This is a genomic window from Alteromonas sp. WD8-37, assembly GCF_055326825.1.
On the sequence record NZ_JBUZOV010000001.1, the window covers coordinates 346,029 to 403,699 of the forward strand.

Consider the following 57,671-nt stretch of genomic DNA (forward strand, 5'->3'; position numbering starts at 1 on the left):
CGAACTTGCCCGCGCTCAATCCCGCCTGGCAATTGAAATGGGGGAACAGGAACGGGCTAAAAAGGATCTGGCTGGCCTGCAGCGTGAAGTGCCGCAGATGAACCGTGCGCTGATTTTACGCCAGCCTCAGCTGCAACAGGCAAATGCTGATGTGCAAAGTGCGCAGGTTGCTATCGAGCAGGCTCAATTGGCACTGGATCGCACCACTATCAGAATGCCCTTTGAAGGCCAGATCCTGACTCAACAGGCAAATCTGGGCTCACAGTTGTCACCGGCTGATACTATTGCCACGCTGGTGGGGACCCAACGTTACTGGGTGCAGGCTCAGGTACCCGCTGCCCAGCTAAAATGGCTGCCGCGCGCTGATAGTGCCAGCCCGGTCACCGCCTCCATCACTCACGACCAGGCCTGGCCGGTCGGGGCAAATCGTACCGGTACCATTAAACAAACCATTGCCGCACTGGACCAGCAAACACGCATGGCCACAGTGCTTATCGAAGTGCTCGATCCGCTGGCCCGGTCAGCCGAAACCACAGATCTGCCGCTTATCGCCGGCAGTTATGTGCAGGTGGCGCTGCCCACCGCGGGCTTTGACGACGTTGTGCGGCTACCGGTAGCCTGGCTGCGCAAAGACGACACAGTATGGCTGGCCGATAATGAAGAACTTCGCATCGCCCGCGTAACAGTGGCATTTCGCAATGCCGATTATGTGTTTATCAAAAGCGGCCTGGCGGCCGGCGCACTGGTGATCACCACCAACCTGGCGGCCGTGCGTGACGGCGTTCCGGTGCGTATTACCGGCAACACGCCGACCACGGCAGAATCACCATGACCCGGCCCGGCCCAGACACTGCCAGCGGCTTTAGTCCCATTGCCTGGATGGCAGGTAATAGTATTGCTGCCAATCTTTTTATGTTGCTGCTTATCGGTGGCGGGATCCTAACCGCGTTCAGTGTGCAAAAAGAGGTGTATCCGGAGTTCGAGCTGGGGATTGTCGAGGTGGCAGTGGTTTACCCCGGAGCGGCGCCCGAAGAGGTGGAAAAAGGTATCCTGCAACCCATTGAACAGGCAGTGCGCAGCGTTCAGGGGATCCGCGAGATGACCTCCACCGCCCGCGAGGGCCGTGGTGCAGTGCAGCTGGAACTGGTGTCGGGGTTGGATCGCATGAAAGCGTTTCAGGACATCGACCAGGCTATTAACCGCATCCGCACGTTTCCGCTGGATGCCGAAGAACCCGAAGTGACCATGCAGGTACAACAGCGTGATGTAATGGAACTGGGCCTGTACGGCGATGTAGATATCTGGACATTGCGCAAGCTGGCCGAACAATTACGGGATAGGCTGTTCAGCGAGCCCACTATCTCGCAAGTAGAAATCGGCGGCGTGCCGGATTATGTCACCCATATTGAAATCTCTACTCAGCACCTGCGTCAGTACGGGCTAACGCTGGGCGAGGTGGCTCAACGCATCGAACAGGCTGCCCGGGATGTGCCGGCTGGTGAAATCAAAACCAATGAAGGCGAAATTTTACTGCGGGTAAAAGAGCGCAAGCAGTGGGCCGACGAGTTGGCCCTGATTCCCATCGTCACCAGCGCCACGGGTGCACGAGTGGCTTTGGGCGAGATTGCTACGCTCTATGATGGCTTTGAAGAAGCCGGCTTTCACTCGCTGTTTAATCGCCAACCCAGTGTTGAAATAGAAATTTTTCGTATTGGCCAGCAGTCGCCGCTGGAAATTGCCGAAACGGTGGAAGGCATATTGGCCGAATTGGACACCACGCTGCCGCCTGGTGTGCACTATCGTATCGACAGCAACCGCGCGGAGGATTTTAACGACCGGCTTTTTTTGTTACTGGATAACGGCTGGATGGCCATTGTGATTGTGTTAGTCATTCTTAGTCTGTTTTTGGAATACAAGCTGGCGTTTTGGATCATGATGGGAATGACCATCTCGTTTGTGGGCGGCATTTTGCTATTGCCCATGATCGGGGTCAGTATCAACATGATTTCAATGTTTGCGTTTTTGGTGGTGCTGGGCATTGTGGTGGACGATGCCATCGTGGTGGGCGAAAATATTTATGAGTATCAACAACAGGGCATGGATGGCTTAAGTGCCGCCATCAAAGGCGCGCAGGATATTGCCGCCCCGGTCACCTTTACCATCTTAACCACCATCGTCGCCTTTCTTCCCGTGATGTTTATGCCCGGCACCACCGGTTTATTCTGGTGGCCGCTACCGGCAGTGGTGATCACGGTGCTGGTGATCTCCTTGGTAGAAGCCTTGTTTATCTTACCGGCGCACCTGGCCCATACCCGGCCGCATTCCTCAGCCCCGCCTATGGGGATAGCCAAGATCAAAGCGGGCTTTGTCAACGGCCTGGAGCATTTCATCCATCAGCGCTACAAGCCATTACTACGCCGCTGTCTGGCACAGCGTTATCTGACCTTGCTGCTGGCACTGGCGTTATTGGTCATCACCGGCGCATTTGCTACCAGCGATCATCTTGGTGTGATTATGATGCCACGGGAGGCGGCCAACGAAATTGAAGCCGGGGTGCGGCTACCGGTGGGCACCACGGACGAAAAAGCCGCCGAGGTGGCTCAGAATATCACTGATGCCACTTACGCCATGTTCGAACGGGAAAATCTGTTCACAGTGGCCGAGGGCATCAAAACCAATGTGCGTGGTGAAAGCTTTATTGATGTGGAGATTGTGTTGCTTCCGCCGGACGAGCGCACCACCAGTGCTGCCGAGGTCATCGAATTGTGGCGTGATCAGATCGGCGATATCGAAGGCATTAATCAAATCACTTTTGAAGCCGAGCGTGGCCCTGGTGGCTGGCGCGATGATATCAGCGTGGATCTTAGCCATACCGACCTCACCGTACTGGGGCAGGCCAGTCAGCGTTTTGTGACCATGATGCGCGAATTTACCCAGACCCGCGATGTAAATGACAGCTACCGGCCGGGCAAAATGCAGGTGGATTTTACTCTGTTACCGGCCGCCGATGCGCTGGGACTGACCCCTGAATATGTGGGCCGCCAGGTACGTGATGCGTTTTATGGGGCAGTGGCGCTGCGCCAGTTGCGCGGTACCAATGAAGTGGAGGTGCGGGTAAAGCTGCCTCGGGCTGAGCGCGAGCAACAAAGCACGCTGGAAAATTTTATTCTGATTACTCCTGCTGGTCAGCAGGTGCCGCTGATGGATGTGGCGCGCCTGACGGAAAGTGAGTCGTACAGTTCGCTCGACCGGCGCGATGGCCGTCGGGTGATCACCGTGGGTATGAATGTGGAGCCGGCCGGCGCGGTGAATCAGGTGCTGGATGCTATTAATCAGGAGGTGTTGCCGCAGATGTTAGCAGACTACCCGGGCCTGACCTGGAGTTTTCGTGGCACCCAGGCGCAAATGCGCGAGTCTACCGCGACCCTGTGGACGGGGTTCTCGGTGGCCATGTTTGTGATTTACAGCTTGCTGGCCATCGCGTTTCGCAGCTATTCCCAGCCGCTGATTGTGATGCTGGCCATTCCCTTTGGTGCCATCGGCGCAGTGGCCGGGCACTTATTGTTTGGCTATGACTTATCCATCGTCAGTTTGATGGGGCTGGTAGCCTTGTCCGGGGTGGTGGTCAATGGTGCCCTGATCATGGTGGACTATGCCAACCGCAAAGCACGGGAACTGCCCGTCAACGAGGCCATTTTGCAGGCTGGCGTGCGCCGCTTTCGGCCCATCGCCCTGACCACCCTGACCACTTTCGGCGGCCTGACACCCATTATTTTAGAACAGTCACGGCAGGCGTATCAGCTGATCCCTATGGCGATTTCACTGGGTTTTGGCATCGTGTTCGCCACAGCGATTATGTCGATTATCGTGCCGTGCTTTTATTTGGTGCTAAACGATGTGCACCGGCTGTTTGGCACCGGCCGAGACTAACACGCTGTGAATTGGCCCGCCCAGATTACGCAAATGTAACCTTACTGCACTCAACTGGGTAGTGAGAGGCTGCGTATGGATAGGTGGATGATATAAGCAACCCCCTAATGGAGAAGGTTTTATGCGACTCAGCAAACATACGGCTCTGGCCTGTTTAATCGCCTTAGTAGGCGCGTGCTCGGTGGTGGGAAAAAGTGATGTGGCGCACGCACCGTATTCGACGCTGGCCAGCGATAGTGATCAGCAGATAGAGATTCGCCGCTATGAGTCGTTGGTGCTGGTCTCTACGGCGATGAGCGATGAGGATAATGATGCGGCGTTTAAGCGCTTATTCGATTATATCAGCGGCGCCAACCAGGGCAGTCGCGAAATCGCCATGACCGCGCCGGTGTTGATGAACCAGACTACAGCTACTTCCTCGAATATTAAAGTAGACGCCGCACCGACATTTATGCGCAGTACCCAGGGGCAGGGCGTGATGGCCTTTGTCATGCCGGCAGATTTTACAGTACAAGATACCCCGCAACCGGCTTCTGATGAGGTTTGGATCACCCCGCTGGAACAGGTCACCCTGGCAGCCATCCAATTTAGCGGCACCTTGAGTGATGAGAATATCAAAGAGCACACCGACAAGTTACGCAGCTGGTTGCAGAGCGAGGGTTATACCGTGCTTAGCCAGCCGATTACCGCAGCCTACAACGGGCCGATGACACTGCCGCCGATGCGCACTAATGAAGTGCTTATTGAAGTGGCCCCGAACCGTGAATAGGACCGCGAGTACGCAAGGCTATCAGCCCAGCTGCCTGATCTTTTTGCCTGGCCTGGCGATAATAATGATTTGACCAGGAGACGCATCATGGCCGGAGGCTGGGCAAAAGACGGCGCGGTGCAAGACCAAATCGATGCCAGTGTGGAAGATGCAGTAGCGCGCGCCAAACAAGGCATGCCTAAAGGTGAAAGTGCTACGCATTGTATTGAATGTGAGGCGCCTATTCCGGAAAAACGGCGGGTCGCCATGCCGGGTGTGCAGCTATGCATTGATTGTCAGAGTGAACTGGAAAAGCATTCCTCGTCCACCGGCGGTATCAATCGCCGCGCCAGTAAAGACAGTTTGCTGCGTTAATCTGCGCAGTGGCAGATGCCCTGATTAGAAAAGACAAGCTCACCATTTTTTACACATTGCTGCTTGTGTTGCCTGTCTTACTATGACCTACTGGCAGGTATCGGTTTTACCTCAAAAAATTACATTAAGGAAAATAATGAAGGTAACGATACGCATTGTATTGGCATTTTTACTGATTATCGGCGCACTGGCTTCTTACAGCTTCGGCCATAGCAGCGGAATGTTTGTATTTATCGTGCTGGGGCTGGCGCTGGAGTTTGGTTTCTGGCTGAATCTGTTTCCCATCAAACGCAAAAAATCAGCGCAAACTTCTTAGCCTTATTATGAGGAAAAAAGCCAGGAATCATGCTGAATACCTAGCTCTTTTTGCGATTTTTTAAAGCCACAAGGGGCTGTCCATAAGTTCACACGTTCAAATGTAAGTGTTTGTTGCAACATGCAAAAGTCTGCATGTATAGGCTGTCACTGGCCGCTGTTGGTGAACTAAAAGTTCAGCACAATTTTGCCGACATGTTTGCCTGCTGCCAGGCGTTCAAATGCGCGGCCGTAGTCAGTCCAGTCAAATTGCTGATCAATGAGCGGAGTCAGAGCATTGGCGGCATACGCCTGGCACAGTTGCGCCAACGTGGCCGTTGGGCCGGCGGCAATCCCACGGATTTGCGCATGGCTTTGCAGGATCTGCAACGGATTGATGCTGCCATCCTTGCCGCCCAGATAGCCAATCACATTGATTTGCCCGCCCGGTGCCAATGCCTGCAGTGACTGGCTCATGGTATTGGGGCCGCCTACTTCCACTACATGATCCACACCGGCACCATCGGTGAGCTGACGCACTTTGTCTGCCCACTGCGGAGTGTGCTGATAATTTAAGGTAGCGAAAGCGCCGTGTTGATTCGCCAGCGCACATTTATCGTCGCTGGATGACAACACAATCGCCGATGCGCCATGTAAGCGGGCGATCTGTAACGCAAACATCGAAACACCGCCGGTGCCCTGGATAAGCACATACTGGCCGCTGCGCAGATGGCCTTTGACTACCAGTGACTGCCAGGCTGTCACCGCCGCACAGGGCAGAGTGGCTGCCTGTGCATAAGATAAATGGGCGGGCATCATAACCACACCGGCAGCCGGCAGCACAATGTACTCGCTTAGCCAGCCATTGATGGGCCCGCCCACTGTACGAGCGCGGCTGGCCTCAGCCAGTTCGCCGGCCTGCCAGCCCTGCCAGAAGCTGCCAACCACCCGGTCTCCTTGCTGCAATCCGTCGACCTGCTCACCGCAGCGTACAACTTCTCCGGCACCGTCTGACAATGGCACCAGGCCAGGCGCAAAGCTTTCATGATATTGCCCGTTAAGTACCTCCCAATCGCGATAGTTAAGTGAGGCGGCATGCACCTTAATCAGCACCTCCCCGGGGCCGGGCTCGGGGAGGTCTGTGTCTGACAGGGTAAGCGAAGACACGCCATTAAAATCCGCTAAGGTGGCATGTTGCATAAGAAGCTCCTTAAAACCTAAAGGTATGCGTACGCGATATTATGGGGTTTGGGGCACATTGGCAGAGGGCCCAAACGTAAGTACAGTGTCATCCTGCTGTCTTAAATTGCCGCTAACCTTGTTACTCGTAACCTGTTCGGTTGCATTACAAAAACGATGACAACATGAAGGAAAATTATGAATATTCGGGGATTATTCGCGATTGGCCTGACGGGCCTGTTAGCAGGGGCCAATGCTCAAGCGCAACTGGCTAACGCCTATCTGGAAGACTGGAATGGCAATCAGCCGGCGCAGTGGACCACCATTGATAGCGGCTTCAGTCTTGCCCGCTCAACCAGCCTAGTGTACAGCGGCCAGTTTGCCGCGGCTATCACGCTGACCACCACCAACCAGAGTGACACCGATTTTCGTCAGAGCATGGCGGTGCAAGCCGGCCAGCAATACACGGTGAGTGTTTGGGTGTATCACACTGAGGGCAGCGCGGCTGCCCGCCTGTATGTAGATGGCTACCACAACTATTCTGATCCTAACCTGACAGGCCAGTGGCAGCAGTTAACTTACACCTACAGTGCGTCTGCCACCGGTGAGATTGAGGTGGGGCTGCGGTTTTATGATCAACCTGGCTTTGATGGTAGCGAAATAGTGTACATCGACAACTTCGCGCCGGCAGCAGAGCCGCCCGGATCAGGCTCCTGCCAGGCCACCCCCGGGCAGATGACACTGACCACCGATAATTATGGCAGTGAAACCAGCTGGGTGATTAAGGATAGCAACAATGTGACTAAGGCCAGTGGCCAGGATTATGCCAGCAACAGCCAGTACACCGAGTCTGTCTGCCTGGCAGCCGGCCAGTACACCCTGACCGTGTCAGACAGCTACGGCGATGGCATGTGCTGCTCATTTGGCAACGGCAGCTATTCGCTGCGCATAGATGGCACCGAGGTAGCCAGTGGTGGCCAGTTTGGTAGCAGTGAAAATACGCCGTTCTCGGTGGGAACAGGGTCCGGCAGCGGCACCAATCCGGATTATTATGCCAGTGCTGAGGGTAAAACCGGTTATGCACTAAAAACTGCCCTGTATGACATCATCAATAATCACACCGTAAAAAGTTATTCAGACCTGTGGGGTTTTTATCTTAGCGATAGCCTGGATACCTACGATGAACAAGACGCCACCATCTATGATATCTATTCAGAAAATGTAACCGGCAGCGACCCTTATACTTTTGTGCCAGGCAATGACCAGTGCGGCAATTACCGGGCCGAGGGCGATTGTTACAACCGTGAGCACAGTTTTCCGCGCAGCTGGTTTGGCGGGGCGATAGCCCCCATGAACACCGACATCCATCATGTGTTTGCCACTGACGGTTATGTCAACAGCCAGCGCAGCAGCTACCCGTATGGGGAGGTGGGCAGCAGTGTGTTTGTCTCTGGCAACGGCGCCAAACTGGGCAGCGCCCGCAATGGCTTAGGCTATGGCGGCACTGTATTTGAACCGGCAGATGCATTTAAAGGCGATGTGGCCCGCGCCTATTTTTACATGGCTACCCGCTATGAAAATATTATCGGTAGCTGGCAGTCACAATCCGGCTATGCGGATGCGGTGTTAGATGGTACCAGTAATCAGGTATTTGAACCCTGGCAGCGTGCGCTCTTACTGCAATGGCATAACCAGGATCCGGTAAGCCAGTTTGAGCGTGATCGCAACGATGCCGCCGAGCAATTCCAGGGCAACCGCAACCCGTTTATCGATAATCCGCAATGGGTGAGTGCTATCTGGGGTAACTAACGCAATCACTAACACTATCGCCTTAGTCAGAAGTCGCTGAAGCCACTGCCTGCTAAGGAATGAGTTAATCGTACACCGTAAAGACACACAGCTGTTCATTGGCGAGGCCTTTACGGTGTATTTCAGGAAAGCAACCCATCTACCGACAAATAACTCTCTTTCGGCTGCTTATTGATCACCCAACGGCAAGCTACATAAAGGGCATACAGACTGTTTGGTAAAAAAGCTGCGCACCGATAGCATGGCAAAATAAACCGGTAGCAAATACCAAAACGGGCTGATGGTGTGGGTGTCCAGTGGCATGCCGTATTTGCTGGCTAAGTATTGCTCTGTTGGCGAGGGCAGAATGGCCAGCTGGGCAGTGAAAATGGCAGCCACGCTGATCACTGTCAGCATGGCAAATAAAACAAAATGGCCGCGTTTGCCGGTGGGGCCGACATGGCGCTGACAGCCGCTGCAAAATTGTGAGTGGGACATGGGGCATTCCTTAATATACCTGAGGACCCATTAAGATATAGCGGTTGTGTGTACGGCCCGTCTAATCTGACGGGTAGGAATTGCAGTATGAAAAGACAGCCGGCCGGGTATGAAAAAGCGTAGCAATGGCCACATTCTAAACCGTGTTTGGTCAGCGTAGCGGTATAATCCAGCCCAACATATTGTGAAGCCGGGCCCGCGCCCCCATGCTGCATGCACACGCATTGTAAAGGAGCACTTAAGATGAGCCGCCATTTTGACCAGGCCGAGGGCCTGCACGAACAAAAAGATCCCGCCACCAACGGCTATGTGTTTAATCAAACTATGTTGCGGATTGCTGACCCGGCCCGCTCGCTGGATTTTTATACCCGGGTTCTGGGCATGACCCTGCTTAAGCGGCTGGATTTTGCTGAGATGAAATTCAGCCTGTACTTTTTAACTCACGGCGAAGATTTCACCGATATCAGCGGTGATGAGGCGACCCGCACCCGGCAAACTTTTGGCCGGCCGGCCATGCTGGAGCTTACCCACAACTGGGATGATACACCCGAGACAGCCGATTATCACAGTGGTAACAGCGAGCCCAAAGGCTTTGGTCATATTGGCTTTCATGTGCCGGACACTGATGCTGCCTGCGCCCGGTTTGAAGAGCTGGGCGTGGACTTTCAAAAACGCCCCAATGACGGTTCAATGAAAGGCATTGCCTTTATCAAAGATCCAGACGGTTACTGGATTGAGATATTCAGTGCCGATGAGGTTCATAAGGTGTGCCAGCCGCATCTCAAATAAGTCACTCTGTAAAGCCAGCCTTTGTCGTTGGCTTTTTTTATGCCATAGAAAAAATAGTCGTGCCTGGGCATAAATACAGTGAGCGATAGCCTGCGCTTTTATGTACATTATGGCAGCGACAAAGAATATTTTTTCTGTTTGCACTGTGAACAGGGCATACCCAAAAAAGGAAAGTGATCATGCTGGTGGATGGGATGTTTATTGCAGCAGCGTTGGGCCTGCTGTTTGTCGGCGCTGAAAGCCTGGTCCGCGGCAGTGAAGCACTGGCCGGCAAAGCCGGTTTAAGCCCGCTGGCCATTGGCCTGACCGTGGTCGCCTTTGGTACCAGTTCACCCGAGCTGGTGGTAAGTATTCAATCCGGCCTGGATGGTCAGGGCGACATTGCGCTGGGCAATGTGGTGGGCTCAAACATTTTCAATATCGCGGTGATTTTAGGCTTAACTGCGCTAATCTGCCCGATTCCGGTTCATCATCAAATTTTGAAGCTAGATGGCCCGCTGTGCCTTGGCATTACCTTGTTGCTGGTGTTGCTGTTAAGCGATCAGTTTTTAGGCCGTGCTGAGGGGGTATTGTTGCTGGCCGGCATTATCGGTTATACCTGGTTCAACCTGCGTGCGGCACGACGCGAAACTACCGCTGAGACGGATCTCACAGCCTCTGTGGATGCTGAACCTACAGCTAAACCTGCTGCCTGGAGCAAAAGCCTGATATTGATTGTGGCCGGGCTGGCGGCGCTGGTATTAGGCTCGCACTGGCTGGTAAAGCATGCGGTGAGCCTGGCCACGCAATGGGGCGTGAGTGAGGCGGTCATCGGGTTGACCATCATTGCCGCCGGCACCAGTATGCCGGAACTGGCCACCTCGGTGATGGCTGCGTGGCGACGCCAGCCGGATATTGCCATTGGCAATGTGGTGGGCTCGAATGTGTTTAATATATTGGGTATTTTGGGGGTATCGTCGCTGATCACCCCGCTCAGTGCAGGCAATATTACCATGCTGGACTATGCTGCCATGATCTTTTTTGCTGTAGCCTTGCTGCCCTTACTGTACAGCGGGCGGCGCTTGAGCCGTATTGAAGGCGGGTTGTTGTTGGCCTTGTATGCAGGCTATCTGGCGTTACTGTGGCCTGCCTAGGCTACAGCAGCAGCGGTGTATCAATGGGCACAAAGCGGGTGCTGGCGTTGACCAGTGCTGCAGCAGTGAGCTGGGGAACACCATACACTTCCACTTCAGTGGCATGGGCCTGACGTAGCTTATCAGCCAGCAAGGCAAAATCGCCGTCACCGGAAACCAGCACCGCCACATCGGCGTGCTGGCCGTATTCAATAGCATCCAGCGTGATCCCCACATCCCAGTCGCCCTTGGCCGAGCCGTCGGCACGCTGAATAAAGGGTTTTAAGCGCACTTCAAAGCCGATGGCGCGCAAGATATTTTGAAACTCTTGCTGCTTCTGACTACCCCGGTCGGTGGCATACGCCACCGCCTTGACCACCTCGCGGCCACCTGTGGCTTGCTGCCAGAAGCGATTGTAATCAAAATTACGCCGGTATGCCTGGCGGGTGGTGTAATACACATTTTGCACATCCACAAACAGTGCGACCGTTTGCATAACACCCCCTTGGGTCAGTTGAGTTTACGGTTAATTGCCCAATGCTTCGGCGGTGCGGGCAGGCTGGCTGGCCAGATACATCAACAGCCAGATCCCAATGCCGCCGCCGGCCAGGGCCAGCCCCACCCAGCCGGTGGCGCCATAGCCATAACCAGCTGACAAGGCCAGCCCGGCCAGCCAGGGCCCAAGCGCATTAGCGGTGTTGAAGGCCGCGTGGTTCATCGCGCCAGCCAGGGTCTGGGCATCGCCTGCCACGTCCATCAGGCGGGTTTGCAAGGGCACTACCATACCACCGCCCATGCCGATACAAAACAATGAAACGGTCATCATCACCACATTGCCGATAGACATAGCATAAGCTGCTGCCGACAGCCCCAGCAGGATCTGAAAAGCCAGCGCGGTGCGCATTAGCCGGCCTTCACTGATGCGCCCGGCTATAATATTACCCAGCGTCACCCCAATGCCATAAATTAACAGGACGACTGACACCCCCCATTCGGGGGCGTTAGCGGTATTTAAATAGGCCGCACTGAAATACGAATACACCGAGAACATGCCGCCAAAGCCGATGGCCCCCATGATCAACACCAGCCAGATGTGTTTATTTTTCATGGCCTTGATTTCACGCATGGGGCGGGCATTGGGATCGGGGCCGCGGTAAGGCGCTACTTTAAATACCATCAGGGCGGTGATGAGAGCGCCCAGAGCAATCAGAAAAAAGCCGGTGCGCCAGCCAAATAACTGGCCAATCCCACTGATGGCCGGTACCCCGATAATATTGGCGATGGCCAGGCCCAGGATCACATTGCTCACTGCCTGCGCGCGTTTACGGTGGCCGGCAATATCGGCCACAAACAACATGGCGATACCAAAATACGCACCATGGGGCAGGCCGGCCACAAAGCGCGCCACATTCATGCTCCAGTCAGACCAGGCCAGCGCAGTAAATAAATTGCCTGCAGCATAAAAAATCATGGTGGCGATCAACATGGTTCGTCGGGCCACACCGGAACATAGAATAGTAATGAGCGGCGCACCCACCACGACGCCCAGCGCATAGGCACTAATGGCATAGCCGGCGGTTTCTTCGGAAATAGCAAAGTCGGCGGCAAAGTATGGTAGCAAGCCCATGGCGGCAAATTCACTGCAGCCAATCATAAAGGTGCCAAAGGCCAGCCAAAATGTAATCAGCCGTAGCGAAGGAGCAGTGTCGGACGCCACCGCAGAAGCAGAAGAATGTTGCATGCACGCACCTTGTTTGATGAAAAAGAACGGTTAGCTCACCCGCGTTAGGGCGGTAGTGAAATAACCAGAAAAAAATCGCTGCACAGGATGTGCAAACCGCCATAATACAGGGAATAACAAGCGCTTGCCGTTAATTCGGTGTGAACACTTCGTTGCAGTTGTTGAGTGAAAATTAACCGCGGCGGCGGCTTGCAGCAGGTTGCATGGCGGCCAGTAATTTGTCTTTGCGCAACCACATTAGTACCGCGCCGATGGCCCAGTACCACAGCGGATCGTCAAACCAGGTTTTTTGTGCCCAGCTAAAATGCAGCAGAATCAGTGCCAGCGCAGCGTAAACCCCATTATGCAATTGCTGCCAGCGCCGGCCCATGCGTTTTTGCAGTGCAGCAAACGAGGTCACCGCCAGCAGCGCTAACAAAAGCAGGGCGCTGAAGCCGACAGTGATATAGGGGCGTTCAATGATTTCATTGCCAATCTGCGGCCAGTTGAGCTGCAGGTCAAACACGATGTAGGTTGAAAAGTGGGCCAGGCCATAAAAAAAGGCATACAGGCCCAGCATCCGGCGAAGTTTCATTAAGTCCGGGCAGGGCAACAGGCGGGCGGCGGGAGCTATCAGCAGGGTGATCATTAACACCTGCAATCCGTGCAGCCCGGTAAATGTGAGCAACACCGAGACCGGCTCAGCCCCCAGCTGGCCGAGCACACCCTGATAAAACTGCAGCGCCAGCAAGCCGGTAAGCATCAGGTGCAACGCAGTTTTTAGCCAAAATAAGGCCCGCGCGCTTAGGCGCGCCGGTTTTTTTAATAATCGCTGCATCTTCAATACTGCCGGGTCAGATCCATGCCCTTGTACAAGGGCGCCACTTCGTTGTAGCCGTTGAACAGCTGGGTCTCAATGCGGTTGGTTGCAAACAGGCCGCTGCCGGTAATGCGTTTTTCACTGGCCTGGCTCCAACGCGGGTGATCAACCTGCGGATTCACATTGGCATAAAAGCCGTATTCCTGCGGCGCCAGCCGGTTCCAGGTGGTGGGCGGCTCTTTATCAGTCAGGGTAATCTTGACGATGGATTTGATGCTCTTAAAGCCATACTTCCACGGCACTACCAACCGAATGGGCGCACCGTTTTGATTGGGTAAAGTTTTGCCGTACAGGCCCACCGCCATCAGGGTCAGCGGGTGCATGGCTTCATCTAAGCGCAGTCCTTCTACATACGGATAGTCCACGCCGCCACCCACAAACCGGCTGCGCTGGCCGCGCATCTGTTTGGGGGCGTACAAGGTTTCAAACGCCACATAACGCGCGCTCGATAAGGGCCGGGCCTGTTTTAATAAGGCTTGCAACTCAAATCCTGCCCAGGGGATGACCATTGACCAGGCTTCCACACAGCGCAGCCGGTAAATACGCTCCTGCAGCGGATAGCGGGCGGTAAGCGCTGCATGGTCCAGCTTGAACGGCTTTTCCACCAGACCATCTACGGTAAGTGTCCAGGGCTCGGTTTGCATATTATGAGCATACTCGGCCGGGTCATCCTTGCCGGTGCCAAACTCATAAAAGTTGTTATAGGACGAGACACTGGCGTACGGGGTTTGTTTTTCATCTGTACTAAACTGCCCGGCGGGGGAAAAGGACAGCGGCTCGCGCGGCGTCACCTCGTTGTCATCCTTGCCAAACCAGTCGATGGCGCTGGCCGGGCCGGCCAGTAAGGAACCGGCGCCCACAAAACCCAGTTTTTTGAGTAACTGGCGGCGTTGGCGATATACCGCTTCATCGGTGACATCGTTTTCGGTGAGTCGGACCGAAGGCCGAAATGATTTACCCATACTGCGCCCCTTTGTGCGTGTTTTTACGCCGTTTAAAACCCGGCCCGACCGGGCAGGGCTTGTGACGGTTGCTACGAATAAGACCGGCAAAAGAGCGAAAAATTGGCACGGATGACAAATCTTTCATGCGTGCCGGCAGCGGGTCACCCGTGTTTGGGTATAAACAGCGACGAGTATAATTTGGCCGCAAACTCATCGGTCATGCCTGAGATATAGTCTGCAATCACCCGGTAGCCTTTATCTTCCTGGCTGGCTTGCTGCCAGCGGCTGCGGGTATTGTGCGGCAGTAAGCGCAAGGGATCACTGGCGATGGCTTCAAATAACTCCATCACCATCTGCTGACCCTTATATTCCAGTCTTTGTACACCGGCTTGTTGAATCACCTGCTGATACACAAAGTGTTTAAACATGGCCAGCGCCGCACTGTGGGCTTCTGGCAGGCGGGCCTGAAAGCGCAGCAGCGGATGGTCAAAGGTGTCATTTTCAGTCACATCAATGGCGGTAATAAAACAGTTCACCAGCGCCCCGATGGCATTTTTACGCTCATGGGCAGCCGGGCTGAACAGACGCTGGGCCAGGTCCTCAGCCTGTGCAGATAACCAGGGTACTTCAAGCTGCTGTAGCGGCCGTGCCAGTTGTTCGATAAACAACGGCTTGTCCACCATGTCCATCACGATGGCATCTTCTAAGTCGTGGATGCCATAGGCAATGTCGTCAGCCAGCTCCATAATGGTGCAATCAAAGGATTTGTGCCGGGTTTTGCTGTGGCGGGTATCGCTGCGGTCAAACTGCATCAGGGTGTCCACCTCGGAGCTGCTAAACGGCTCCAGAAGCCAGTCAAAATACGGCTGGTCGCAGCGAAATAAGCCCTTAGGCGGATGCCAGTCGGCAGATTTGACCTGGCGCAGTGAGGAGGGGATCTGGCCGTGACAAGCCGGGTTGGTCAGGGCATCAATAAATTGCGGGTACTTCACCAGCCCCAACACGCTGCGCCGGGCCAGATTCATGCCATGCTCCGCGGTGTAGGGCTCCAGTTGGGTAACAATGCGAAATGTCTGGCCATTACCTTCAAAACCGCCATGCTCGTGCATCATAAAATGCAGCGCCACTTCGCCACCGTGGCCAAATGGCGGATGGCCGATATCATGAGCCAGGCACAGGGTTTCAATCAAGCTGGCATCCAACAGGCCGGCGCTATTGAGAGCCGGATAGGTACGGGCCAGTTGCGCAGTGATCCCCGAGCCAATCTGCGCGGCTTCTAACGAATGGGTGAGGCGGGTGCGGTAAAAATCACTTAATCCCACTCCCAGCACCTGAGTCTTGGCTTGCAAGCGGCGAAACGCCGCCGAGTGCAGTACGCGGGCTTTGTCGCGCTGAAAACACGATCGGTGGTCGCCATCTCTGGGTTCGCTACGGGGCAGGTGACGGGCCTGCCAGGCCTCTTGCCAGTCAGGCTGGCTTAGTGTTGCTAATGGCATTACTGCTCTCCTGCCGGGTCGGCTGGCCCGGCGGCATCAAATTCGTCTTGGGTGATTTCGTCCAGGCTTAATGAAAAGCTTGGGACGTAGCGGGAAATAAAATAATCCACTTCCGGTGAGTGGTAGGCACTCAGTAATTTGTCCAGGCGCTTTTTGGCTAACAAAAACTCGCGGTTGCCGGCATTCAGCTCTTCTAAGGTTTTCAGATAAGCGCACAGTACATCGGCGGCCTTGACCAAAAAGGCCTCATCAGCGCTGTGCTGGTGGCTATCAATCAGCGCGGCATAATCTTCACGCAGAGCTTCAGGAGCCATATCAATAAGTTTTTGCTCAGCGATTTTTTCAATCTTTTTATATTCACTAGCAATATTGGCATTGTAGTATTTGACCGGGGTGGGAAGATCGCCGGTTAGCACCTCGGAGACATCATGAAACAAGGCAATGGTGGCCACCCGCTCAGGATTGACCTGGCCGTCATAAAAACGATTTTTAATCAAAGCCAGGGCATGGGCCACCATGGCCACCTGCAGGCTGTGCTCCTGCACATTTTCATTGCGCACATTGTGCATCAGCGGCCAGCGATTGATGAGCTTCATGCGGGCCAGGTGTGCAAAAAAATGGCTTTTATCAGACATAACCCGCCCTAAACCTGTCGATAGTTTTGAAAAAAGCTGTTTATTTTTTCCAGCGCCGGTTGCAGGACATCCGTATGGGGTAAAAAGACCAGGCGAAAATAGGTGCCATTGTGCAAATTAAACGCCCGCCCGTGCACCAGCAAAATCTTTTCACTGCTGAGCAGATCATAGATCATCTGCTCATCATTACTGATATTGAAGCGCTCCGCATCCACCCGGGCAAAACAATACATGGCCCCTTTGGGCTTGACGCAACTAATGCCGTCAATCTGGTTGAGCATCTGCCAGGAAATATCCCGCTGCGCTTTGAGCCGACCGCCATCGGCCACCAGTTCCTGAATGCTTTGATAGCCGCCCAGGGCCGTTTGAATGGCAGCCTGGCAGGGCACGTTGGCGCACATGCGCATGGATGAAAGAATATTCAGCCCTTCGATATAGTCGGCAGCCAGTCGTTTATTGCCGCTGACCACCAACCAGCCAGCCCGAAAACCGGCCACCCGGTAGTTTTTCGACAAGCCGCTTAAGGTCACGCAAAATACATCGTCAGCCAGTGAGGCAATACAGGTATGCTGGTGGCCGTCATAAAGAATCTTGTCGTAAATCTCATCAGAAAAAATCACCAGACCATGTTCACGGGCCAGCTCTACTACCTGCTCTAGCAAGGCTTTGCTATACACTGCGCCGGTGGGATTGTTGGGATTAATCAGCACAATCGCCCGGGTTCGGCTAGTGATCTTACTTTTAATGTCATCTAGGTCAGGAAACCAGTCAGCCTGTTCGTCACACTGGTAATGCACTGGCGTACCGGAGGACAGGCTGACAGCCGCAGTCCACAATGGATAATCCGGCGAGGGCAGCAGTACTTCATCGCCGCTATTACATAAGGCCTGCATCGCCATCATGATCATTTCGCTGACGCCGTTGCCGATAAACACATCATTGACCCGCACATCGCTGACCGCCATTTGCTGGTAATACTGCATCACCGCTACCCGCGCAGCATAAATGCCGGTGGAATCAGAATAGCCCTGCGACGTAGGCAGGTTATAGATAACATCTTTAAGAATATCGTCGGGCGCTTCAAACCCAAAAGGCGCTGGGTTGCCAATGTTCAGCTTGAGGATGCGATGGCCTTCGTCTTCCATTTTGCGGGCCTGGGCAGCAATCGGCCCGCGAATGTCATAACAAACATTATCAAGTTTATGTGAGCGTGCTACTGATTTCATAATCCCTTGGCTTACCAACTAAAGAGGGCTTCCAGAGTAGCGTAAAGCGGCTCGGCTGGCGATGGGTATCGGCAGCCAGTTACCGAAAAAATGATAGAAAAGTGAAAGATTTCTAAGACCTGGAGGAAAGCGGAGCTGTCGGGAAGAGCCCTGCGCCTCTCGAACGGGCCGGTAAGCCATCCTTTAAGATGGTAGATTAAAAACTAATCATGTAAATGGGTTGTGAATTTCGCAGGGTGTTATATCTTAGTAGCAAGGGCAAAAGCCACATAGAAGGGGCGTGGCAGGCCTGTCAGAGCGCTATATATGTGCTTATTTTACTAAGCAACCATGAGGCTGCGTATGTCACACTCGTTTAAAGAAACGCCACATAATGCCATTACCGACAGCGGTATCGCGCGCGTCATCCCGTGTAAAGAGCTCAGTCTGAGCGACCCGGTAAAATGGCTGGCCCTGGGGATCAGGGATATGAAGCGGGCACCGATGCACACCTTATTTTATGGGCTGCTTTTTGCCATTATTCCGGCGCTGATCACCTATCTGGTGGCGCTGACCGGCTGGCACCTCATCATTTTACCCGCCATGGTCTGTTTTATGTTGTTGGGGCCGTTTCTCGCTGCGGGGTTATATGATGTTAGTTGGGAACTGGAAAAAGAACACAAACCTTCTTTGTGGCATTCTATCAAAGCCATGAAGCGCAATGCCGCCAATGGCTGGGGCTTTGCCTTTTTACTGATGGTAATGATGATCTTCTGGCTACGTGTGGCTTCTCTCATCCATGCCCTCTATCCCCCTTATCTGGATGATACCTTAAGCGATTTATGGCCTTTTCTGATTCTGGGCACAGTGGTCGGCGCGGCATTTGCGCTCACGCTATTGTTTATCAGTGCCTTTACCCAGCCTATTTTAATGGAGCGTAAAGTGGATTTGGCTACCGCGCTTATGACCAGTATCAATGCGGTATGGCTGAATAAAATGCCGATGTTATTGTGGGGCGGTATTATCTTCTTGTCAGTGATCATTGGCTTTATCACCGGCTTTATCGGGTTTATCGTGCTAATGCCCTTACTGGGCTATGCTACCTGGCATGCCTATATTGATACTATTGAAACCAAGCGGCCGCGCCATTACGAGTAACTTTAATAGTCGCGCTGCTGTCTGAACACGGCTGGCGCGGCGATTTTGTGTAGCTGGCACGTGATCAAGACGTTAATTGTTGAAATAAATTTACATTTGGTGTCATTTTATTAGACTTTTAGGTATATCAATTAGTTATAAAGAATCTAACTTTAGTAATTAGTAGTATCAAGTTTTTCCTGTTAAATCTAATTGAATCAGAGTGTTGCGTATATCGCGATAATTGTGCATCCGCTTGCTAACACCCTGCCTCTTTTTCGTAACAATAAAAAAACAGTAATTTTATTACACCTCTGGCATAACTATTAAGGCGTTGTGAGGGCACAGCGCGCAGTACCCATTTTGTCACGAGGAACACAACATGAAGATTTTATCTAAATCACTGCTTATTGCCGCCACTCTTGTCAGCCTGGGTCACCAGGCGCACGCTGCAGAGTCACAACAACCCGTTCGTTTTACCGGCGACACTCAGTTTGCCGGTTTTTGTAAAGCTGTGGTGCTAGACGACGTGGCGGTGCTACGCTCTTCCATCCATCGCAGTGTCGGCCAGGTAGCCGCTAGCGATCGTGGGGTGGTTCGCATGGCGCTGGCGGAGGACGGCCTGACCTGTAACGGTACCAGCTTGCTGGAGTTTTCCAAACAGCGTAACGCCACCGAAGTACACAACTTTTTAATGGCGCAGCATTAAGCCGGCTCTAGCTGTATCCAGCATACAAAAGCGGGGGCCTTGGCCCCCGTTTGCTTAACTGGTGCGGGTTAACCGCCTGGCCTGCCATAAGGCCTGGCTAAGCAGCCGCGCCATGTAGGCCCGCAGGGTCAGCAGCCCCACATACGAAAGGGGTACTAAAAACAAACTGGTGAGCGTGGAAAACACCAGGCCGCCAATGATAGCCAGTGCCATCGGCGCATACGGCGGGCCATCGCCACCGATACGGGTGCTGCCCATGGCCAGTGGGATGAGGCCCAGCACGGTGGTAGCTACTGTCATCAAAATCGGGCGCAAACGTGACTGGCACCCCGCCAGCACCGCTTCGGTAAGGGCCTGGCCGGTGTTGCGCAGCTGATTAATGCGATCCACCAGCACAATACCATTGTTCACCACGATTCCCATCAGGATCAGCATCCCAATCATGCCGATGATCGACATGGGCGTCCCGGTCAGCCAGAATGTCCAGAACACGCCGGTAAACGAATACAGGAGTGAAACAATCACCGCAGTGGGCAGCAGCAGCGACTCGAACAGCGCCGCCATCACAATGTAAATCATGCAGATGGCCAATAGCATATTGACCTGCATCACCTGACTGGCTTCGTCCATGTGGCTGAAACTGCCATCCAGTGACCACTGATAGCCATCCGGGAAGCGTTTGTAGGCTAACACCTGAGTGATCTGTTCGCGGGCCTGTTCCAGGGTAAAATCTTCACCCAGATTGGCTTTGATGGTCAGGGCGGTCTGGCGATTTTTACGGTTGATTTGCGACGGCTGTGAGGCGATCTCAAAGCGCGCCAGCGAGCCCAGCGTGACGGGTTTGCCTTGCCAGCTGCTGATCTGAATCGCCTGCAACTGCTCCAGCGATTGTTGAGTTTGCTGCGAAAATGCCACTTTCACTGCCACTTCGCCGGCATCGCCATACCGAAAACTGCGCAGATTCTGCCCGCGCAGCGCGGTACCGATCAGCCCGGCCACGGTCTGGCTGTCCAGGCCCACGCGGTGCACGCGCTCCCGGTCCAGCGTGATCTGCACTTCCTGTTGCTGGTTGCCAATATCCAGGCTGACATCTTCTAAGCCTTCGATGGCCGATAACGCCGGCAGTACTTCTTCACCCAGCATCAGCAGACGATCGGTGGACTCTCCCATTAAGGTCACCTCCACGCCACCGCCATTGTCGGTGCGCCAGTTAAACGACGGGCGGGCCCGGGCAAATTGCGGCATCGCTTCGGCGACCTGCTCTTTCCAGCGGGCGATGGGAATAGGCAAATTCTCTTTTAAGGTAATGCCTGACACAGCTTCGCCATCGGTATACCAGGTATACACCTGAGCGATATGAAAGCGCTCCTGATTGGCATATAGAAACTCTTCCATTTTATTGACAGTCTTTTCGACCTCTTCAAGGCTATAACCTTGGGTAAAATGGTAGTTCATCCACACCCGCTCATTATCATTGTTGCCCTGGCCATCAGAATTGACGCCCTGCATAGGCAATGCTGTGGACAGCAACACCAGCACCGCAATGACTGCACTGGTTTTGCGCCGGCTCATCATCCAGCGCAACGCGTGCTGGTAACCGCGCTGATAAGCGGGCAGGGTAGTGCGACTGGCCGCTTTGGGGGTGGCTACTTTTTCGGCCAACAGCGGAATTAAGGTTTGGGCGATAAGCAATGAGGCAAAAAGGGAAATGCAGATGGCGATGGCCATATGCTCTAAAAACACCGTCACATCGATTTTGATGCCGACGATGTTGGGTAAAAACACGATGGCAGTGGTCAGGGTGCCGGCAATCACTGCCAGGCTCACCTTACTGACCCCGGCCAGTGTGGCCTGGCGGCGATCAGCCCCGGCGCGGCGCTCATTAAAAATGCTTTCGGTAATCACCACCGCATTATCGACCAGCATGCCTACTGCCAGTAGCAGCCCCATCAGCGACAAAATGTTCAGTGAATAACCGGCCAGGTACATCACGCCTAAGGTGATGCACAATGCCACCGGGACTGATAACACGACAATTAAGGTGGTACTGAGCTGGCGCAAAAACAAATACAACACCGCCAGCGAAAACACTGCACCCAACACGCCAGCCCACAACAAATCAGCCAGGGAACTGGTGACACTGCTGGCCACATCATCCATTACAAACAGATTGATGCCGTTAAAGGCCGGATCTTGTTTGGCCTCGTCGATCACCGCCATAACCGCCGCCGAGACCTCCACCAGGTTACTGCCAGACTCGCGAAAGACATTAAAGCCCACTGCGTAGGTGCGATCAAGATGGCGGCCTTCTTCGGCTTCAGGCAGTTCATAGCTGATGGTGGCAACATCAGCCAACCGCGCGTGGGGGGCTACTGCCAACTGCGCAAAATCGCGAATGTCGGTAAATTCCCCCTGGGGCGATACCCGTATTTGCTGACGGCCATCATCGGTGGTTCCGCCGGACATGGAAAAATTGGCTTGTTGCAGGGCGGTGGTAACCTGTTGTGGGGTGATCCCCAGCGCTGACAGCTGGCCGGGCTGCAACCGGATCATGATTTGTTTTTTCATGACCCCATACAGTTCCACTTTGGACACCCCGGGTACCCGTTCCATCGGCCGCTTTAAGTTGCGGTCCAGCAGATCATAGGCATTGGACAAGTCGCGCTCACTGGATACCCGCAGCTGAAAGATGGGCATATCGTTGGTATTGAACTTAAATACCAGAATTCGTTCGATATCCGATGGCAACAAATGGCGGATTGCATCGACTTTTTCGCGGGCCTCAATACTTTTGGCTTTAATGTTTTCATCCCAGTTGAACTCCACCATCACTTCGGCGCGGTTATCAAAAGAACGAGACTCAATGCGCCGGATCCCGGAAAGCGTAGCCAGCGCTTCTTCGATGGGGCGGGTGATCATGCGTTCAATTTCTGCTGGTGTGGCATCCTGGTAAGGCACATAGACCACCATTTCGGGAATATCGATGCCGGGGAACTTTTCCAGCGGCAGCAGCCGGCTGGCCACAATGCCAAATAACAACATGGACACAAACACCATACCGATGGTAACCGGGTGGTGCAGGGCAAACCGGGCCAGGCCGGCACCCCATTGGGCTGCCTTATCCATAGGTTTTTTCTCCTGCACTGTCCGGCGCGGTGGTAAATTGCTTGCGATCAAACAACGCATAAAGCACCGGCAGCACAATCAGGGTGATCACCGAACAATACAACAAGCCGAAGATCACCGTGATGGCCATGGGGGTACGTACTTCAGCGCCTTCACCGACGCCGATAGCCATGGGCAGTAAGCCTAAAATGGTGGTCAGCGAGGTCATGACGATAGGGCGCAAACGGGTTTGCGCAGCCTGTTCGATGGCCGCGGCTTTAGCCATGCCAGCACTGCGCAGCTGATTGATGCGGTCCACCAGCACGATGGCGTTGTTAACCGCAATCCCGCACAGCATGATGAGGCCGATAAACACCACCACACTCAGATTGGTGCCGGTCAGCCACAAGCCATACACCGAACCGGCTCCGGCCAGGGGCACGGCAAATAAGATCAGCAGCGGATGCAACAGGCTCTCAAATTGCGAGGCCATCACCAGATACACCATAAATACCGCCAGGGCTAAGGCAAACTGCAAGGACGCAAAACTGGCTGCCATATCTTCGCTCTGGCCAGCCACCCGGGCCCGTACTGTCAGCGGCAAGCCGGCCTCGCGGATAATCTCTTGCGCCTGGGTGGCTGCTTCTGCTAAGTCGCCAAACGCCAGGTTGGCTGCAATGACCGCCACGCGCTGCTGGCCGATGCGTGTGATTTCGCTGGGGCCACGGCTCATATACACGTCTGCTACAGCGCTAAGGGGGACCGGCTGGTCACTTTGCGGATTCACAATAATGGCCCGCACCGCACTGGCATCGCTACGCTGACGGTTGAGGGTACGCACCAGCACATCAATCTTTTCATCTTCAAAGGTATACTGGGTAGCCACTTTGCCGCCTACCTGAGCAGCCACCAAATCGGATACCGTGCGCGCCGACAATCCCAGCGCGGCTAAGCGGGCATGATCAAAGCGTATTTTCAACTCGGGATTGCCCTGGTGCAGGGTACTGGTGATATCGGTAAAACGCGGCTGCTCGGCAAGGCCGGCAGCCACGGCCTGGCTGGCCTGGTACAATTGATTAATGTCGTACCCTTCCAGTTCAATTTGCAAGGGCGCGGCAAAGGTAAATAGCTGAGGCTCTGAAAACTGGCTTTGTACCCCGGCCTGCCGGGCTAAAAACTGGCGTAACTGTTCCTGCGCACGGCTAAGATCGGTAGCACTGCTGGTGGGGGTCATCACCACATTCAGCCGGCCCCAGTGGTCGCCACGCTGGCTGGCGCTGGCACTGACCAGGCTGCCGGTACCGGCCAGCGAATAGGTTTGTGCCACCTGCGGGTTATCCGCCAGATGGGTTGCCATTTGAGTTAACAGCGCATCGGTTTGCTCTACCCGGGCGCCAGCGGGCAGGGTCACTTCCACCGCAAATTCGCCCTGTTGCATACTGGGGATCAGCTCCACGCCAAGGCGCGATAACAGCGGCACTGCCAATGCCGACACCACGACCACCACCAGCAGCACAGCCACCGGCAGTTTTAACGCGTGCTGTAACAAGCGGGCATAGCCGGTTTCAAAATGGGCAAATAACCGGTTGAAGCCACCGGCCAGCGGGCTTAAGGTTACGCTACCCAGCTTGGACAGCATCTGCCATACACCCAGTATCAGGGTCATCAGGGCCAGCGGGATCCAGCGGCCCAGTAGGCGGCCTAGCATGCGTAGCGGCCACAGTAAATAGCCGGCCCAGTGTCGCCAGCCGCTAGCGGTAGTGCGAGTTTGTGTAGTGCTATCGGCCGTTGCCGGGGCGGTGGGCTTAAGCCCATTGCGCCCGGCCAGAGATGGGATCAGGGTGAGCGAGACCACCAGCGAGGCCAGTAGTGCAAAGGAAACTGTCATAGCCTGGTCGGCAAACAACTGCCCGGCGATGCCTTCAACAAAGATCAACGGCACAAACACCGCCAGGGTGGTCAGGGTAGCAGCTACAATGGCCCCGGCCACTTCCTGAGTGCCGCTGGTAGCGGCCTGGCTGCGGCTGCTGCCGGCCTGGCGTTTGCGGTGAATATTTTCCAGTACCACAATACTGTTATCCACCAACAAACCGATGGCCAGCGCGATGCCGCCTAAGCTCATGATGTTCAGGCTGATATGATTGGCGTACATCAGGTTAAAAGTGGCAATCACCGACACCGGAATGGAAATCGAAATGATCAGGGTGGTCCATACATTGCGCAAAAAGAAATACAGCACCAGCATGGCCAGCAGCCCGCCCAGCCAGGCCGCATTTTTTACCTCACTGATGGCCTGGCTGATAAAATCGCTCTGATCATACACCAGATTCAGCTGATACCGCGCGGGCAGCGCTTCCTGCACCTGGCTGATTTGTTGATGAACCCGACGTGCCACTTCCACCGCATTGGCATCACCTTCTTTGTAGATGGCGATCTCGGCACCTTCGGCACCGCTAAAGCGGGTCATGGCATCACGGTCTTTAAACGCGCTGGTCACCTGCGCCACATCTTTTAACTGCACAGTGCGCTGGCCAGACTGGCCAATGTACAGCTGCCGAATTTCCTCTAAGCTTTCAAATTCATTGAGGGTGCGCACCAAAAATGCCTGGCTGCCTTGGTCTACCTTGCCGCCGGCGGTATTGATATTTTCCTGGGCCAGGCGCTCAATGATATGGCTGATGGTAATGTTTAGGCGGTCGGCCTGCTGCTGGTCGACCAAAATCTGGATCTGGTTTTCCAGCCCGCCGCCAACCCGGATCGAGGCCACCCCTTCGGTGGACTCCAGCTTGCGCTTGATTTGTTGTTCGGCATAAAAGCGTAAGGTTTTCAACGCTTCAGTGCTGGCATCGGCCTCAGTAAAGCTCAAGCCAAAACGCATGATGGGATCGGTGGTGGGGTTAAAACGCAGCAGGCGGGATTTTTCCACATCCAGCGGCAGTGTCAGAATGTCCAGCTTTTCGCGCACTTCCAGGCTGGCTAGGTCCATGGCGGTGCCCCAGGCAAACTGCAGGATGACATCGGAGGTGCCAGCCCGCGATACCGAGGTCACTTTACTCACCCCTTTAACCACACCAATGGCTTCCTCGATAGGCTTGGACACCAGTTGTTCTACTTCGGCCGGGGCGGCGCCCGGGTAATCGGTGCGAATGGTCAGTGTCGGGTAGGCCAGTTCAGGTAACAGATTTACCGACAGGCGGCCCAGCGATACCATGCCAAACAGCAGCACAGCGAGGGTAAACATGGCCACGGCCACCGGCCGCTCTACAGCCACTCGAATGATACTCATGAGGGATCTCCGGTTGGCGGCAGGTTAGCTGTTCACCACAGCTACAGGGGTCTGGTCTTTTAGATTCTGATGGCCCACGGTGACCACTTGCTCATCGCCTTGCAGACCTTCAAGCACTTCAATCTGATTGCCCTGTTCAAAGCCCGTCCGGATATTGACCTGTTGGGCCAGGCCGTCTTTAACCACAAACACGCTGGGCTGATTATCAACAATCAGCAGTGCCTGGCGGGGCAGCAGGCGGGCGTCCTGGTGCGTGGCATAATTAAGTGCCACTTCGCTGAACATACCGGCTTTTAAGGTTTCATCCGGATTGGGCACTTTCAACGTTACCTTGAAGGTACCGGTCTGGGCGTCAATTACCGGGCTGATGCGTTGCACATACGCCTGTACCTGGTTGTTGCCTAAGGCTGGGATACGTAGAGTGGCTGCCTGGTTAAGCGCGATATTGGGCAGCTCGTTTTCCGGCAGGTAGACAATACCCTGCAGCGTGGTTTGCTGCACAATATGGAACATGCGTTCACGCTGAAACGATTCAGTCAGATTACCCACCTTGGCATTTTTTTGCGCAATGTAGCCGCTGATGGGCGCAGTGATGGTGGTTTCTGCCAAATCCAGCTCGGCCAGGCGTACCGATGCCTGGGTGGAATCAAACTGCGCCTGCAGTTTTTTGTACACATCTTCGCTGACCAGCTGCTGACTATAGACCTTATTAACTTTATCCAGCTCTTGCTGAATGCCGGCCAACTCGGCGCGCGCTTTGGCCAGCGCCAGTTCATAGCGTTTGCGATCCAGGCGGGCCAGAACCTGGCCTTTTTCCACATAATCGCCTTCTTCCACCAGGATGTGCTCAATGATGCCGGAGGCGCGTGCCACCACAAAGGCTTCATCGGTGGCTTCCAGCGTCGCCGTGGTGGCATAGGTAGAAGCAATCGAACCCACGGTAACCTGTGCGGTCTCAACCGGGATCTGAATTTGCTCGGCGGCCTGTTCAGGGGTGGCATCAATGGCGTTTACATCATTGCAGCCGGACAGCAGCACACTGCTGCCCAGCAGGCTGGCAAGCAACATCAGGCGGGAAAAACGAAGGGGTGACGCATCCATGGTGAATTCCTGTAAATTAATTATTGTTAACTATATCCCTCCAATTAGGCATTGTGTGTGCCAAAGTGTTAAACAATGTTAAATGCTATAATTTACAATAAGTTACAGGTGCAAAAAAAGGCTATGCCGAATGCGGCATAGCCTTTTTCATGATTATTTGGTCAGGCTGACGAATGCTTAGTCAGATATAGTGTAACTGGTGGTCAGTTTCACACTGTCTTTTAGCATCAGCATAACAGAGCAGTATTTTTCCGCCGACAACGACACCGCGCGACTAACAGCTTTGTCAGTCAGGCGTTCGCCACGTACTTTATAGTGCGCATGGATTGCGGTGAACACGCGCGGAGGCTCGGCGGCACGCTCGGCCGATAATTCACATTCACAATCGGCGATATCGAAACGTCCTTTTTTCAGGATTTCTACCACATCAACACTGGAGCAGGCCCCGACAGACACCAGCACCGACTCCATTGGCGAAATTGCATTGCCATTGCCGTCCATCACTGTTTTGTAGCCGCTGTCGGTAGTGCCGGTAAAGGTGAGATCCTTATCCCACACAACATTTGCTTTCATGATTTATCCTTTTGATTAGGGGCAGATGGTGTCAACCGTACCGCCTGTTTATCAATCACAATTTTGCGCTGCTTGTACAGGCTGCCTAAGGCTTTTTTGTAGGCCGCTTTGCTCACCTTAAAGCGCTTATAAATCTCATCCGGCGGGCTCTTGTCAGTCAGGGTCGACAAGCCGCCGTGGGCCTGCAGGTCATCGATGATGGCGTCGGCCAGGCTATCGCGGCCTTGTTTATCGGTGCGTTGCAAGCCGATGTCCAGTTTGCCATCCTCGCGAATGTGTTTGATCACTGCATCCACTTCATCACCGATCCGCAGGCGCACAAAGGCATCGGAGTGAAAAATCAGCCCGGTATGGGTACCTTCCACTACGACCTTAAAACCCAGTTCGGTTTTGGCATACACCCAACACTGTACCGCCTGGCCTTCGCTAAACGGTGGCGGGGTCTGGTCTAAAAACGGGTGCAGGCGCGTGGCACCCAGTACCCGATTGGTTTTTTGCTCATAGAATGCATGCACCACATAATGCATGCCCGGATCGATGGCCGCTTCCTGATACAGGTTGGGTACCAGCAAGTCTTTTTCCAGCCCCCAATCAAAAAATGCGCCGAAATGGGTCACATTGACGGCTTTGAGTACCCGGGTTTCACCCACCTGCAGCCTTGGCATGTGAGGGGTTGCTACCAGCGAGCCGGCTTCATCCGTGGTGACAAAAACTTCCAGCTCGGCACCGGTGGTCAGCCCGGCAGGTGCCAGGTGACTGGGCAGGGTGACTAAACCGTCTTCGGGGTTGCCCGTAGAAAGCTGAAAACCAAAAGGAAACTCACCACTGACGGTGAGATGGTTTGTTTTTCCAACGTGTATCATGAAGCCTGACTGTCTGAGAAATTACAGGTACCATAATACCTTACTATCCACCTAAGAGCGACGAAACTATGTTACTGAACTGCGATTTAGGCGAAAGTTACGGCGCCTGGAAAATGCCGGTGGACGATGCCATCATGCCGCTGATTGACCAGGCCAATATTGCCTGCGGTTTTCACGCCGGCGACCCCATCGCCATTGAGCAAGCTATCGGGCTGGCTGCACAGCATCAGGTGCAAATCGGCGCGCATCCGGCCTACCCGGATTTACAGGGCTTTGGCCGCCGTAGTATGGCCATGGCCCCGGCCGAGCTAAGTGCCTGCTTGCGCTATCAAATCAGCGCCCTGCAAGGCCTGGCGACATTACATGGCCAGCCCTTGCGTTATGTTAAACCCCATGGCGCCTTGTACCATGATTTGCTGCACAGCGAAGAAGTGCGCGAAACCGTGTTTGCCGCCATCGCCGCTTTTGGCCCACTGCCGGTCATGGTACTGGCCCAGGCTGAGCCGCACGCGATCAAAGCCCACGCCCGTCAGCATGACCTGCCGGTGTTGTTTGAGGCCTTTGCCGATCGCCGTTACACCGATGAGGGTGGCCTGATGTCACGCCAGCAAAGCGGGGCGGTGTTGACCGGCGACGAAGCACTGGCCCAGGCCCGGCAGATCGTTGACAAGGGTACGGTGACCACCGCGACTGGCCATACTCTGGCGCTGACGGTCGATACCCTGTGTGTGCATGGCGATACCCCCGATGCACTGGCCATGGCCAAACACATACGGGCGCTGATTGGCGCTCGCCAGCAGGATTAAACATGCAATTATTTGGCAGTATAAAAGCCATCGAACCAGCCGGTATTGATGGCATGATCATCTATTTTAACGGCGAGAGCCTGACCGACCAGAATAATGCGGTGCAGGGTATGGCCCGCGGGCTTAAAGCCGCTGCATTGCCGTGGGTAAAAGCCTTGATTGCCGGCTACGATTCACTACTGGTGCTGTATGATTTACAGCGCGCCGACAGCCACAAGGTATACCAGACACTGCGTCACATAGCGCCGCAGGCTGAGCAACCGGGTGAGCATGACCATCATACCCTGCCGGTGTGGTACGGTGCACCGGAGGCCAATGATTTGGCTACCATCGCAGCGCACACCGGGTTATCACATGAGCGCATTATCGCGTTGCACAGCGGCCAGGATTACCGGGTTTTCACCGTGGGCTTTTCGCCTGGTTTTGGCTACATGGGCGAACTGGACCCGCAATTAAGCTGCCCGCGGCTCGACTCCCCGCGCACCCGGGTGCCGGCGGGGGCGGTGGCCATTGCCGATCGGCAAACCGCCATTTACCCCAGTGCGTCGCCGGGCGGCTGGCATTTGCTGGGCTTGTGCCCGTTACCGTTGTATCGCCCCGACGCCAGCCAGGCGGTGACCTTAAAAGCCGGCGATACTGTGGCCTTCGAAGCCATTGACGAATCCACTTTTCGGGAGTTGTATGATGCCCACCACTAACCTTGTCATTACCGACCCGGGCATGCTCAGCCTGGTGGTGGATGCCGGGCGCGACACCAAAGCGCAGGAAACTGGCTTTTGTGCCTCCGGCGCTATCGACCAGCTGACCTTTGAGCTGGTCAACTGGCTATGCGGTAATGAACTGGATGCTGCAGCTTTAGAGTGTATCGGTGCGGTCACCATCACTGTTGATGGGCCTTTGTGTGTGGCGGTGGGCGGCCCGCAGGTCAGTGTCGAGGTCAATCAACAGCCTGCCGAGTGTTGGCAGTCGCTGCCTCTGCGCGCCGGGGATACGCTCGCGGTTACCCCGGCCCGTTTGGGCACCAAGACCTATATCGGGGTGGGCGGTCAGCTGGATCTGCCGGTGGTGCAGGGCAGTCAGAGTATCGTGATGCGTGAAGGGGCTGGTGGCCTGCGCAATGATGGCAAACCCTTACTAGCCGATGATCGTCTGGCCATTGAGCCGCACAGGCAGGACATCGAGCGTCATCTCGAGAAAAAGGAAATCCCCGATTATCAGCTGAACACCCCGCTGGATGTGGTACTGGGCTATCAGGTGGCGCAGTTTAGCAGCTGGCAGCAGCAGTTATTCTTTGCCAGCGAATATGCGGTGACCAACGACATAAATCGCATGGGATTTCGCTTAAAGGGGCAGGCAATCAGCCCGGCCTCAGGTACAATGTACTCCGAGGGCATCAACTGCGGGTCGATTCAGTTTCCGCCCGATGGCCAGCCCATCATTATGCTAGCTGACCGGCAAACTCTGGGCGGTTATCCCAAGCTGGGCTGTGTGGCTGATTATGATCTGTATCGTCTGGCCCAGGCGGTACCTGGTGATACGGTAACTTTCACGGCCATCGACTATGACAATGCCCGGGCCAAGTGGCTACTTCGCCACCGGCTTGAAGAACTGATTTTTGACAGCGACGAATAGGTAGACACAATAGCCAATGACCATTGCATTTTTGAATGATCGTTATTTGCCCCTGGATGAGGCTCGCATCTCACCCATGGACCGGGGGTTTTTGTTTGGCGATGGTATTTATGAGGTGATCCCCACCCATGCCGGCCAGTCAGTGGGCTTACACGCGCATTTGGCGCGCATGGCGGAAGGATTGGCCGCATTACAGATAGCTAACCCATTTAGCACTGACCAATGGCAACAGCTGGTGGATAAACTGGCGCAGCAAAATGCGCAAGCATTGGATACCCCATATATCGGTGTGTACTTACATGTCACCCGGGGTACCCACGCCAGCCGTCAGCATGCCTATCCGGCTAGCGGCAGCCCAACTGTGTTTGCCTACGGTTTTGCCATGGCCACACCGCCAGTCCCGCTGGCAGACAAGGTTACCGGGCTGCATGTGGCGCTCACTTACGATTTGCGCTGGCAGCGCTGTAATATAAAGTCCACGTCTTTGTTGGGCAATGTGATGCACTACCAGCACGGTGCTGCGCGGCAAAAACAAGAAACTATCCTGCTAAACCGCGACGATGAAGTGACCGAAGCGGCTTCGTGCAATGTGTTTGCGGTCATCGACGGGCAAATTATCACCCCGCCACTGGATCATCAGTTATTGCCTGGTATTACCCGGCAACTAGTCATCGACAGCCTGGCGCGCGAAGGGCTGGAGGTGCAACAAGCGCCGATAAGCAAAGAGGCGTTGCTGCGTGCGCAAGAAGTGTGGTTAACCAGTTCCAGCAAAGAGATAGCCCCGGTATTAAGTATTGAGGATCAGCCGGTGGGGCAGGGGCATCCAGGGCCGGTGTGGCAGCAAGCCATCGAGATTTTTAATCGGCATAAATACAGCCTGTAATAAAAAACGCCCGTCAGGGCGTTTTATATTAGTCATCCAGCTGGTCGCAGTCGCCGTCGGCACATTCGCCGTACAGGTACAAACTGTGGTGGGTGAGCTTCATATTGTTCTGCTTGGCCACTTCCATTTGGCGCTGCTCGATGACGTCATCTTCAAATTCAATCACTTTGCCACATTTCAAACAGACCAGATGGTCGTGATGATCTTTGTGGCTGATTTCAAACACTGACTTGCCGCCTTCAAAATGATGGCGGTTCAAGATGCCGGCATCATCAAACTGGTTAAGCACCCGGTAGACCGTCGCTAAGCCAATTTCTTCGCCCTGTTCAATGAGAATTTTATACACATCTTCAGCGCTGATATGCTGATTTTCTGGCTTCTGCAAAATTTGCAGAATTTTAAGACGCGGCAGCGTAACTTTCAGGCCGGCCTTTTTAAGTTCTTTGTTTTGATCCATTGAATACCAACTTCAGGAGCTGTTTTGCAGATAGTCGTATTATAGGTAAGTTGAAATGATTTGAAAGCAAAACCCCGGTTTTGTGATGTTGCTGGCTAAAATTTCTGCAGCCACATATTTGTTGCCGCCTTACCCCCTTGTGTTTGACCCTGATAACCCGAATTTTCTTTAGAATATTTTGTGCGGTTTTACACAAACGGGAATTTACACTTCTGTAACAATTTTGTATGTTAAAGTGGCAGTATATTCACAGGAATGTAGAGCCATGCGCTTGACGGTAGTCAGAAAAATAATAATAGGGTTTGCGTTATTTTGGTGTTTGTTGTTAGTTGTCGGGGCATTATCGTATTTAGGCTTGTCTGATATTCGTAAAGCCGCAGTGGCTGTGGTGGATGAAAAAATGCCGCTGCAAATTCAAATGATGGAAATCAAATCGGAAACCCAGGCACTCGCTACTATTGTGGCCAATGGCTTTCATGAAACCGATATTGAAAAACTGCGTCAAAACCGGGCGACTTTTAATGATTTGTCGGCGACCTTCTTAGCCGAACTAGATCAATTGGAAGCCAGCCGCACCGGCAATGGCCGGGCGCAACAAGCCATCGCCGATAGCCGCATGTTTGTCAGCCAAAGCGACACCATGTACAGCGCGCTGGAGCAGCGCCTACTGCTTGAAGCCCGTCTCACCGAACAGCTCATCCAGGTGCTGGGATTTGCCGATGAAGCCAGCGCCCTGATGTTAGATTTAAGCTATCTGGATGCCAACACGCCCGGGCTGCAAACCTTAATAGGTGCGGGCAACAATGTGGACAACAAACTGCTCACCCTCAACACCGCGCTTGAAGAACTGGCCGCCAGCCGCCAAGCGCAGGTGGTCACCAATATTCGCGAAGATCTGGCCTATCAGCTAAGCAACCTCAAAGTTGATAAAGACTATCTTAACCGTCTGGCCGAAACCATAGACGATGGCGGTACCATTGCCGCATTTAATCAGCAATACAACGGCCTGGTAGACGGCATCAGTGGTGATAACGGCTTATTGGCCGAACATGCTCAGATTATGTCTCTGATTAGCGCGAGCCAGCAGCACCGGCAGGCGGCGGATAGTGCACTGGATGCCGCGCTAGCTACCATCAATCGCCTGTTTGACAATGCCAGCCAGGCCACTTTAGCCGGTCAGCAAAGTATCTTGGATACGGTGCAGGAAAGTGTCACCGAAACCGTGCTGGTATCAGCCATCGGCCTGCTTGCAGCCATTGGTCTGGCAGTAGTGGCCACCCGCAGTATTGCCCGGCCACTGGCTAAAATAAACGACGGCCTGGCTCAGCTCAGTAACGGCGATTTGACCTGTCAGTTGGACAATAGCGGCCAGGATGAATTCGCCGCGCTGGCCGACAAGGTCAATGCCCTGGCCGCCAACCTGCGCGAGCTTATCGGCAATATTTTGTCTCAGGAGCAACAGCTGGATCGGGTCTCCAAGGACAGCGTGGCCATGGGCGAGCGCTCACTGAAAGATGTGGCAGAGCAACGCGAGCAGGTTCGGGTTACCTCGCAAAACACCCAGGATGTGCAGCACACCAGTCAGAGCAACCTGTCTCAAATTAATGCGTCGAGCGCCTCTCTGGCTCAGGTGATTGAGCAAAGTGAATCGATTGCCACCCTGGTGGCCCAGTGTCGTGAGCAAAGTGTGCAGCAGGCTGAACAAGCAGAAAGCTCCGCCCAGACCATTCACCGGCTGGATCAAAACAGCCGCAGCATCGGCAGTATTTTAGATGTGATCAAAACCATTGCGGAGCAAACCAACTTGTTGGCGCTTAACGCAGCCATAGAAGCCGCGAGGGCCGGCGAACAGGGTAGGGGCTTTGCGGTGGTTGCCGATGAGGTGCGTACCCTGGCCAATCGCACACAAAATTCTACCGAAGAAATTGAAAGCATGATCATCAGCTTGCAGCAGGATGCCGGTAAGGCCGTAGAGGCTATCAATGCCGGTAAACAACAGGCTCATCGCGGCGTGGAAACCATTGCTCAGATGGACACGCAGGTGAGTCAGATTCGGGATATTATTCAGCGATTGAGTCAAATCAATCACACCGTGGTGTCGGATACGCAGCGGCAGGATAAGTTGCTCGGTCAGGTGGTGGCGAGTCTTGCCAAGATAGTCAGCCTGGCGGATTCATCGGCTGACAGCACCCACAAGGCGAATCAGTCTGTGATGCAACTGGATGCTCAAATGGATAGCCTGCGCCGGGCGGTGGAGCGGTTCAGCTTTTGATCCGGGCATAAAAAAACCGCCGGCAACGGCGGTTTTTTGTATCCGGTCAGTGTGCTATCAGGCCAGCTCAGCCAGACACAATTCTTCGTGTAATTGCTTACACCAGGCTTTAACACGCTCTTCGGTCAGCTCCGGCTGGCGGTCTTCATCGATGCCTAAGCCCACAAAATGGGTATCATCAGCCATGCCTTTGGAGGCTTCGAAGTCGTAGCCTTCGGTAGGCCACTGGCCAACCAAAATAGCGCCGCGCGGCTCAACAATATCGCGCACCATGCCCATAGCATCCAGAAAATACTCGGCGTAATCTTCCTGGTCGCCACAGCCAAAAATGGCTACCAGCTTATCGTTAAAATCGATGTCTTCCAGTTCCGGGAAAAAGTCATCCCAGTCGCACTGTGCTTCACCGTAATACCAGGTAGGGATGCCAAAAATAAGCAGGTCATATTCAGCAATGGCTTCTTTGGTACTCTTGGCGATGTCAAAAACATCAATCAGGTGTTTTCCTAACTCCTTTTGAATCATCTTGGCGACATGCTCGGTGTTTCCGGTGTCACTTCCAAAAAATAGGCCAACACTTGCCATAATTACCCTCTGTAGTTTAACTGTTACTTATGTTTGTTCAGATAAGCACTTGCCAGCTCAGCCAGTGTCCCTCTTACCCAAACTGGTTTTACACGCCCGTACTTATCCAGAATGCTTCAATCAGACCCTTGGCAATAAAACCCAGTGCACCGGCGCCTAACACCCCGTACACAATGACTTTGCCAAGCAGCGGCACCTCATTTTTTTTGAGAACATCATGGACCGCTAAACCCATCAGAATAAACAGCCCACCGAGGCCAACATATATCGCGACAGATTCAAATAACTCGTAAGTACTGTTGGGCATATTACCCCTTAAAAAGTCGGCGCAGACTATACCACAATCTTGCTTTGTAACGCATTGAAAACCGTATCAGGGGTTAATACGCACGATCAGCTGCTTGTGGTTTTGTCTAAAAAGGAGGCAACAGCCTGATTAAACGGCCCCGGCTTTTCTGCATGCAGCCAATGGCCGGCACCCTCAATGATCCGGGCGCGGGCCGCCGGGAACAGTGCAGCAATCGCTTCGCGGTGCGCGCTTTGGATATAATCCGACTCACTCCCTTTGATAAATAAGGTGCTTTTGGAAAATTGCAAGTCGGTATCCGGCCACCGGCGTATAGCATCATAGTTATCTGCCAACCCCCGCAGGTTAAAGCGCCAGTGCCATTGCCCCTGTTCATTTTGATTCGCACTTTTTAATAAAAACTGGCGCACCCCGGGTTCAGGAATATGTTCGGACAGTTGTTTATCAATATCCCCACGGCGCTGAACCTGGTCAAACTGCACCGCTTTGAGGCCGGCAATGATAGCCTGGTGATGCTCTGGGTACGTGACCGGGGCGATGTCCGCCACAATCAGGCGTGCGACCTTTTGTGGGTAGTGCAGGGCAGTCATCATTGCAGCTTTGCCGCCTAATGAATGGCCTAGTAGGGTAACCTCGCTCAAGCCCAGCTTATCAATGATGGCATTGATGCCGCCAGCGCAATCTAGTAACGAAAACGCAGGCAGATGAGGAGATAGCCCATGGTCGGGTAAGTCGATGGCCACAATATTGTATTGGTCGGCAAAATGTCGGCGGATTACCGACAGGTTGTTTAAGTCGCCAAATAAGCCGTGGATTAAAAACAACCAGGGGTCGCGCTCAGATGAGCGGTGTAATTCGTAATTTAACGCAATAGTCATAACAAAAAAGAAAGGTGATTGATGTATTGTCGATACAGTGGCCGCCGCTTTATGGGTCAACCTGCACGATGTACTGATTAGCACAAAACAATTGCGGGGCCATCTTGCTTTGGGTGCAGCCGTAAAAATCCCGGCTGGTGATTTAGCGCAGTAACATCTGCTATAAAAAAGGCGGCTGTTTAAAGCCGCCCTGATTTTTTAAATGGAAAAGTCTTCCAGTTTTTTGCCATCTTCCAGTGCTTGTTTAAACACTTTTGGCATCCGGCCAATACCGGTCCAGTTATGATCAGTACCTTCGCTGTCTTTCAGACGATATTTCACCGGGCGCTTTTTACCCGGCTTGCGTGAATTGGTTGCTGCAATTTGCGATGAACCCAAATCACTCACGTCCAGCCCGGCTTCTTCCATCTGCTTTTGAATTTCAGCAATCTTTGCTTGCTTTTCCTGCTCTTCCTTTTCCATCTCTGCCGCCTTTTCACGACGTTTAGCAATCACATTTGCCAGCTTATCCTGAACTTCTTCCAGTTCTGCCAGCGACAATGATTTTACTGCTCCCTGTAAACGTCTTCCATGGGTTAAAATATCTAAAAACTCGCTCATTTATTAACCTTACGTTTATTTTCACTAAATCTTAAATAATCATAGTTAATTTTTTTTCAAAAAAAAAGCAGCTTGATGCTGCTTTTTTGAAATAAATAAACATTCGGTGCTTATACTACATATTAGGGTAATTTGGACCACCACCCCCTTCCGGAGTCACCCAGCGTATATTTTGAGCCGGATCTTTAATGTCGCAAGTTTTACAATGGATACAATTTTGCGCATTAATTACAAAAGCAGGGTCGCCACTATCGTCCTCTACCACTTCGTATACACCCGCCGGACAATAGCGCTGCGCCGGTTCGGCATATTCTGGTAAATTAACCTTGATCGGAATCGCCGGGTCTTTTAGTTGCAGATGACAGGGCTGATCTTCTTCATGGTTTGTATTGGATAAATACACCGAGGACGGCTTATCAAAACTGAGTTTTCCATCGGGTTTGGGATAATCAATTTTGACCGAAGAGTCAGCTTTGTTTAGCTGCGCATAGTCAGCATCGTTATCTTTTAAGGTGGTGCCAAACAAACTGCCGTTAAAGAAATTTTGTTCTAAAGTATTAAAGGCACCGCCCCAAAAATTGCCATACTTATGGATCGCCGGACCAAAATTACGCGCTTTGTATAGCTCATCATATAACCAGGAATCTTTTATATTTTGCGCATACGCATCCAGTGTGGTGGCCGGATTATCCTGTTTTAATTCGGCAAACAGGGTTTCTGCTGCAATCATGCCGGATTTCATTGCGGTATGATTACCCTTAATTTTGGCTGAATTCAGCGTACCGGCATTACAGCCCACCAGTAAACCACCAGGAAAGGCCATTTTGGGCAGCGAATTAAACCCGCCTTTGGTGATCGCACGGGCGCCATAAGCCACTCGTTTACCGCCTTCTAAATACTGGCTAATGGTTGGATGATGTTTTAATTGCTGAAATTCATGAAACGGGCTTAAGTAGGGATTTTCGTAATTTAAATCGATGATTAAGCCTACCAGAATCTGATTATCTTCAGCATGATATAAATAGCTGCCGCCGGTGGCATCATCTAACGGCCAGCCTGCTGAGTGAATTACCAGGCCAGGCTTGTGTTTGGCCGGGTCGATGTCCCACACTTCTTTAAAGCCAATGGCGTAATGTTGCGGGCTGGCATCTTTATCCAGTTCGAACTTATTGATCAGCTCTTTACCCAGATGGCCGCGAGAACCTTCGGCAAAAATGGTATAGCGGGCTTTTAATTCCATGCCGGGCATAAAGCCATCTTTTTGCTCGCCCTTGGCGCTAATCCCCATATCGCCGGTGATCACACCGCCAACACTGCCGTCTTCATTGTATAAAATGTCTGACGCCGGAAAGCCCGGGAAAATTTCTACGCCGAGCTGCTCTGCCTGCTCGGCCAGCCAGCGGCACACATTACCCATGGACACAATGTAATTACCCTCGTTGTGCATGGTTTTGGGGGTCATCCAGTTAGGCAGCTTGCGCGCGGAGGTCGCATCATTAAATAAGTAAATTTCATCAGCTGTGACCGGGGTGTTCAATGGCGCGCCTTTTTCCTGCCAGTCGGGAAACAGCTCGTTGAGCGCGCGCGGTTCAAATACCGCGCCGGAGAGGATATGCGCACCCACTTCCGAGCCTTTCTCCACCACGCAAACCATCAGCTCTTGTTCGGCCTCATTGGCCAGTTGCATCAGCCGGCAGGCAGTGGCCAGCCCGGAGGGGCCAGCGCCGACGATGACCACATCAAACTCCATAGATTCACGTTCCATGGACGGCTCCTTAATTCTGCTTGTTATAGTGCACTATAGGTGAAACAAATAATGCGATGTGTCAAAAAGATGTAAATTAATTGTCGTTTTGAAAGGTAAAGCAGGTTGACGTTTACGTCAACAGGAAGTAGATTGCAGATTAGTTTACGTTAACGTAAATCGTGTAGTGTTTATGTATCTGCAGCGTTAGCAGCCAGTAAACCCGCATCAATGCCGGCAGGCCGGACGCGGGGCTGGCACTCATCGACAGGGTGGTACATCACCGACGAACTCAAATTTTGAGGTAACAAATGAAAATACTTGTACCAGTCAAGCGTGCCATTGACTACAACGTAAAGGTGCGGGTTAAAGCGGATAACTCCGGCGTTGACCTGACCAATGCAAAAATGGCCATCAACCCATTTTGCGAAATTGCCGTGGAAGAGGCAGTCCGGTTAAAAGAACAAGGCGTGGCTTCTGAAGTGGTGGTGGTATCCATCGGCAACAAAAGCTGCCAGGAACAAATTCGTACTGCGTTGGCCTTAGGCGCCGACCGTGGCATTCAGATTGACACCGAAGACAACCTGGACTCCTTACAGGTTGCCAAATTGCTAGCCAAGCTGGTTGAGCAAGAAGCCCCTGAGCTGGTCATTCTGGGTAAGCAAAGCATTGATTCGGATAACAACCAAACGGGTCAGATGCTGGCAGCGTTGACAAAACGCCCTCAGGGCACATTTGCTTCTAAGGTTGAGGTGAACGACGGCCAGGTAAATGTCACCCGTGAGATTGACGGCGGTCTGCAAACAGTTGCGCTGGATCTGCCAGCCATCGTCACCACCGACTTACGTTTAAACGAGCCACGCTATGCGTCGCTGCCCAACATCATGAAAGCCAAGCGCAAGCCGCTGGATGTGATGGCTGCCGCCGATATGGGTGTGGATTTGGTCTCCAAGGTAAAAGTGCTTAAAGTCGCACCACCAGCCCAGCGCAAAGGCGGGGTAAAAGTGGAAAATGTGGCCGAGCTGGTTGAAAAGCTGAAAAACGAAGCGAAGGTGATCTGATGGCGATTTTAGTATATGCAGAACATGACAACAGTCATCTGAAATCAGAAACCGCCAAGGTGGTCCATGCCGCCAGTCAGATTGGTGGCGATATTCATGTTTTGGTGGCCGGCGAAAATGTAGCCGACATGGCTAAAGACGCAGCCAAGATCGATGGCGTAGCTAAAGTATTGGTGGCCGGTAATGCCGCCTACGGTCATCAGTTAGCAGAGAACATCGCTGATCTGGTGGTCGAACTTGGTAAAGACTATCAGCATATTCTGGCGGGAGCCTCAACCACCGGTAAAAACTTTATGCCACGGGTGGCGGCACTGTTAGATGTAGCTCAAATCTCAGACATTATTGGTGTTGAATCAGACGATACATTTGTGCGCCCCATTTATGCCGGCAATGCGATTGCGACAGTGCAGTCACAAGACACCATCAAGGTCATCACTGTACGTGCAGCATCCTTCGATGCCGCCGGGCAGTCCAATGATGCGCCAATTGAAAGTCTGGACATGGTGAAAATTGCCGAGCAGTCACGCTTTGTAAGCGAAGAGCTGACTGAGTCTGAGCGCCCTGAATTGACTGCTGCCGAGGTGGTTATCTCTGGTGGCCGCGGTATGCAAAATGGCGAAAACTTCAAATTGCTTGAAGGTATTGCCGATAAGCTGGGAGCGGCCATTGGTGCCTCGCGAGCAGCAGTGGATGCCGGCTTTGTGGCCAATGATATGCAGGTCGGCCAGACTGGTAAAATTGTTGCGCCGCAACTTTACATTGCCGTGGGAATCTCCGGAGCCATCCAGCACTTAGCGGGTATGAAAGACTCCAAGGTAATTGTCGCCATCAACAAAGACGAAGAAGCGCCTATCTTCCAGGTGGCTGATTATGGTTTGGTGGGGGATTTGTTTGAAGTGTTGCCAGAATTGGAAAAATCACTTTAAGCAGTTAAGAATATGAAAAAGGCTGTCTTCGGACAGCCTTTTTTGTTGTTTAGAATTTTTCCGCACGCAATTCTCAGCGCGCTGCCAGCTAAATCAGGTTAAACCCGGACCACCGAATTTTCCTCGCCACATACTGGCGATTGTTTATAGGCATCCGCCTGCCAGTCATTTTCCCAATGATCTTCATCCAGAAGATATCGAAAAGCATATTGCTTGTCTTTTTCCAGACTCAGGGTTTGGGTGAAATCACCGCTTTTCAAACGTTTCATTGGTTCTACATGCTTATCCCACTGGTTAAAATCGCCAACGAGCCTGGCACTGGAGGCATTGCCGGCTTCCTCGGCTTTTAGTCTGAAGGTGACTTTACACACGGGTTTAGATTTTAAGTACTGCTTTTTTAGGCTCATGGTTGGTCTCACATAACTTACACGCATTTAATAAATTACGACTAAAAACTGAGCGATTCAAGTTGAATTTGATGATAATTTGCCCGCTGGTTGCCCAGATCAGTATGAAGCTCGCAATACCTGTTTCAGCAGAGGCTGGAAGTAAGGCCCGAGATTAGTGTGAAGGGGTGTGATGGCGGCGTAGAAATTATCATGGCGTCCGACCATGGAGACCCCGGCGTTCGCCGGGGTGATGGAGAATAATTGTAGTTGTAGCCGACCTCGGTGCCTGCCCATGGAGGCCCCGACTTGCGTCGGGGTGACGGGTAACTTTATGTCGGGGTGACGGTGAATTGTACGTCGGGGTGACGGAGGAATACATGCCGGGGTGACGGCATTTTCACGCTCCCTGAGCGCGACAAAACTGCTGATCATATTTATTAACAGTTTTGTTCGCGCAACTTATACCCAAACAGGGTACACTGCCAATCAGATGCTGTTTTATCGACGATTTGCTTATACAAACCAATGACATAAAAGCAAATTTTCAACTCATTTCGTGTATTAAGGGAACCACATGAAACATCTTTCGTGGCTGAAAAGCATTTTGCCGTTGCTGATTATTTTGGGTGCAGTGGTGATTGCCATTGTGCTGATTCAAAGTAAGTCGCCACCTGAAAAAAAGCCTGCTGAAACCAAGGCCTTTTTAGTAGACGCCCAACCGGTGTCGCGACAGCAGGTTAATTTTGCCGTGAAGTCACAAGGGAACGTGGTGCCACAAAATCAAACTGCCATCAGTGCCCAGGTTAGCGGGAAGGTGATTGAACTGGCTGATGTATTTGTCGCCGGGGGGATGTTTGAACAAGGCGATGTTCTGGTGCGTCTGGAAACCCAGGATTATGAAACCGAAGTGAAACTGGCTGAAGCCGAGCTGGCGCAGGCGCAGGCAGCACTGACCGAAGAAACCGCCCGCGGCAAGGTAGCCGAGCAGGAGTGGCGTTCGGTCAACTCCACCGCACCGCCAGAACTGGGCTTGCGTAAACCGCAATTAGCCCGCGAACAAGCCAATGTAAAAGCTGCCCAGGCCAAGCTGGAAAGGGCGCAGCGCAATCTTGACCGCACCACTATCCGCGCCCCCTATAACGGCCTGGTGGTCAGCCGCAATGTGGACATTGGCCAGTTTGTCAGTATCGGCAGCCAGTTGGGCTTGCTATATAGCACGGATGTGGCCGAAATTCGCCTGCCGGTGAGCGACTCAGATATGGCGTTTATTGATTTGCAGCAAGGCCTGGCAGAAAACGACAATGTGCGCCTGCAAGCCAAGGTCAACGGTTTACGCCATGAGTGGGTGGCTAATCTGGTGCGTAGTGAAGGGGTACTGGATGCTACCAGCCGGGTTAGCTATGTGGTAGCCCGGGTCAACGACCCTTATAACCGCGATAAGCAGGGTAAAGCTGATTTGCCACTGCGCTTTGGCCAGTTTGTTGAAGCCCAGATCTCAGCCGGCAAATCCCGCGATTTATTTGTCTTGCCACGTAGCGTGCTGCGTCTTGACCAGACCGTGCTCACCGTCAATGGCGATAATGAATTGCAAATCAAGCCGGTGGATGTGGCGCGTACCGACGCCCAACAGGTCTATATTGCTGCCGGCCTGGAAGAGGGCGAAAAGGTCGTTATGAGTGCGGTGCCTAATCCGTACGAAGGCATGAAAGTGCGCTTTGCCGATGAAACCCCGGTGACTAACCCGGATGATGAAGACCAGCCAGCACGTTCTTCCCGGGTGGAAGTAGGAGCCCAGGCGGATGAATAATATCGATACACACAAAGGCATGATTGCCTGGTTTGCGCGCAACAATGTTGCCGCCAACCTGCTGATGTGGGTGCTGCTGATAGGCGGTATCCTATCGGTTTTCACCATTCAAAAACAAATTTTTCCGCCCATTGAAATCAATGTGATCAATGTGCGGGTGCCCTATCTGGGCGCCGCGCCACAGGAAGTGGAAGAGGGCGTGATCCTAAAAATCGAGGAAGCCATTGAAAACCTCGAAGGGATCAAAAAAGTTACCTCTACTGCGGCTGAAGGGCAGGGCACGGTCGCGATTGAGGTCGAAGAAGACTACAACGTGCAGGACCTGCTTGATGAGGTTAAAGTACAGGTGGATGCCATTCCCAGCTTTCCGGCTAACACCGAAAAGCCAGTGGTCTACCGGCAAAAAATTCAGCAGGATGTGCTGTGGGTATCGATTTACGGCGATGCATCTGAACGCGAGCTGAAAGAATTTTCCAAAACCGTGCGCGATGACATCGCCAACCTGCCAGGGATCTCCAGTGTTTCTATTGTCGGGGCGCGGGATTATGAAGTGTCCATTGAGCTATCTGAAGAAGACCTGCAAAAATATAACCTGACCTTTTCGGAAGTGGTCAGTCTGGTACGTCAGTCCAGTGTGGATTTACCTGGTGGCTCTATTCGCACCGACAACGGCGATATCCTGCTGCGTACCAAAGGTCAGGCTTACACCGGCTATGACTTTGCCCAAATTACCCTGCTGACCGCTGCCGATGGCACCCGGGTGCGGCTGGGCGATGTGGCATTCATCAACGATGGCTTTGTAGAAGATAATCGCTTTGCTTACTTTGATGGCAAACCGGCCGTGAGCATGCGAGTGCGCGCAGTGGGTGACCAAAATGCGCTGGAGATTTCCAAGCAGGTCAATCAGTACATTGCCAAAAATAAACCCGACTTTCCGCAGCATTTGCATGCCGATACCTGGGGTGACTCATCGTTTTACTTAAGCGACCGGCTCAATATGATGCTGGAAAATATGGGCCTGGGGGCCTTGCTGGTATTTATCGTGCTGTCACTGTTCCTGCGTGTCAAACTGGCCTTTTGGGTTATTTGGGGTCTGCCAGTGTGCTTTTTAGGCGCGCTGTTTATCATGCCGATGGAATTTATCGGAGTCTCCATTAACCTGCTTAGCCTGTTTGCCTTTATCCTGGTACTGGGAATCGTGGTGGATGATGCCATCATCATGGGTGAGTCGGCGTACTCGGAGATCGACCGCAAGGGCCACAGTACCGACAACGTCATCGCCGGGGTGAAGCGAGTGGCAATGCCGGCGACCTTTGGGGTATTAACCACCATTGCTGCGTTTACGCCCATGCTAATGGTGTCCGGCCCCTTTGGCATCATCTGGAAAACCATCGGCTGGGTGGTGATCGTGTGTCTGGCATTCTCCCTGGTGGAATCAAAACTGATTTTGCCGGCGCACTTGGTGCACATGAAGCTCAAACCCAAGGATCCGGAAAAGCAGAATCGCTTTCAGCGTTTTCGCAATATTTTCAGCGAAGGCATCAAAGTGTTTGTGCAAAAACGCTATGCACCGTTTTTAGCCAAAGCCGTTAAACACCGTTACACCACTCTGGCATCGTTTGTGGCCATGCTAATTGTAACTATCGGCCTGTTTGCCGGCGGCATTGTGCGCTTTGTGTTTTTCCCGGATATTCCCAGCGATTTTATGTCGGCCAGCTTTGAATTGGAGCCGGGCTCGTCCATCAATCAGCGCGACCGCACCCTGCAACAAATGTTGGATGCCATGCACCGCGTGGATAAAAACATCAAAGAAGAAACCGGCAGCGGGGTTATTAAGCACGCTATCGCGTTTGATAATGGCAATACCGGTGGCGAAGTATTTGTTGAGCTGAGCAAAGGCGAAACCCGCGAAATTCCCGATTATGAAATTCACCAGCGCTGGCGCGAACAGATGCCGGAAATAGCCGGAGTGAAAACCCTGAATATTGGCTCTGGCGGCGGCTTTGGTGGCCCTGATTTGAGCTTTGAGTTTACCTCCGGTGACATCGATGCTCTGCAGGCTGCAGCTTCTGAACTAAAAACCCGCCTGGCCGATTATGACGGGGTCAGTGACATCAATGATTCGTTTGCCGGCGGTAGCGATGAAATTCAGTTGTCCACCACCCCTCAGGCAGATGCCTTAGGGATCTCGCTACAGCAGCTGGGCCAGCAGGTTCGCTATGGCTTTTATGGCGCAGAAGTACAGCGTGTGCAACGCGATGATGAAGAAGTCAAAGTCATGGTGCGCTATCCGCAGGAAGATCGTAGCTCCATCGAGCACTTAGAAGATATGCGGGTGCGTGCACCGACCGGCGAAGCCATTCCGTTTGAAGAAGTGGGCACCATCAATCTGGGCGAGGGCTTTTCATCGATTATTCGCGTGGACGGCAGCCGCTCCATCACTGTCAGTGCCAAGGTGGACAAAGCCTTGTTGGATCCGGGCGAAGTCACCGGTGATGTGGTGATGAGTATTATCCCGGATATCATGGAACGCTACCCCAATGTGAATTTCCAACTGCAGGGCAACTCTCGTGAACAGCAGGAAGCCTTGACCAGCATGGCCATGGGTTTGTTGTTTGCCTTGTTTGCCATCTATGCGTTGTTGGCCATTCCGCTACGCTCTTATTCACAGCCATTTATAATCATGGCGGTTATCCCCTTTGGCGTGGTGGGCGCCATTGTCGGCCACCTGGTGCTGGGCATGGCGGTCAGCTCATTGTCATTGTGTGGCATCATTGCGCTATCTGGCGTCGTAGTGAACGACAGCCTGATCATGGTGGACTTTGTGAACCGGGCCCGCGCTGAAGGCCATCGCCTCATCGATGCTGCCATCAGTGCCGGTACCCAGCGCTTCCGGCCGATTATCCTGACCTCGCTGACCACCTTTATGGGGCTGATGCCGATTGTGTTTGAACGCAGCCTCCAGGCGCAGATCGTCATCCCCATGGCTATCTCGCTGGCCTTCGGGATCCTGTTTGCCACCATCATCACCCTGTTGTTGGTGCCCGCGTTGTACCTGATTTTAGATGATGCGCGTGGCTTGTTCCGTAAGAACCATAAACGCCAGGCCGGGCAGGAACCCCAACCTGATCAACTGGCTGAGCAATCCTAAAGCCGTCCTGCACAACATATTAAAAAAGCACGTCATGCCGACGTGCTTTTTTATTTGTGGGCAAAACTGGTCAGTCTGCCCGATAGATAAGTACTCAACAGCAATGTAAAGCTGTGGAGAGCACTTATGATCGTGATATTGCAACTGCTTAGCCTGGGTATTTTCTGCCTGATTCATGTGTATGCCGGCAAGCTTCGTTTTTTAGACAGCCTGCCACGAAGTGGCTGGCTATCGTTTGCCGGCGGGGTCTCGGTGGCCTATATTTTTCTGCATGTGTTTCCGGAACTGGCGAGCATTCAGGAGCATTTCTCCGATCACAATTTGTTTTCCGGAGTCGTTCATAGCCAGGTGTACCTGTTAGCCCTGCTTGGCCTGGTTATTTTTTACGGGCTTGAAAAACTGGCCAAAGCATCCTCGGCCAGTGGTGGTGAGTCTGGCGAGGGCGGATTTATGCTGCACTTATCCGCTTTTGCCCTGTATAACGCACTCATCGGTTACCTGCTGGTTCATCGGGAAGACCCCTCACTAGCAGGACTTGGCTATTATGTACTGGCTATGGGCCTGCATTTTTTAGTCAATGACTATGGCTTACGTCAGCATCATAAAGATCGTTACCGGCGCTATGGACGCTGGATCCTTGCAGCCGCTATTTTGGCGGGATTTGCCCTGGGTACACTAACCCATATCAGTGCAAACCTGATGCACGGACTTTTTGCTTTTCTGGCCGGCAGCATAGTACTGAATGTGCTTAAAGAAGAATTGCCGGAAGAACGCAAAAGCCGGTTTATTCCCTTTGTGGCCGGTAGCGCGCTGTTCGCTTTGCTGTCCTACCTGCATTAACTAGCGGTTTTTATTCGCTAATTCTTAACAAAGTAAACAAAATTAAAAGTTTTGCAGTACCAAGTAATGTTGAACATTCACTATTTGTCAGCTTTAAGGAGAGAACAATGCGTAATATGACTAAATTTGCGACAGCCCTTGGCATTTTGATGGCCCTGACCGGTTGTGATGTAGATAAAACCGAAAAAGGCGAAGCGCCGGAGATTGAAGCCGAAGGCGGCGAACTGCCCGAGTATGAAGTAGAAAAAACCGAAGAAGGCGAGATGCCGGAGGTTGACGTGGAAGGCGGTGAACTGCCGGAATACGATGTCGATACCGCTGATGTGGAAGTGGGTACCGAGAAAAAAGTGGTTGAAGTGCCGGAAGTTGATGTTGAGATGCCGGAAGAAGATAAAAATAAAGATAAAGACAACTAATCGGTTGTCGTTGTCTGAATTCACGAAAAAGCACGCCTGATGGCGTGCTTTTTTAACGAGATATAAAAACCGGCTTAGTAGAAGGTTTTCTTAAACTCGATACCGATGATGCGCGGCTCGTTCACAATCCCGGTCAGATTGTTAAAGTCGATAGCACCTTTAACATTGTCTTCGTCAGTGATGTTACGACCAAACAGCGCCACTGTATAACCATCATTGTAGTTCTCATAACCTACACGCAGGCCACCTTCAAAGTTATCTTCGGTGGTAAATTCCACGGCTTCGTATAAGAACAGGTTGGTTTCACCCTGGAAGGCCCAATCGGTAAAGGCAAAAAACTCACCGTCGGTGCCAGCCGGAATCGAGTAGCGGGCAGTAAAGGTAAAGATTTGCTCTGGAGCCTGTGGGAACGGGTTGCCGTCGATTAACGCATTAAAGCCGTCCGGGCGGGGATCTGTGACGGTACAGTTACCGGTAAAGTCCATTCCGGCATTGGTGCCGCACGGCGCCACGCTCAGGCCATCATCCTGAATTTCAGTGTGGTTGTAGCTGTAACCGGCAGTCAGGGTCAGCTGATCAGTGGCCAGCCACTGCGCATCAATCTCAACACCGTAGGCTTCGCCCTGGTCAGCATTAACCAGCGCAGTAAAGTTGTTGCCGCCACCAATTGCCGAGAACTGCATGTCATCTACCGTGTAGTAGAAGGCTGCAGCATTTAAGCGTAAAGTGCGATCCAGCATGTCTGACTTAAAGCCCACTTCCCATGAATTGATGGTTTCCGCATCGGCCACCGAGGGGGCACCTTCAAAGGCAACATCCCGGCCCTGGATGGTCTGGGCACGAAAACCGTTGGCATAGCGGGCAAACACTGACATATCTTCAGTTAAGCGGTAGTTGGCGCTCAGCTCATAGCTCATCTGGCCATCATCAACATCAATCGGCGCATAATCCTGCACCTGACATTCGGTGATGCCATCGCCATTGAAATCTAAGAACAGACAAGGGCCGCCAGCATTTTGCTCGCCTACCATCAAGGATTTATCATCATGGGTATAACGCAGCCCGGCTGTGATATCCAGCTTGTCATTAACCTGATAGGTGGACTGGCCGAAAACCGCCCAGGTGGTGTTTTCATGAAACACCGTAGAGGCACCAAACAAGCCGTCGATGCTGGTTACGTTGAAAGAAGAATCAAAGAAGAACGCACCTACCTGCCAGCTCAACGGGCGGGTTACCTGGCTGGCAAAACGGATTTCCTGAGTAAATTGTTCCAGATCGTTTAGCTTATCCTGGGTGACTGCCGCAAACGGGATAAAGCCGGTGTTCTCAGTCATGCCGGTTCCGGCACCCCCGTCGATATCACCCAGGCTGAAACCTTCAGCTTCTTCCCATGCTGTGATAGAGGTGACTTCTACCGCATCAAAGTCGTAGGCCATCTTCAGTGACGAGCCAAAGCCACGGTATTTTTGGGGGTTGTTATCAGCGCCATTGCCATCAATATCGCCGTCGTAATACACCACTTCACGATCATAATTGCTGTTCAGCTCGTTGCTGCCCCGGTCAAAGATGTTGGCACGAAATACTGACGCGGTGGCTTCTAATGAACGGCCATGCAGGTTCAGCAGGGCTGAGAAGCGGGCATTGGGCTCGTATAAAAACTGGGTACGCCAGGCGCGCTCATCAAAGCCGCCCAAGGCATCTTCTTCACCGGTAAAGCCATTATCGATGTAATCGCTGCGGTGTTGTGACAAGACTGAAATACGCGCTGATAAATCATCGGTCAGGCCGCCGCCTACAGCCGCTTCAATATTCAGCGTATCAAATGAGCCATAGCCCACTTTGGCAAAGCCATCAAAGTCCTGGCTGGGCTTTACAGTATCAAACTTGATGATACCGGCGGTGGTGTTACGGCCAAACAGGGTGCCCTGCGGACCGCGCAGCACTTCTACACGCTGCACATCAAATAACGGAAAGCTCTTCAACACCACATTTTCCATCACTACTTCATCCATGATGATGGAAACCGGCTGCGAAGCAGCCAAGTCAAAATCGGTATTGCCTAAACCACGAATATAAAAGCGCGGCGCCACACGGCCGTTGGAGGATTCGGCATATAAACCCGGCACCCGTACCGCCAGGGCCAGAATGTCTTCGCCACCCGCGAACAATGAATCCAGCTTTTCACCATTTAAGGTTGCAATGGACAGAGGGACTTCCTGAATCGACTGGGTTCGCTTTTGCGCGGTAACCGTGATCTGTTCCAGTTCGGATTCCTTAGGTTTGGTCCGGGTTTCGCCTTCCTGAGCAAGTGCGGCATGACTAAATGCTGCACTAACCGCCAGCGCAAGAGCGGCAATACGATGTGTTTTCATGTGTTCACCAAGTGAAGAAGTTTATTGTTTACTAATTCGTGCAGCCAACCGATTCGGGCCGCTAGCGGCGTGACAGTCTACTGGAATTAGATTTTATTTATAAGCCGATTTTTCACTTTTGTACAAAAGTTGTAAAGACCATTTGGTCAGGTTTTTCGCCAGTTATTTGGCACAATATGTTGCCAGCACAGCAGGATAAAGCCCTGATTTGACTCAAGCTGCACGCCAATCAGGTCTATTGACCGCAGGCATAACTAACTATCAAAACCAGTGATGGTCTGGCATGTTGACCATTTTCAACAGTAATGGCATGGTCAGACCTATTACACTGTATTAACGAGCGATCGTTGACCAAACACGGGAGTCATGATGAAAAATAAACAATGGTTGTTAGCTTCGCGCCCCTCCGGCGCCCCGACCCAGGAAAACTGGCAGTATCAAGAAACCGACCCGGCCCCGGTTGGTGACGGCCAGATTAAAGTGAAAGTGGAATATATCTCGTTGGATCCTGCCATGCGCGGTTGGATGAACGACAGCAAATCTTACATTGAGCCGGTCCAGATTGGCGAGGTGATGCGTGCCGGCGCGGTAGGCGAAGTGCTGGAATCCAATAGTGGTGAGTTCAAGCCCGGCGATAAAGTGTACGGCAGCTTTGGCGTACAGTCGGTGGCGGTGTGTGACACCCAGGGTATCCATAAGGTTGACCCGTCGCTGGCACCGCTGGAACGCTACCTGGGCGTACTGGGTATGCCGGGCATGACGGCCTATTTTGGCCTGCTAAAAACCGGTCTGCCGGAAGCGGGTGAAACCGTGGTGGTCTCTGGCGCTGCCGGCGCAGTGGGTTCGGTGGTAGGTCAGATTGCTAAGATCAAAGGCTGCCGGGTAGTTGGGATTGCCGGTGGTAAGGATAAGTGCAGCTACCTGGTGGACGAACTGGGCTTTGACGGTGCTATTGATTATAAAAACGAAGATGTGCGCAAAGGCCTGAAAAGCCAGTGCCCGGACGGCGTAGACGTGTATTTTGACAATGTCGGAGGCGAGATCTTAGATACCGTACTGACCTGCATTAATAAGCATGCCCGCATCGTTATCTGCGGGGCTATCAGCCAGTACAACAACACCACCGCAGTGAAAGGCCCGTCAAATTATTTGTCGCTGCTGGTCAACCGTGCGCGCATGGAAGGCATCGTAGTATTTGATAATGCCCGCCAGTACGGTGATGCTGCCCGGCAGATGGCAGGCTGGATTGGCGAAGGCAAACTACAGGCTAAAGAGCATGTGGTTGAAGGCATTGAAACCTTCCCGGATACCCTGATGATGCTGTTTAACGGTGAGAACTTTGGCAAGCTGGTAATAAAGGTGAATCATGCAGACGACTGAGCTTTTTGATTTAACTGGCCAGACAGCGCTGGTCACTGGTGCCAGCCGCGGTATCGGCGAAGCCATTGCTCACCTGCTGGCCCGTTACGGGGCGCACGTGATTGTCTCCAGCCGTAAGCAGGAAGCCTGCGAAACCGTGGCCAGTGCCATTCGCGATGCCGGCGGCAAAGCTTCTGCATTGGCGTGCCATGTAGGTGATATGACGCAAATTGAAGATGCGTTTGCGCATATTAAACAGCATTACGGCAAACTGGATATTTTGGTAAACAATGCGGCTGCCAACCCCTACTTTGGCCATATTTTGGATACCGACCTGGGCGCCTTTCAAAAAACTGTCGATGTGAATATCCGCGGTTATTTTTTCATGTCGGTGGCTGCCGGCAAGCTGATGAAAGAGCAGGGCAAAGGCGTGATTTTAAACACAGCCTCGGTAAATGGCATGGTGCCGGGTGATAAGCAGGGGATCTACTCCATCACCAAAGCCGCAGTGATCAGCATGACCAAATCTTTTGCCAAGGAATGCGGGCCGCTGAATATCCGGGTTAATGCATTGTTGCCCGGGCTCACCGATACCAAATTTGCCTCGGCGCTGACCAGCAACGAAAAAATCCTCAAAACAGCCTTGCATCAGATCCCGCTGGGTCGGGTCGCTGACCCGCAAGAGATGGCCGGTGCAGTGTTGTATTTGGTGTCTGATGCTTCCAGTTATACCACCGGCACCACCTTAACGGTGGATGGCGGTATGCTGGCCTAATTTATTTACCGGTAAGTCAAAATGCGCTGCACCCTGGGCAGCGTTTTTTTTGCCTGTTTGTTGGGCCCAGGTCAGTGCCACAAACCTAAAATTACACCAAAAACCGTAAATTGCGCGGTGTGGTAACCCCCATCGATTAACAATAACAGCATACTGCGCTGACAAAATTGATAGTTAATGCCAAAACTGGTGGCGACAAGACAGGCGCCCACCGTCAGACCGCTCAGAATTGCAGTTAACAAGCCTGGCGCAGGCCCCAGAAAGACAGCAAAAGCAAGTGCTGCGATAAGGCAGAATAAAAAACTTATACCGAACACCTTGAGCGGGTGACCCGGCTGGGCTGGCGCACCACTTTCCCGTAACCAGGCTTCCCCAAACAAAAGTTTTGAGTACCAGATACCGCCTAATGCGAAACTGGAAATGGCAGCAACCACAACTGCAAACAGATTGATATCATTCATTTGTACATACTCTTAATTATCTTTACTCAACAAATTCTTATTTGTCTTTGACCAAGGTATTAGATTGTCTGCCGCAGCATTGCCACTTACTGTTTTTCAGCATATAAAATTTAGCCAACTATAGGGAATCTTGCACTGGCTGCTTTGTTTTATCCAAGCGCACCTGTTCCTGAGGTATTTGCAGGGCCTTCTCGGCATAGGTGACTATCAGATCTGCATGGTTTTTCGCCGCTGTAGCCATCTCAGCATCACCGGTACTTGCTAATGTAGCTAAGGCTTTTTGAACTCGGACAACAACTTCAATACAACTTGCGCCGTCTCGAGCCATCGCATGAAAAGCATCTTCAAATAACGATTCGACCGCCACCGGGGGCACAGATATATCTGGAAAATCTACCGAATCATCATCTGGCTGTGAATGGCTGCCAGCAAATCGCACAAATAACCGAACAAAGATTCCGGTAATTTGGATAGCGGTGCCCGGGTCATTGACTGCCGGAGATAAGGCGCGACTGGCGATTTCGGAAAGTGTGATCAGACCAAAACGGGGATCATTGTCAAAAGTGCGCTGGTTGCCTACAAAGAGAGCTTGAGTAATAGACTCGCGGATATCCTCTATAAGCTCTTTATCGGCATGGCGAAGATAGGCTACAGGCTGTTCAGGGGTAATAAACTTACCGGGGCGGACAGTAAGCTCTATATGTAGTGAGTGCTTAGTGGCAAGGGTTTGCAATGACTGCATGTCAATGCGTTGCAAGTAACCTATTACAGTATGATAAACAGGCTGCCCATCACATTGTGCATTGGCTTTAACGCCGCCTAGAAAAGGCTTTAATTTTTGGCGCTGCAATGCACTGTCGGTTGCTCGCTCCACCTGAAAGATAGTGGTGCCTACACGGCCTAATCGCGCGATGCCATCAACCCATTTTAAAAAGTTAAGAATGACTAAGACAAATACTAAACAAGTGATAACAAATAGCACAAACCGGCCAGCTGAGCCGTAATATCCGTTTAGTAGGGCTACCTGAGCCACGATACTAAATATAAACGCCCCTATGAATGTTGACAGTGCATTTTGCGAAGTATCATCTGCCACCACCAGAGAAAATGCGCGTGGGGTGGCAGAGTTGCTGGCTGATTGATACGCAGCAAGCATGGCTCCTACAGCAAACACCGCAATTACCAACATGCTGGAAGATATGACTTCAAGTAATGACTCGAGCGAATCCTGTTTGATATCAGGGGCGTTTTGAATGACTGTGAGCTCGTCCATTAACTGAGCGGCAAAGGCAATGCCGATAGACACCATGCAGACCAACAGTGGCTTTACCCAAAGACGCTCGCCAAATCGGCTTAAAATAAACTCTAGCTTTGATTTCATTCCGCTCTGCCAATTTCAACATGTAAGAGAACAAATAGGTGCGTCAGATAAACGGGTACTATGCCGTACATCGGTGACTGCAATATAAAAGCTTTCGCCTGCAGCCAGATGCTCGGAACACGCTTTAAGTCAAAATAGCATGCGGATTCTGCTATAGGTACAATTATTACGCGTGAATCGTACTGCCGAACCTGACAGATTGAAGTGCGAAGTACAGTGCTATTAATGCAACAAGCTCACATAATCCGTTCGCATTGAGTTCACCTAACCAGCGGGTAATGATAAAAACAAATGATGCTTAGATTTGTATGAACGGGCGAAAGCCACCATACAGCATCCGTGAGGGGTCAAAGCCTGCATCTGTCGACGCCATAATCTGTTGCATCCGCGGATCATTGGTGATCGCTGCATTGGCCGTGTCGCGGGCCTCACGAGAAGCAAAACTTACCCAGCCAAAGATCACCACTTCATCTTCGCTGGCCTCCAGTGCATCAACAAACGATGCGGTGCCGGCCAGGACCATGTCATCGCCACAATATTCACAGTAAGCCAGCGCGCCATGCTCTTTCCAAATCTGCGCCACATTGGTAGCCAAACGCTGGTACTGGTCAAGATGCTTGCGGGCGATGGGAAATGCAAAGCCGTCGATATAATCAGCCATAAATAAACTTGTAGAGTGAATGAATTAGCAAAGCCCAGGCTTAACACGCCCGGGCATGCTTTCGCTGTGTCATATACTGAGAAAAATTATCTAAAATACTCTGCCAGCCGGCCTGTTGCTGCTCGATAGGATAGTCATTATCTGCATCAAAGGTTTGGATAAGCTGCACGCCCTCTCCGGTATCGGTAAACTCTATCGCCACACATCGCCCATCGCCCAGTTCATAGCGGATTGCGCGCTGCGCTTCTATGTAGGTAAAGACGCCTTCAAAATCGAATCCCATCGAGCCGTCTTTGGCTTCCATGCGATAGTTAAAGCTGCCCCCCTCCTGCAGCTCAATAGCAGCATGCGGACAGCACCAGCTCTTATCCGCTATATTCCAGTGAGTAATGTCTTCAGGAGTGGTCCAGGCCCGCCAGACATGTGCAAGAGGGGCAGAAATTGCTGTTTGCACCGTAATTTTCATCATCGCCTCCATGTAATATATAAGAGAGTAGCCGAACCTAGGTGCTAAGAATTAGGCCTGTATGGAAAGCCAGATTTACTTAGCATAGTTGTTGTCGAGATTGTTGCGCCCTCAATTTATAAAATAACTTTAAAGCAAGCTTTTAAAAGATGGGGGCAAACGACGAGATCATCTATAAAAAGATAGATAAATCATGTTCAAAAAACGGACTAATTGGATGGCGTGAAAAGTGCTCGGTTAATAATGTATATCAATAAATCAGCAGGTAATGCTGCTTGTAAGATGAAGGATAGAGGGACCCTCTATTGCGGTCCCGATTCTCTGCTATATTTTCAGGTTTACGAAGGGCCTACTTTCTTCTGGCAAAGCCCACACCAGCAAAACCTAGTGCAAGCAATGCAATAGCTGAGGGTTCTGCAACCGTCGCGCTAATGTTGTTTACTGTCAGGGTTGAGGCAACAAGCGTATCGTTAACATCCATCACACCGATTCCGTACGTAAGCATCCCGGAAGTGGTCGCCATCCAAGAGAAACTGCCGGAAGTACCGTCTGGCGTGAAGGTATCCGCTAAGAGCGCAACACCATCAAAGCTTAAGTTCACAAATGCAAAATCGTTGTAGTCGACTCCATCACCTTCATTACTTGTCCAAAGCCAGTCGAAGCTAAACGTATCACCAGAGGCGATGTTGAATGTGTCAGTTATAGCAGAACCTTCTGTAGCATCGCCAGTAGACAGAGCGTCCAGGCCGCCAGCGGTTAAACCAATAAATGACTCAATTGCAGAGTCACTTACCGAACCATTTCCACTGGTAAGAGTGAAGCTGCCGCCACCATTGTTTGTCACATCACCCGCGGTCATCACATCAGCGTTTGACATACTTGCAAACAAAAACAACACTAAACAACTAATTTTATTCATTATTAAATTATCCTTTTTAATTTATATTTTTACCGCCGCGGGATAGTAAGCAATTTACAGGCCGTAATTGTTAACTTTTTGTAATTATTGGTTAAATTTCGTTCGCGTGGTTTTCTCCCGCTTAGATTGTAAAATAAGCTGACGCTCTGCAAACTAATAAGTGGCCGCTATACACTACGGCTGACCAGATTATCAAATTCTTCCATCCAAAATGTAAACGTCCAATACTTTATGTTATTGCGCTAATGGGGAAGCGTAATGAGGTTGGTTTCCTTATAATTGTGCATGAATATCCGTAAATTTACGGATTCAGTTTCAGCATACGATATCTTAGAATCCCCCCCCCAAAAAAAAACTATAGTTACAAATTAAGATGTTAAGAAAGGTCAATATTGCGAAGCGTTCTTTAGGCGTCTTCGGTTTCACCGGCTTGATTGTCGTTATTTTAGGTTTATTCGCAGTACAAAACCTCGACACGTTAAACGAGGCAACGGACGTAGTTACCGAGCATCGTGTCCCGGCACTTGTTGCGGTGGGTGAAATGCGAAGGGACTTTCTTCGTATACGTATACATAATGCTGTGTTGTTAACCGGACAAAGTAAAGCGGAAAACGCAACTACCCTGCAGCACCTCGATAAAGTGCAAAAGACTTTTGCAGAAGCTTACACCCGTATGGATAGCCTGGCACGGGCACCGGAGGCCCAGCAACTACTGAGTCAGATAAATACACTAAAAACAGAGTATGACGACGCGTTACGGGCCTATTATGAATTAATTGAAGCTGGCAACTACGCCATCGCTAAGTCAATTCGCGATTCTAAACTTGAAGATTTTAGCCGCCAAATCACAGATCTTCTAAATAGCCTCACAAATTATCAAAAAGATCGTGCTAGTGATGCAGCAGCCGAAACTGACACAGTATTTGTTCGTTCATCCTCAGCGATTTTTATAGGCATCGCCTTGGTGGTACTTTTCTTATCTATCATCGGTATGACGTTCACAAGAAGTGTAGTGGTACCTATCAGAAAGTCTATAAATGCAGCAAACATCATTGCTACCGGAGATTTGACCCAGACTTTGCAGGACAAGAATGCGGATGAACCTGCGCAGCTTATCCACGCTCTGGATAAGATGAAAGTTCAGCTGCGTGAAACGATTGATCAGATAAGTAATTCGTCATCGCAACTGGCCAGTACAGCTGAAGAACTTAACGTCGTCACAAGTGGCGCTACTGAGTTAGTAGATAATCAAAATAATCAGATTGAACAGGCAGCAACCGCTGTTAGTCAACTTTCCTATGCCATAGACGAGGTCGCGGAGAATGCCTCTTCGACTTCGGTAAACTCAGAAAAAGCAGATGCCAAAACCCGGGAAGGGTATAAAACAGTACTCGAAGCGGTAGAGACCTCAAAAGTTTTATCTTCTCGAATTAACGATTCAAAAGTGGATGTGGCGGACCTGGCCACTAACATTGCCAAAATTGCCACAGTATTGGATGTCATTAGAAGCATAGCTGATCAAACAAATCTTTTATCTTTGAATGCTGCAATAGAAGCAGCAAGAGCCGGGGAGTCGGGCCGGGGGTTCGCAGTTGTTGCCGATGAAGTACGTGCTCTTGCTCACCGCACTCAGGACTCCACTAAAGAAATAGAGAAGGTTATACAACAGGTTCAGGCCCAGTCGGACGAAGCTGTCGCTGCCATGGAGTTAAGTGTAGAAGGCTCCGTTCTGATGAGCGAAAAAGCAGAGTTGGCGGCTAGTGTGATCAATGAAATAGCCACAATTGTAAAGGAAATCAAAAACCAAAACTCTGCCATCGCCACTGCGGCAGAGCAACAATCCACGGTTTCAGTGCAGGTAGATAAGAATCTGGTTAGCGTAAAAGATATTTCCACGGAAGTCTCTGCAGGAACCAGCCAGACTAAATCGTCGAGCATGGAACTGGCCAAGCTTGCCGAAGCACTGAATCAGATGGTCTTTCGCTTTAAAGTATAGCGAACCAAGACAGGAGTTTAATAAGCAATATGGACACCATGCTTAGTTCTACGAAATGGATATGGATATCTAGCATACTTCTATGCATAGTTTTTTTTACGGAGCACTTCACTCCCTTAGGTATTGCTCACGCTATCGCTTACGTACCAGTGATTGCGGTGGC

Annotated in this window: 52 protein-coding genes (2 of these 52 cut by a window edge); 25 read left to right on the forward strand and 27 right to left on the reverse strand. The window is 52.2% G+C overall.

Annotation, left to right across the window (positions count from 1 at the left end):
- The 5 genes from ACTUJZ_RS01625 to ACTUJZ_RS01645 all read left to right on the forward strand — a co-directional run.
- Positions 1-832: the 3' portion of an efflux RND transporter periplasmic adaptor subunit gene (locus ACTUJZ_RS01625; protein ID WP_463634514.1), read on the forward strand. It extends 359 nt beyond the left edge of the window; the window shows 832 of its 1,191 coding nt (coding positions 360-1,191); its start codon lies off the left edge, out of view; its stop codon occupies positions 830-832.
- Positions 829-3,930 (forward strand): efflux RND transporter permease subunit, encoded by a 3,102-nt coding sequence (locus ACTUJZ_RS01630; protein WP_463634515.1) that lies wholly within the window; start codon positions 829-831, stop codon positions 3,928-3,930. The genes ACTUJZ_RS01625 and ACTUJZ_RS01630 overlap by 4 nt, the downstream gene beginning before the upstream one ends.
- Positions 3,931-4,051: 121 nt before the next feature.
- Complete coding sequence (locus ACTUJZ_RS01635; RefSeq protein WP_463634516.1) at positions 4,052-4,699, forward strand: SOUL family heme-binding protein; 648 nt, start codon at positions 4,052-4,054, stop codon at positions 4,697-4,699.
- An 87-nt stretch (positions 4,700-4,786) separates the two neighbouring features.
- Positions 4,787-5,053: a DksA/TraR family C4-type zinc finger protein gene (locus ACTUJZ_RS01640; protein WP_463634517.1), complete on the forward strand. Its 267-nt coding sequence runs from the start codon at positions 4,787-4,789 to the stop codon at positions 5,051-5,053.
- 136 nt (positions 5,054-5,189) lie between these two features.
- Positions 5,190-5,369 (forward strand): hypothetical protein, encoded by a 180-nt coding sequence (locus tag ACTUJZ_RS01645; protein WP_463634518.1) that lies wholly within the window; start codon positions 5,190-5,192, stop codon positions 5,367-5,369.
- Positions 5,370-5,536: 167 nt separating this feature from the next.
- On the opposite strand, the gene ACTUJZ_RS01650 is transcribed toward ACTUJZ_RS01645, so the two are convergent.
- Positions 5,537-6,547 (reverse strand): zinc-dependent alcohol dehydrogenase family protein, encoded by a 1,011-nt coding sequence (locus ACTUJZ_RS01650; protein WP_463634519.1) that lies wholly within the window; start codon positions 6,545-6,547, stop codon positions 5,537-5,539.
- A 177-nt stretch (positions 6,548-6,724) separates the two neighbouring features.
- Between ACTUJZ_RS01650 and ACTUJZ_RS01655 the strand changes: the two genes are divergently transcribed.
- The gene (locus tag ACTUJZ_RS01655; RefSeq protein WP_463634520.1) at positions 6,725-8,335 is read left to right on the forward strand and encodes an endonuclease; all 1,611 of its coding nucleotides are present in this window, start codon (positions 6,725-6,727) and stop codon (positions 8,333-8,335) included.
- A 168-nt stretch (positions 8,336-8,503) separates the two neighbouring features.
- Here ACTUJZ_RS01655 and ACTUJZ_RS01660 read toward each other — a convergent pair whose 3' ends face one another.
- Positions 8,504-8,812, reverse strand: coding sequence for a hypothetical protein (locus ACTUJZ_RS01660; RefSeq protein ID WP_463634521.1), 309 nt, complete (start codon positions 8,810-8,812; stop codon positions 8,504-8,506).
- Between the two features lie 243 nt (positions 8,813-9,055).
- Here ACTUJZ_RS01660 and gloA point away from each other — a divergent pair, with 243 nt between their 5' ends.
- Together gloA and ACTUJZ_RS01670 are read left to right on the forward strand one after the other, a co-directional pair.
- Entirely contained in the window at positions 9,056-9,601 is a 546-nt protein-coding gene (gloA, locus tag ACTUJZ_RS01665; RefSeq protein ID WP_463634522.1) for a lactoylglutathione lyase, read from the forward strand.
- Between the two features lie 179 nt (positions 9,602-9,780).
- Positions 9,781-10,734, forward strand: coding sequence for a calcium/sodium antiporter (locus ACTUJZ_RS01670; protein ID WP_463634523.1), 954 nt, complete (start codon positions 9,781-9,783; stop codon positions 10,732-10,734).
- Position 10,735: 1 nt separating this feature from the next.
- Here ACTUJZ_RS01670 and ACTUJZ_RS01675 read toward each other — a convergent pair whose 3' ends face one another.
- From ACTUJZ_RS01675 to ACTUJZ_RS01705, 7 genes are all read right to left on the reverse strand, one after another.
- Positions 10,736-11,209, reverse strand: a complete 474-nt coding sequence (locus tag ACTUJZ_RS01675; protein WP_463634524.1) for an NYN domain-containing protein — start codon at positions 11,207-11,209, stop codon at positions 10,736-10,738.
- Positions 11,210-11,239: 30 nt separating this feature from the next.
- Positions 11,240-12,454 carry an MFS transporter gene (locus tag ACTUJZ_RS01680; protein WP_463634525.1) on the reverse strand — a complete coding sequence of 405 codons (1,215 nt, stop codon included), beginning with the start codon at positions 12,452-12,454 and terminating at the stop codon, positions 11,240-11,242.
- Between the two features lie 172 nt (positions 12,455-12,626).
- The gene (locus ACTUJZ_RS01685) at positions 12,627-13,271 is read right to left on the reverse strand and encodes a protein-methionine-sulfoxide reductase heme-binding subunit MsrQ (protein WP_463634526.1); all 645 of its coding nucleotides are present in this window, start codon (positions 13,269-13,271) and stop codon (positions 12,627-12,629) included.
- A gap of 2 nt (positions 13,272-13,273) precedes the next feature.
- Positions 13,274-14,275: a protein-methionine-sulfoxide reductase catalytic subunit MsrP gene (gene msrP, locus ACTUJZ_RS01690; protein ID WP_463634527.1), complete on the reverse strand. Its 1,002-nt coding sequence runs from the start codon at positions 14,273-14,275 to the stop codon at positions 13,274-13,276.
- Between the two features lie 143 nt (positions 14,276-14,418).
- The gene (locus tag ACTUJZ_RS01695) at positions 14,419-15,753 is read right to left on the reverse strand and encodes an anti-phage deoxyguanosine triphosphatase (protein ID WP_463634528.1); all 1,335 of its coding nucleotides are present in this window, start codon (positions 15,751-15,753) and stop codon (positions 14,419-14,421) included.
- Positions 15,753-16,388, reverse strand: coding sequence for a 5'-deoxynucleotidase (yfbR, locus tag ACTUJZ_RS01700; RefSeq protein WP_463634529.1), 636 nt, complete (start codon positions 16,386-16,388; stop codon positions 15,753-15,755). The genes ACTUJZ_RS01695 and yfbR overlap by 1 nt, the downstream gene beginning before the upstream one ends.
- 8 nt (positions 16,389-16,396) lie before the next feature.
- On the reverse strand, positions 16,397-17,614 hold the full coding sequence (locus tag ACTUJZ_RS01705; RefSeq protein ID WP_463634530.1) for a pyridoxal phosphate-dependent aminotransferase: 1,218 nt from the start codon (positions 17,612-17,614) through the stop codon (positions 16,397-16,399).
- 342 nt (positions 17,615-17,956) lie between these two features.
- Here ACTUJZ_RS01705 and ACTUJZ_RS01710 point away from each other — a divergent pair, with 342 nt between their 5' ends.
- Both ACTUJZ_RS01710 and ACTUJZ_RS01715 read left to right on the forward strand, forming a co-directional pair.
- Positions 17,957-18,751, forward strand: a complete 795-nt coding sequence (locus tag ACTUJZ_RS01710) for a DUF2189 domain-containing protein (RefSeq protein ID WP_463634531.1) — start codon at positions 17,957-17,959, stop codon at positions 18,749-18,751.
- 361 nt (positions 18,752-19,112) lie between these two features.
- On the forward strand, positions 19,113-19,439 hold the full coding sequence (locus ACTUJZ_RS01715) for a hypothetical protein (protein ID WP_463634532.1): 327 nt from the start codon (positions 19,113-19,115) through the stop codon (positions 19,437-19,439).
- A gap of 54 nt (positions 19,440-19,493) precedes the next feature.
- On the opposite strand, the gene ACTUJZ_RS01720 is transcribed toward ACTUJZ_RS01715, so the two are convergent.
- The 5 genes from ACTUJZ_RS01720 to ACTUJZ_RS01740 form a co-directional block, all read right to left on the reverse strand.
- Positions 19,494-22,565, reverse strand: coding sequence for an efflux RND transporter permease subunit (locus ACTUJZ_RS01720; protein ID WP_463634533.1), 3,072 nt, complete (start codon positions 22,563-22,565; stop codon positions 19,494-19,496).
- Entirely contained in the window at positions 22,558-25,830 is a 3,273-nt protein-coding gene (locus ACTUJZ_RS01725) for an efflux RND transporter permease subunit (RefSeq protein WP_463634534.1), read from the reverse strand. Before ACTUJZ_RS01725 ends, ACTUJZ_RS01720 begins: the two co-directional genes overlap by 8 nt.
- 24 nt (positions 25,831-25,854) lie before the next feature.
- Positions 25,855-26,931 carry an efflux RND transporter periplasmic adaptor subunit gene (locus ACTUJZ_RS01730; protein ID WP_463634535.1) on the reverse strand — a complete coding sequence of 359 codons (1,077 nt, stop codon included), beginning with the start codon at positions 26,929-26,931 and terminating at the stop codon, positions 25,855-25,857.
- A 177-nt stretch (positions 26,932-27,108) separates the two neighbouring features.
- Positions 27,109-27,504 (reverse strand): OsmC family protein, encoded by a 396-nt coding sequence (locus ACTUJZ_RS01735; protein WP_463634536.1) that lies wholly within the window; start codon positions 27,502-27,504, stop codon positions 27,109-27,111.
- Positions 27,501-28,367: a CvfB family protein gene (locus ACTUJZ_RS01740; RefSeq protein ID WP_463634537.1), complete on the reverse strand. Its 867-nt coding sequence runs from the start codon at positions 28,365-28,367 to the stop codon at positions 27,501-27,503. Before ACTUJZ_RS01740 ends, ACTUJZ_RS01735 begins: the two co-directional genes overlap by 4 nt.
- Positions 28,368-28,435: 68 nt before the next feature.
- Here ACTUJZ_RS01740 and ACTUJZ_RS01745 point away from each other — a divergent pair, with 68 nt between their 5' ends.
- Genes ACTUJZ_RS01745 through ACTUJZ_RS01760 form a run of 4 tightly spaced genes read left to right on the forward strand, consistent with a single transcriptional unit; the run spans position 28,436 to position 31,688 of the window.
- Positions 28,436-29,173 carry a 5-oxoprolinase subunit PxpA gene (locus ACTUJZ_RS01745; RefSeq protein ID WP_463634538.1) on the forward strand — a complete coding sequence of 246 codons (738 nt, stop codon included), beginning with the start codon at positions 28,436-28,438 and terminating at the stop codon, positions 29,171-29,173.
- A 2-nt stretch (positions 29,174-29,175) separates the two neighbouring features.
- Complete coding sequence (gene pxpB / locus ACTUJZ_RS01750; protein WP_463634539.1) at positions 29,176-29,871, forward strand: 5-oxoprolinase subunit PxpB; 696 nt, start codon at positions 29,176-29,178, stop codon at positions 29,869-29,871.
- A complete protein-coding gene (locus tag ACTUJZ_RS01755; protein WP_463634540.1) occupies positions 29,855-30,805 on the forward strand; it encodes a 5-oxoprolinase subunit C family protein in 951 nt (316 codons plus the stop codon). The genes pxpB and ACTUJZ_RS01755 overlap by 17 nt, the downstream gene beginning before the upstream one ends.
- Positions 30,806-30,821: 16 nt before the next feature.
- Positions 30,822-31,688: an aminotransferase class IV gene (locus ACTUJZ_RS01760; protein ID WP_463634541.1), complete on the forward strand. Its 867-nt coding sequence runs from the start codon at positions 30,822-30,824 to the stop codon at positions 31,686-31,688.
- A 28-nt stretch (positions 31,689-31,716) separates the two neighbouring features.
- Here the strand turns inward: ACTUJZ_RS01760 and fur are convergent, their stop codons facing one another.
- Complete coding sequence (fur, locus tag ACTUJZ_RS01765; RefSeq protein WP_463634542.1) at positions 31,717-32,145, reverse strand: ferric iron uptake transcriptional regulator; 429 nt, start codon at positions 32,143-32,145, stop codon at positions 31,717-31,719.
- A gap of 265 nt (positions 32,146-32,410) precedes the next feature.
- Between fur and ACTUJZ_RS01770 the strand changes: the two genes are divergently transcribed.
- On the forward strand, positions 32,411-34,417 hold the full coding sequence (locus tag ACTUJZ_RS01770) for a methyl-accepting chemotaxis protein (protein WP_463634543.1): 2,007 nt from the start codon (positions 32,411-32,413) through the stop codon (positions 34,415-34,417).
- Positions 34,418-34,474: 57 nt separating this feature from the next.
- On the opposite strand, the gene fldA is transcribed toward ACTUJZ_RS01770, so the two are convergent.
- From fldA to ACTUJZ_RS01795, 5 genes are all read right to left on the reverse strand, one after another.
- Positions 34,475-34,999 carry a flavodoxin FldA gene (fldA, locus tag ACTUJZ_RS01775; protein WP_463634544.1) on the reverse strand — a complete coding sequence of 175 codons (525 nt, stop codon included), beginning with the start codon at positions 34,997-34,999 and terminating at the stop codon, positions 34,475-34,477.
- Positions 35,000-35,087: 88 nt separating this feature from the next.
- Positions 35,088-35,306 carry a DUF2788 domain-containing protein gene (locus ACTUJZ_RS01780; protein ID WP_463634545.1) on the reverse strand — a complete coding sequence of 73 codons (219 nt, stop codon included), beginning with the start codon at positions 35,304-35,306 and terminating at the stop codon, positions 35,088-35,090.
- An 86-nt stretch (positions 35,307-35,392) separates the two neighbouring features.
- Positions 35,393-36,184: an alpha/beta fold hydrolase gene (locus ACTUJZ_RS01785; protein ID WP_463634546.1), complete on the reverse strand. Its 792-nt coding sequence runs from the start codon at positions 36,182-36,184 to the stop codon at positions 35,393-35,395.
- 198 nt (positions 36,185-36,382) lie between these two features.
- Positions 36,383-36,784, reverse strand: a complete 402-nt coding sequence (locus ACTUJZ_RS01790; RefSeq protein WP_463634547.1) for an H-NS histone family protein — start codon at positions 36,782-36,784, stop codon at positions 36,383-36,385.
- Positions 36,785-36,899: 115 nt separating this feature from the next.
- Positions 36,900-38,549 carry an electron transfer flavoprotein-ubiquinone oxidoreductase gene (locus tag ACTUJZ_RS01795; RefSeq protein ID WP_463634548.1) on the reverse strand — a complete coding sequence of 550 codons (1,650 nt, stop codon included), beginning with the start codon at positions 38,547-38,549 and terminating at the stop codon, positions 36,900-36,902.
- Positions 38,550-38,839: 290 nt separating this feature from the next.
- Here ACTUJZ_RS01795 and ACTUJZ_RS01800 point away from each other — a divergent pair, with 290 nt between their 5' ends.
- Both ACTUJZ_RS01800 and ACTUJZ_RS01805 read left to right on the forward strand, forming a co-directional pair.
- Complete coding sequence (locus ACTUJZ_RS01800) at positions 38,840-39,589, forward strand: electron transfer flavoprotein subunit beta/FixA family protein (protein WP_463634549.1); 750 nt, start codon at positions 38,840-38,842, stop codon at positions 39,587-39,589.
- A complete protein-coding gene (locus tag ACTUJZ_RS01805; protein WP_463634550.1) occupies positions 39,589-40,515 on the forward strand; it encodes an electron transfer flavoprotein subunit alpha/FixB family protein in 927 nt (308 codons plus the stop codon). The genes ACTUJZ_RS01800 and ACTUJZ_RS01805 overlap by 1 nt, the downstream gene beginning before the upstream one ends.
- A gap of 98 nt (positions 40,516-40,613) precedes the next feature.
- On the opposite strand, the gene ACTUJZ_RS01810 is transcribed toward ACTUJZ_RS01805, so the two are convergent.
- A complete protein-coding gene (locus ACTUJZ_RS01810; protein WP_463634551.1) occupies positions 40,614-40,922 on the reverse strand; it encodes an isoamylase early set domain-containing protein in 309 nt (102 codons plus the stop codon).
- Positions 40,923-41,478: 556 nt separating this feature from the next.
- Here ACTUJZ_RS01810 and ACTUJZ_RS01815 point away from each other — a divergent pair.
- The 4 genes from ACTUJZ_RS01815 (at position 41,479) to ACTUJZ_RS01830 (ending at position 47,118) form a co-directional block, all read left to right on the forward strand.
- Complete coding sequence (locus ACTUJZ_RS01815; RefSeq protein ID WP_463634552.1) at positions 41,479-42,711, forward strand: efflux RND transporter periplasmic adaptor subunit; 1,233 nt, start codon at positions 41,479-41,481, stop codon at positions 42,709-42,711.
- Positions 42,704-45,862 carry an efflux RND transporter permease subunit gene (locus ACTUJZ_RS01820; protein ID WP_463634553.1) on the forward strand — a complete coding sequence of 1,053 codons (3,159 nt, stop codon included), beginning with the start codon at positions 42,704-42,706 and terminating at the stop codon, positions 45,860-45,862. Before ACTUJZ_RS01815 ends, ACTUJZ_RS01820 begins: the two co-directional genes overlap by 8 nt.
- 126 nt (positions 45,863-45,988) lie before the next feature.
- Entirely contained in the window at positions 45,989-46,702 is a 714-nt protein-coding gene (locus tag ACTUJZ_RS01825; RefSeq protein WP_463634554.1) for a hypothetical protein, read from the forward strand.
- Between the two features lie 107 nt (positions 46,703-46,809).
- A complete protein-coding gene (locus tag ACTUJZ_RS01830) occupies positions 46,810-47,118 on the forward strand; it encodes a hypothetical protein (RefSeq protein WP_463634555.1) in 309 nt (102 codons plus the stop codon).
- 74 nt (positions 47,119-47,192) lie between these two features.
- On the opposite strand, the gene ACTUJZ_RS01835 is transcribed toward ACTUJZ_RS01830, so the two are convergent.
- On the reverse strand, positions 47,193-49,490 hold the full coding sequence (locus ACTUJZ_RS01835; RefSeq protein ID WP_463634556.1) for a TonB-dependent receptor: 2,298 nt from the start codon (positions 49,488-49,490) through the stop codon (positions 47,193-47,195).
- 369 nt (positions 49,491-49,859) lie between these two features.
- Between ACTUJZ_RS01835 and ACTUJZ_RS01840 the strand changes: the two genes are divergently transcribed.
- Positions 49,860-50,870 carry an NADP-dependent oxidoreductase gene (locus tag ACTUJZ_RS01840; protein ID WP_463634557.1) on the forward strand — a complete coding sequence of 337 codons (1,011 nt, stop codon included), beginning with the start codon at positions 49,860-49,862 and terminating at the stop codon, positions 50,868-50,870.
- Positions 50,857-51,624 (forward strand): SDR family oxidoreductase, encoded by a 768-nt coding sequence (locus ACTUJZ_RS01845; protein ID WP_463634558.1) that lies wholly within the window; start codon positions 50,857-50,859, stop codon positions 51,622-51,624. The genes ACTUJZ_RS01840 and ACTUJZ_RS01845 overlap by 14 nt, the downstream gene beginning before the upstream one ends.
- Before the next feature lie 71 nt (positions 51,625-51,695).
- On the opposite strand, the gene ACTUJZ_RS01850 is transcribed toward ACTUJZ_RS01845, so the two are convergent.
- The 5 genes from ACTUJZ_RS01850 to ACTUJZ_RS01870 form a co-directional block, all read right to left on the reverse strand.
- Positions 51,696-52,085, reverse strand: coding sequence for a DUF1761 domain-containing protein (locus ACTUJZ_RS01850; RefSeq protein WP_463634559.1), 390 nt, complete (start codon positions 52,083-52,085; stop codon positions 51,696-51,698).
- A 118-nt stretch (positions 52,086-52,203) separates the two neighbouring features.
- The gene (locus tag ACTUJZ_RS01855; protein ID WP_463634560.1) at positions 52,204-53,466 is read right to left on the reverse strand and encodes a DUF2254 domain-containing protein; all 1,263 of its coding nucleotides are present in this window, start codon (positions 53,464-53,466) and stop codon (positions 52,204-52,206) included.
- Positions 53,467-53,764: 298 nt separating this feature from the next.
- Complete coding sequence (locus tag ACTUJZ_RS01860; RefSeq protein WP_463634561.1) at positions 53,765-54,127, reverse strand: DUF1428 domain-containing protein; 363 nt, start codon at positions 54,125-54,127, stop codon at positions 53,765-53,767.
- A 40-nt stretch (positions 54,128-54,167) separates the two neighbouring features.
- On the reverse strand, positions 54,168-54,596 hold the full coding sequence (locus tag ACTUJZ_RS01865; RefSeq protein WP_463634562.1) for an SRPBCC domain-containing protein: 429 nt from the start codon (positions 54,594-54,596) through the stop codon (positions 54,168-54,170).
- Between the two features lie 346 nt (positions 54,597-54,942).
- Positions 54,943-55,512 (reverse strand): PEP-CTERM sorting domain-containing protein, encoded by a 570-nt coding sequence (locus ACTUJZ_RS01870; protein WP_463634563.1) that lies wholly within the window; start codon positions 55,510-55,512, stop codon positions 54,943-54,945.
- A 373-nt stretch (positions 55,513-55,885) separates the two neighbouring features.
- On the opposite strand from ACTUJZ_RS01870, the gene ACTUJZ_RS01875 reads away from it, so the two are divergent.
- A complete protein-coding gene (locus ACTUJZ_RS01875; RefSeq protein WP_463634564.1) occupies positions 55,886-57,508 on the forward strand; it encodes a methyl-accepting chemotaxis protein in 1,623 nt (540 codons plus the stop codon).
- 29 nt (positions 57,509-57,537) lie between these two features.
- On the forward strand, positions 57,538-57,671 hold the beginning of the coding sequence (locus ACTUJZ_RS01880) for a hybrid sensor histidine kinase/response regulator (RefSeq protein ID WP_463634565.1). 2,461 nt of this gene lie beyond the right edge of the window; only the first 134 of its 2,595 coding nucleotides appear in the window; the start codon lies at positions 57,538-57,540; the stop codon falls past the right edge of the window.

Coding starts and splice junctions, on each gene's coding strand:
- ACTUJZ_RS01760 (WP_463634541.1), top strand. CDS start 30,822: ATGACCATTGCATTTTTGAATGATCGTTATTTGCCCCTGGATGAGGCT.
- ACTUJZ_RS01850 (WP_463634559.1), bottom strand. CDS start 52,085: ATGAATGATATCAATCTGTTTGCAGTTGTGGTTGCTGCCATTTCCAGT.
- ACTUJZ_RS01680 (WP_463634525.1), bottom strand. CDS start 12,454: ATGCAACATTCTTCTGCTTCTGCGGTGGCGTCCGACACTGCTCCTTCG.
- ACTUJZ_RS01785 (WP_463634546.1), bottom strand. CDS start 36,184: ATGACTATTGCGTTAAATTACGAATTACACCGCTCATCTGAGCGCGAC.
- ACTUJZ_RS01855 (WP_463634560.1), bottom strand. CDS start 53,466: ATGAAATCAAAGCTAGAGTTTATTTTAAGCCGATTTGGCGAGCGTCTT.
- yfbR (WP_463634529.1), bottom strand. CDS start 16,388: ATGTCTGATAAAAGCCATTTTTTTGCACACCTGGCCCGCATGAAGCTC.
- ACTUJZ_RS01745 (WP_463634538.1), top strand. CDS start 28,436: ATGTTACTGAACTGCGATTTAGGCGAAAGTTACGGCGCCTGGAAAATG.
- ACTUJZ_RS01675 (WP_463634524.1), bottom strand. CDS start 11,209: ATGCAAACGGTCGCACTGTTTGTGGATGTGCAAAATGTGTATTACACC.
- fur (WP_463634542.1), bottom strand. CDS start 32,145: ATGGATCAAAACAAAGAACTTAAAAAGGCCGGCCTGAAAGTTACGCTG.
- ACTUJZ_RS01695 (WP_463634528.1), bottom strand. CDS start 15,753: ATGCCATTAGCAACACTAAGCCAGCCTGACTGGCAAGAGGCCTGGCAG.
- ACTUJZ_RS01845 (WP_463634558.1), top strand. CDS start 50,857: ATGCAGACGACTGAGCTTTTTGATTTAACTGGCCAGACAGCGCTGGTC.
- ACTUJZ_RS01740 (WP_463634537.1), bottom strand. CDS start 28,367: ATGATACACGTTGGAAAAACAAACCATCTCACCGTCAGTGGTGAGTTT.
- ACTUJZ_RS01715 (WP_463634532.1), top strand. CDS start 19,113: ATGAAGATTTTATCTAAATCACTGCTTATTGCCGCCACTCTTGTCAGC.
- ACTUJZ_RS01815 (WP_463634552.1), top strand. CDS start 41,479: ATGAAACATCTTTCGTGGCTGAAAAGCATTTTGCCGTTGCTGATTATT.
- ACTUJZ_RS01640 (WP_463634517.1), top strand. CDS start 4,787: ATGGCCGGAGGCTGGGCAAAAGACGGCGCGGTGCAAGACCAAATCGAT.
- ACTUJZ_RS01820 (WP_463634553.1), top strand. CDS start 42,704: ATGAATAATATCGATACACACAAAGGCATGATTGCCTGGTTTGCGCGC.
- ACTUJZ_RS01780 (WP_463634545.1), bottom strand. CDS start 35,306: ATGCCCAACAGTACTTACGAGTTATTTGAATCTGTCGCGATATATGTT.
- ACTUJZ_RS01825 (WP_463634554.1), top strand. CDS start 45,989: ATGATCGTGATATTGCAACTGCTTAGCCTGGGTATTTTCTGCCTGATT.
- msrP (WP_463634527.1), bottom strand. CDS start 14,275: ATGGGTAAATCATTTCGGCCTTCGGTCCGACTCACCGAAAACGATGTC.
- ACTUJZ_RS01660 (WP_463634521.1), bottom strand. CDS start 8,812: ATGTCCCACTCACAATTTTGCAGCGGCTGTCAGCGCCATGTCGGCCCC.
- ACTUJZ_RS01790 (WP_463634547.1), bottom strand. CDS start 36,784: ATGAGCGAGTTTTTAGATATTTTAACCCATGGAAGACGTTTACAGGGA.
- ACTUJZ_RS01710 (WP_463634531.1), top strand. CDS start 17,957: ATGTCACACTCGTTTAAAGAAACGCCACATAATGCCATTACCGACAGC.
- ACTUJZ_RS01810 (WP_463634551.1), bottom strand. CDS start 40,922: ATGAGCCTAAAAAAGCAGTACTTAAAATCTAAACCCGTGTGTAAAGTC.
- pxpB (WP_463634539.1), top strand. CDS start 29,176: ATGCAATTATTTGGCAGTATAAAAGCCATCGAACCAGCCGGTATTGAT.
- ACTUJZ_RS01730 (WP_463634535.1), bottom strand. CDS start 26,931: ATGGATGCGTCACCCCTTCGTTTTTCCCGCCTGATGTTGCTTGCCAGC.
- ACTUJZ_RS01860 (WP_463634561.1), bottom strand. CDS start 54,127: ATGGCTGATTATATCGACGGCTTTGCATTTCCCATCGCCCGCAAGCAT.
- ACTUJZ_RS01865 (WP_463634562.1), bottom strand. CDS start 54,596: ATGATGAAAATTACGGTGCAAACAGCAATTTCTGCCCCTCTTGCACAT.
- ACTUJZ_RS01870 (WP_463634563.1), bottom strand. CDS start 55,512: ATGAATAAAATTAGTTGTTTAGTGTTGTTTTTGTTTGCAAGTATGTCA.
- ACTUJZ_RS01650 (WP_463634519.1), bottom strand. CDS start 6,547: ATGCAACATGCCACCTTAGCGGATTTTAATGGCGTGTCTTCGCTTACC.
- ACTUJZ_RS01755 (WP_463634540.1), top strand. CDS start 29,855: ATGATGCCCACCACTAACCTTGTCATTACCGACCCGGGCATGCTCAGC.
- ACTUJZ_RS01875 (WP_463634564.1), top strand. CDS start 55,886: ATGTTAAGAAAGGTCAATATTGCGAAGCGTTCTTTAGGCGTCTTCGGT.
- ACTUJZ_RS01645 (WP_463634518.1), top strand. CDS start 5,190: ATGAAGGTAACGATACGCATTGTATTGGCATTTTTACTGATTATCGGC.
- fldA (WP_463634544.1), bottom strand. CDS start 34,999: ATGGCAAGTGTTGGCCTATTTTTTGGAAGTGACACCGGAAACACCGAG.
- ACTUJZ_RS01805 (WP_463634550.1), top strand. CDS start 39,589: ATGGCGATTTTAGTATATGCAGAACATGACAACAGTCATCTGAAATCA.
- ACTUJZ_RS01720 (WP_463634533.1), bottom strand. CDS start 22,565: ATGGATAAGGCAGCCCAATGGGGTGCCGGCCTGGCCCGGTTTGCCCTG.
- ACTUJZ_RS01685 (WP_463634526.1), bottom strand. CDS start 13,271: ATGCAGCGATTATTAAAAAAACCGGCGCGCCTAAGCGCGCGGGCCTTA.
- gloA (WP_463634522.1), top strand. CDS start 9,056: ATGAGCCGCCATTTTGACCAGGCCGAGGGCCTGCACGAACAAAAAGAT.
- ACTUJZ_RS01670 (WP_463634523.1), top strand. CDS start 9,781: ATGCTGGTGGATGGGATGTTTATTGCAGCAGCGTTGGGCCTGCTGTTT.
- ACTUJZ_RS01635 (WP_463634516.1), top strand. CDS start 4,052: ATGCGACTCAGCAAACATACGGCTCTGGCCTGTTTAATCGCCTTAGTA.
- ACTUJZ_RS01795 (WP_463634548.1), bottom strand. CDS start 38,549: ATGGAACGTGAATCTATGGAGTTTGATGTGGTCATCGTCGGCGCTGGC.
- ACTUJZ_RS01735 (WP_463634536.1), bottom strand. CDS start 27,504: ATGAAAGCAAATGTTGTGTGGGATAAGGATCTCACCTTTACCGGCACT.
- ACTUJZ_RS01770 (WP_463634543.1), top strand. CDS start 32,411: ATGCGCTTGACGGTAGTCAGAAAAATAATAATAGGGTTTGCGTTATTT.
- ACTUJZ_RS01830 (WP_463634555.1), top strand. CDS start 46,810: ATGCGTAATATGACTAAATTTGCGACAGCCCTTGGCATTTTGATGGCC.
- ACTUJZ_RS01655 (WP_463634520.1), top strand. CDS start 6,725: ATGAATATTCGGGGATTATTCGCGATTGGCCTGACGGGCCTGTTAGCA.
- ACTUJZ_RS01725 (WP_463634534.1), bottom strand. CDS start 25,830: ATGAGTATCATTCGAGTGGCTGTAGAGCGGCCGGTGGCCGTGGCCATG.
- ACTUJZ_RS01630 (WP_463634515.1), top strand. CDS start 829: ATGACCCGGCCCGGCCCAGACACTGCCAGCGGCTTTAGTCCCATTGCC.
- ACTUJZ_RS01835 (WP_463634556.1), bottom strand. CDS start 49,490: ATGAAAACACATCGTATTGCCGCTCTTGCGCTGGCGGTTAGTGCAGCA.
- ACTUJZ_RS01705 (WP_463634530.1), bottom strand. CDS start 17,614: ATGAAATCAGTAGCACGCTCACATAAACTTGATAATGTTTGTTATGAC.
- ACTUJZ_RS01840 (WP_463634557.1), top strand. CDS start 49,860: ATGAAAAATAAACAATGGTTGTTAGCTTCGCGCCCCTCCGGCGCCCCG.
- ACTUJZ_RS01800 (WP_463634549.1), top strand. CDS start 38,840: ATGAAAATACTTGTACCAGTCAAGCGTGCCATTGACTACAACGTAAAG.